The organism is Methylopila sp. 73B (assembly GCF_000526315.1).
Taxonomy (GTDB): domain Bacteria; phylum Pseudomonadota; class Alphaproteobacteria; order Rhizobiales; family Methylopilaceae; genus Methylopila.
This window is the reverse complement of sequence record NZ_JAFV01000001.1, coordinates 1-57,372: the sequence shown is the minus strand read 5'-3', so window position 1 is coordinate 57,372 and position 57,372 is coordinate 1. Positions and strand designations below refer to the sequence as shown.

Genomic DNA, 57,372 nt, shown 5'->3' with positions numbered 1-57,372 from the left:
GAGCGTGGCGAGGCTCCGGCGGGCCAGGGCGAGGTTGTCGGCGAGCCCCCGCCGCACCGAAGGCGCGGCGGGCTCCCCGGCCCACTCCTCGCAGGCGTTGGCGAGCGCGATGAGGTGCCCCGCCAGGTTTCCGCTGTCGACCGTCGAGACATAGGCCGGGATGAGAGGTTCGAGGTCTTCGGTCCCGTACCAGTTCAGGAAGTGCCCGCGATGGCGCTCGAGCTTTCGAAGCGACGCGAAGGTCGCCTCGAGCCGGTCGAGCGTCTCGGCCGTGCCGGCCCAGCCGAAGTCGCGCGCCGCCACCGCCGACAGCAGGTAGAGCCCGATGTTGGTCGGCGAGGTGCGCCGCGCGATGACCGGACGGGGGTCTTCCTGGAAGTTGTCCGGCGGCAGCATGTTGTCGGCCGGCGTCACGAAGGTCTCGAAAAACCGCCACGTCCTGCGGGCGATCAACCGAAGTTCGCGCGCGTCGTCGGGCGAGACCGCGAGATCCGACGGGACGCTCGGCGCGCAGCTCGACCAGCGCGCGATCGCGGGCGCCGCCGCCCACAGTGCGGCGAACGGCAGGATCAACGCCCAGGCCCCCGGCGCAAGCGCAAGGCAGAGGGCCGCGAGCCCAAGCCCGAGGCCGGTCCCGCCCGCCATCATCCGGTAGAAGCCGCCCACGCTCAGGCGCGGAGCGGCGGTCGACTGCGCGGCCGTCGTCCATTCGAGCAGCAGACGGCGGGTCCGGAACACGCGGTCGAGCGTGCGCGCGATCGCGTCGCCCGCGCGCCACGCCTGATCCGGCAGGAAGGCGAGCGACAGGCCGATCTGCGTCGCGGTGAGCCTGAGGTCGCCCAGCAGCACGCGGTTGTGGGCGCCGAGATGGATCCCCGCCCGACCCGGCACGACCGTGAAGACCACGTGAAGCGCCGTCGGGATGGCGAGCGCCAGGACGAGGAACAGCACGCCCCATGCGGCCGCGCTCGCCGGCGCGAGCCAGCACGCGCCGAGCGTCGCCAGCGCCGCGGGCGCGAGAAGCGAGCGGCGCAGATTGTCGAGCATCTTGCCGCGGCCGACGGCCGGCAGGCCGCCGACGCCCTGCCCGACGCCCAACACCCACGGGAGCAACTGCCAGTCGCCGCGCGTCCAGCGGTGCTGCCGCCGCGCCGCGACGTCGTAGCGGGCCGGGAAATCCTCGATCAACTCGACGTCGGATGCGAGCCCTGCGCGCGCGAAGACGCCCTCGAACAAATCGTGGCTCAGCATCGCGTTGTCGGGCGTGCGGCCCGCGAGCGCCGCCTCGAAGGCGTCGACGTCGTAGATGCCCTTGCCGGTGTAGGATCCCTCGCCGAACAGGTCCTGATAGACGTCCGAGACGGCGGCCGCGTAGGGATCGACGCCCCCGGGCGCCGAGAACGCCCGCTGGTAGGCCGAGCCTTCCTGTCCGATGGGCAGGGATGGCGTCACGCGCGGTTGAAGGATGCCGTAGCCGCCGACCACGCGTCTTCCGGCGGGATCGAAGCTCGGCCGGTTCAGCGGATGCGCCATCTTACCGATCAGGCGGCTGGCGGCGTCGCGCGGCAGGCGGGTGTCCGCGTCGAGGGTGATGACGTAGCGCACGTCCGGCGGGACCCGCGGCGGACGTCCGTCGACGGATATGAAGGTCGTATCGGTCGCGCCGCGCAGCAGCCGGTTCAGCTCGTGCAGCTTGCCGCGCTTGCGCTCCCAGCCCATCCACACGCCCTCGGCGGCGTTGAACACGCGACGGCGATGAAGCAGCAGGAAGCGGTCGCCGGCCGGCGCCGGGCCGTGCGTCGCGTTCAGCCGCGCGATCGCGACGGCGGCCGATGTGAGCGACGCCGCGTCACTGTCGAGGCTCTCGCGGTCCGCGTCGACGCCGTCGAGGACGATGGCGAACGACATGTCGCCACGGCCGCCCGCAAGAAAATGCACTTCGAGGCGCGCGATCTGCTCGGCGAGGTCGGCGTCGCCGGTGAGCAGGGTCGGCATCACGACCAGGGTCCGCAGCTCAGGCGGCACGCCGCCGGAGAGATCGAGCCCGGGCAGCGCGTTCGCCCCGAAGCTCCAGCCGATCAGGCGGTTGACGAGCGCTCTCGCGACCTCGGTCGCGGGAATGACGCCGAGCAGAGCCACAACCAGCGGCCAGATCACTCCGCCTCCCGCCGAGACCATCGCCCAGACGACGCCGCCGAGCAGCGCGGCCGAGACCAGGAGGATCGCGCCGACATAGCCGCCGATGCCGAGCCGGATGCTGAACCGGTTCAGCCACAGCCGCGGCGACGCGCGGAAGCCGATCGTCCGTTCAAGCTCCGGGCGACCTTCGGCGATCAGGTGGAAGCCAGGATCGCGGACGCGCTCCGCTTCAGCCGAAGGCTCCGCCCCGTCGGGCCGCGACGCCGCGAGAGCCGCATCGGCGACCTCGAGCTCGCTGGCGGACGAGCCGCGCGCGAGTTGCTCGATCGCGCTGCGGTAGAGATTGCGGGTCGCAAAATCCATCGCCGCGAAATCGCTTTCGCGCCGCAGCCGCTCGTCCACCAGGCTGACGCTTTCGAACAGCTCCGCCCAGTCGATGTCGGAAATCAGCCGCATGCTGGTGATCACGTTCCGGATCGTGACGTTCGACGCGCCCTGGCGCATCTGGGCGTGCCGGACGGACTCGTCGATCGACGACCCCTGCAGCGTCAACCGCTGGTCCAGCCATTCCAGCGCCGGATTGGTGCGTGGGTCCTGATCGCGCAATCGTTTTGCGAGCTGGGCGGCGAACAGCTCGGAGACCGGGCCGGACGCGCGCGTGACGATGTCGGCGTCGAGCGCGGACTGCGCGCCGCCGGACGCCAGAAGCCGGTTCGCGAGGCCTTCGGCGTCGGCGCGCGCCGTGCGGGCGACGCTGATCTGATCGGCGAGCCTCCGGAGATTTTCGATCAGGACGATGCGGATCGTGATCGCCACCGCCCACAGCTCGCCGATCGTGAGCGGCTGCACCCGCTGATAGGCGGCGACGAAACGCGTGAGGATCTCGGGATCGAAGTGACTGTCGGTGTGGGCGACGTAGGCCCAGGCGAGCCCAAATACGCGCGGATAGCCGACGAACGGCCCCCCTGAAAGCTTCGGCAGCTGGCGGTAATACCCCCCCGGCAGATCTTCGCGGATCTCGCGGATCTGGTCTTCCACGAGGTGGTAATTGTCGAGCAGCCACTCGGCCGCGGGTGTGACGCCACGCCCACCCTCAAGCTCCGCGGCGCTGGTCTTGTAGGCAGCGAGCAGCGTGGCGGCGTTCTCATCCAGCCGGTCACGCAGTGATCGCACGCGCAGCGGCTTGGCGGTGACGTGCTGGGCCGCAGCAAGCGTCGCGGCGTGCTGCTCGAGGCGCTCCGCCCCGAACAGCTCCTCGCGCACTGGCGAACGATCGGTCCACACCCCTTCGGACATGCGGCGCGCGAAGAGACCTCGCGAGAGATCCAGCATAGGCGCCCCTTTGGCGCCGACCTGAGCACGAGGCGAGCCGTCCCGTGTCCTGTCGGATCGAAAGCCCTGGCCGGCTCTGACAGGAGAAACGGACTGCTTTCGGTGTGGCCGCGCACAGACGCGTCACCCCCAAAATGGACGCAAGCATGCCGGATTGATACGGCGATTGCGGGATAAATCTCACTTGGACAGCAATTGGGTCGTTGACTCTGCTGAATTCCCGTCCAAACGCGAAACCAGAAGTCTGCGCCATATCTTCGCGTCAGGAACTTCCCGCCGACGTGCCGTCTTCAAGAAGCTCATTCTGAACGTTCACGAGCGCCCTGAGTGACTCGATCATCTGGGCCGCATCCTGAAACAACTGCGACGTCTCGGCGGGCGTCAGGTCTCCCGTCATCGCGGCCGCGGCCCTGAGGATATCGACGATGTCGTGCGAGGGCCTCACTCGTCGAACTCCGCCGGCGTCCGGCCGGCTCGGAACAGCACCACAGGGTTCTCGTCGGCCTGCTCGGTGTCGACGTCGTAGCCCTGGCTCAGCGCGACGACGCCCGCGAAGCGGCTTTCCGATCGTTCGGCCCGGCCCCTGGCTTCCGCTGCGGTCTTGAATTTCATGGGCGTTTCCGCCCGCAGCTTGCCGCGCTTGTCGGCGCTCCAGGTCAGTACGATGTGAATCATCTCGGTCGCCATGGGCCGGCATAGCAGTCATCCAACCCGCCTGTCCCCGACGATTTCGCGACAGACGCACCCTCTTGACCCGCTCTATGAAGGAGAGCGTGGCCATGCTGATGTGAGCAGGCTGGGGCGCCCCGCCAACCGCGATGCTTGGCTCTCAGCGACAGGCCAGAGGTCGCACGCGCCGGACCATCGCCGCTTCCTCGTCCGCGGCGATCACGAGGATTTTGGACAGGCTGTCAGAGGTCTGGATCCGCTCTGCGTTCAAGAGGTTCGCGGCCCGGTCGATCCGGACGCCGAGCCAACCCAGCCTGTCGCAGATCCTCAACCGCACTTCGGCCGAACGCTCGCCGATCCCGCCGGTGAACACGAGGCACTCAAGCCCCTCCAGCGAAGCGGCCATCGCGGCGATCTCTCGAACCGCCATGTGAACGAAGAGGTCGACGGCCTCCGCGGCATGGGGATCGCCGCTTTGGAGCAGCGTCTGCATGTCCGAGGAGACGCCGGAGACGCCGAGCAGGCCGGACTCGCGATAGAGCAGGCGCTCCACCTCCGCGACCGAAAGGCCGCCGGTCCGCTGGAGGTAGAGCAGCACGCCGGGATCGATCGCGCCACACCGGGTGCCCATCATCAGCCCGTCGAGCGCCGTGAAGCCCATCGAGGTGTCGACGCTCCTCCCGTGGCGCATGGCGCACAGGCTGGCGCCGTTCCCGAGATGAGCGACGACCGTGCGCTTCGCCGACAGGTCCGGCGACATCCGGTCGAGGCGATGCGCGACGTGCTCGTAGGACAGCCCGTGGAAGCCGTAGCGGCGGACGCCCCTTTCCTCCCAGGCGCGAGGGATCGCGTAGCGGCTGACGGGAGGCTCGAGGCGATGGTGGAACGCCGTGTCGAAGCAGCCGAACTGGGGCAAATCCGGCCGCAGGCGTTTCAGCGCGCGCACCGGCGCGAGGCTCTTTGGCTGGTGCAGCGGCGCGAGCGGCGTCAGCGCTTCGAGAGCCTCGATCGTCCGGTCATCCAACCGGCAGGGCGCGCTGAACTCCCGGCCGCCGTGGACGATGCGGTGGCCGGCCGCGACGAGCGTGTCGGTTCCGAGACCGCCTTCGATCCAGGCGATCAACTTCGACACTGAGGCGCCTGGTTGCGCCGCTCCGTCCGGCCATGGCTCATCGGCTACGGTGGCTCCGGCCGCGTCCTTCACGACGAGGCGCGGCGCCTCGTCGATGTCCTCGACCTGACCCTTGCTCCGCGCCTGCGGCTCATCGCCATCCCCGATCTCGTAAAGGCCGAACTTCAGGCTTGAGGAGCCGGCGTTCAGGACGAGGATGACGTCAGCCATTCGCGGGGATCGACTGGGGCCATGTCCAATCGAGGATCTCGGGCATGTCCTGCCCGTGCTCGCGGATGTAGGCGGCGTGGGCCATCAGGCGGTCGCGGAACCCTTGCGCGACGCCGGCCGCCGCCACGCCGAGGCCCGGCACCCGCTCGATGACGTCGATCGCCAGATGAAAACGGTCGAGGCCGTTCATCACCAGCATGTCGAACGGCGTCGTGGTCGTGCCTTCCTCCATGTAGCCGCGGACGTGCATGCGGCCGTGATTGGCGCGGTTGTAGGTCAGGCGGTGAATAAGATGGGGGTAGCCGTGATAGGCGAAGATCACGGGCTTCGTCGTCGTGAACATCCCGTCGAACGTGGGGTCGTCGAAGCCGTGCGGGTGCTGATCCTGACCCTGTAGCGTCATGAGATCGACGATGTTGATCACGCGGATCCGCAGTTCCGGCAGCGCGGCGCGGAGCAGCGCCGCGGCCGCGAGCGTCTCGATGGTCGGCACGTCGCCGCAGCAGGCCATCACGACGTCGGGCTCGAGCCCCTCCGCCTCGCTTCCCGCCCATCCCCAGATGCCGGCGCCGGCGGCGCAGTGCAGCGCGGCCTCGTCGGCGTCAAGCCACTGCGGCGCGGGGGCCTTGCCCGCGACGATGACGTTGATCCGATCATAGGTTCTGAGGCAGTGGCCCGTCACCCAGAGCAGGCAGTTGGCGTCCGGCGGGAAGTAGATCCGGGCGATGTCGGCCTTCTTGTTCGCGACCAGATCGACGAAGCCGGGATCCTGGTGGCTGAAGCCGTTGTGGTCCTGCTGCCAGACATGGGACGTCAGCAGATAGTTCAGCGAGGCCACCGGCCGTCGCCATGGCAGAGCGCGCGAGACCTTCAGCCACTTGGCGTGCTGGTTCACCATTGAATCCACGATGTGGATGAAGGCCTCGTAGCAGGAGAGCAGCCCGTGCCGGCCGGTGAGCAGGTAGCCCTCAAGCCAGCCCTGGCAGAGGTGCTCGCTCAGGACCTCCATCACGCGGCCGTCCTGCGCGAGATGGACGTCATACGGCTCGACCGCCTCCATCCAGACGCGCTCCGTCACGTCAAACACGGCGTCCAGCCGGTTGGAGGCCGTTTCGTCCGGGCCCATGATGCGGAAATTCCGGGCGTCGGCGTTCATCCAAACGACGTCCCGCAGGAAGCCGCCCATCACACGGGTCGCCTCGGCGTCGACCGCGCCGGGCGCGGGAACGTCGATGGCGTGCTGGCGATAGTCCGGCATCTTGAGCTCGCGCTTCAGCAGGCCGCCGTTGGCGTGAGGGTTGGCGCCCATGCGCCGGTCGCCGACGGGGGCCAGCGCATGGAGTTCCGGCCGCAGACGCCCGTCGCCGTCGAACAGGGTCTCAGGCTCGTAGCTCTTCATCCAGGTCTCGAGCAGCTTCAGATGGGCCGCGTCGCCGTGGGCGTTCGCGATCGGCACCTGATGCGAGCGCCAGAAGTCCTCGACCTTCTTGCCGTCGACCTCGTTCGGGCCAGTCCAGCCCTTTGGACTGCGCAGGATGATCATCGGCCAGCGCGGCCGGCTGATCGCGGCCCCGGCGGCCCGCGCCTCGGCCTGAATGGCGTGGATGCGATCGGCGACGCCGTCGAGCGCGCCGGCCATGAGTTGGTGCATCGCCACCGGCTCGTCGCCCTCGACGAACACCGGCTCATAGCCATAGCCGACGAACAGGCTCCGCAGTTCGTCCTCGTCCATGCGCGCGAGCAGCGTCGGGTTGGCGATCTTGTAGCCGTTCAGGTGCAGGATCGGCAGAACCGCGCCGTCGCGGACCGGGTCCAGGAACTTGTTCGAGTGCCACGAGGCCGCGAGCGGCCCGGTCTCGGCTTCGCCGTCTCCGACGACACAGGCGACGATCAGCTCGGGGTTGTCGAAAGCGGCGCCGAAGGCGTGGACCAGCGCGTAGCCGAGTTCGCCGCCCTCGTGAATCGATCCGGGCGTCTCGGGCGCCGCGTGGCTCGGGATCCCTCCCGGAAAGGAGAACTGCCGGAACAGCTTCCGAAGCCCTTCGGCGTCGCGCGAGATGTCCGGATAGGTCTCGCTGTACGAGCCTTCCAGATAGGTGTTCGCGACCATGCCCGGTCCGCCGTGGCCGGGGCCGCAGACATAGAGCACGCTGAGCTCGCGGGCTTGGATCAGCCGGTTGAGATGGACGTAGACGAAGTTCAGCCCCGGCGTCGTGCCCCAGTGGCCGAGCAGCCGCGACTTGACGTGATGCGCCTGAAGCGGCGCGCGCAACAGCGGGTTGTCGAGCAGGTAGATCTGCCCGACCGACAGGAAATTCGCGGCGCGCCAATAGCGGTCGATGAGATCGACTTCCGAGGCGTCGAGCGGGCAAGCCGAAGTGTTTTGGAAGATTGCGATGATGAATGATCCCTAGAGGCCATATTCAATGTACTGCCATCATAATATGCATCGTAAGCATGCAATCATGACAAATAAATCTCGCTATGAGCGGCGGATTGAAGGCGCTCAATGGCATGTGTTGTTACTCAAGTGATTTGAGGTAGGCGACCATGTCGTTGCTCTCATCCTGATCCAGGTGGAACTCAGGCATGGCGGAGTGCGGGCCGGCGACTCCTTCGATGAAGAGCTCGCCAAGCTGCTCAACCGGATAGCTGTTGTGGAGCGTACGGAACGGAGGCGCCCCGTCGAGCGGGCTGTTTCCCGAGGTTCCGATGGCGTGACACGTTGCGCAGTTGTCCTGCGCGATGTGTCCGCCGCGCTCCACGGACGCGGTCATCTCGTCGCCGGCGACAGGCGTCGCTGCAAGTAAAGCGCCGCCGACCACGAATAACGCGTACGCGAGCGTGCGATCGAAATGAAACTTGGTCATGTGCGCCTCCCAGGATGGGCGGGAGCGCTCAGGTCTCTCAGTCGCCGACAGCCAAAAGCGTCGCAAGCGATGTTCGAGCGTAGCACCTTTCTATCGGCGTCGCGAACCCGCCATCGATCGAAAGAGGCGCGTCGGCCGTCGGATCGCCGTCAGGCAGGGCGCAAACCGGTTCCGCCAACTCCGCGACAAGGTCCTTGCTTGAGCTTCGCGGCGAATGCACACGAGCTTAGCGCCCTAGCGTAAGCCGCCTTGTGGTCCATCTCTTCATGAGAATGTCCATTAATAGGCTGACAGACAAGGTCCGCTTTTGGCGGATTCCGTTGAAAAACTCCGTCGTTGAAGCGAGGCGCCGCCGCTGATTCACTCAGCTCGATGAGCGGAGGGCAACGGCGATGATGGGCGAGCGGCAGGTCGACCAGGCGGCGCTGTTCTATGAGTTCTCTATCGAGCGGCATGTGCCGCAAGACCACCTGCTGAGGGCGATCGACCGGTTCGTCGACCTGTCAGAGGTGCGGCGGGATCTGGCTCCCTTCTATAGCTCGACCGGTCGTCCTTCGATCGACCCGGAGTTGCTGATCCGGATGCTGCTGGTCGGCTACTGCTTCGGCGTCCGGTCTGAGCGGCGACTGTGCGAGGAGGTTCATCTGAACCTCGCCTATCGCTGGTTCTGCCGGCTCGGCCTCGACGGCGACGTGCCGGACCACTCGACCTTCTCGAAGAACCGCCATGGCCGCTTCCGCGACAGCGACCTGCTGCGCAAGCTGTTCGAGACGGTCGTCCGGCGCTGCATGGCTGAGGGGCTTGTGGGCGGCGACGGCTTCGCGGTCGACGCCAGCCTGATCCGGGCCGACGCCAACCGTCAGCGCTCGGCGGACGGCACGGACGAGGTCGACTGGGAAGAGTTGGCCGCGACGCGGCGCTCAGTCCGCGAGTACCTCGACACGCTTGACGATGCGGCCTGGGGCGCGGCGAGCGAGACCCGGCCGAAGTTCGTGTCGCGGTCGGATCCGGCCGCGCAGTGGACCGGCGCACACAAGGGCCACGCCTTCTTCGCCTACGCGACCAACTACCTGATCGACCTCGACCACGCGGTGATCGTCGACGTCGAGCCCAGCCGCGCGATCCGGCAGGCCGAGGTCGGCGCCGCGCGAACGATGGTTGAGCGGGCCCAGGACCGCTTCGGGCTCTGGCCCGAGCGGCTCGCCGCCGACAGCGCCTATGGCTCGGCCGAGATGCTCGCCTGGCTGGTCCATGATCGCGGGATCGAGCCGCACATTCCCGTGTTCGACAAGAGCGCCCGGACCGATGGCACGTTCAGTCGCTCCGACTTCCCTTATGATCATGACCGCGATCTTTACACCTGCCCGGCCGGGAACGAACTGAGACCTCGCCAGAGGGTCTACCGAACCTCGGCTCCGCTCGTCGACGACGACGGCATGATGCGCTACCGCGCGAGCAAGTTCGACTGCGACGCCTGCTCCCTGAAACCGCAGTGCTGCCCAAACGCGCCGGCCCGGAAGATCCCTCGCTCGATCCACGAGGGCGCTCGCGACATGGCGAGGGACATTGCGAAGACCGACGCCTACACGGCCTCCCGGCGTGAGCGGAAGAAGGTCGAGATGCTGTTCGCGCACCTGAAGCGCATCCTGCGGCTCGATAGGCTACGCCTTCGAGGGCCATGCGGCGCCCGCGACGAGTTCCTGCTCGCCGCCACTGCCCAAAACCTCAGGAAGCTCGCAAAGATGGTCCCAGCGCCGAGCCCGATCCCGGCCTGAAAAGAGGAAAGGCCGCTCGTCTTCCGGCCGTCAGCTCGGATGCCCCGCCAAGCAACCGACTTCTTCAACGCAATCGGCGCTTCTCGAACGGTTACGGGTATAGGATTGCCTTTGAGGGGCCGCCTCTAGGAGGAGGCTATGCGCCAGCCCGACTTGTTCCGCTTACCTCAGAAGCCATGGAACGCTGGTCGGCTCATCGGCCCGAAAGCGCCGTTGAAGCCGAAGCACATCTGGGCGATCCGCCAGCAGTTGAAGACGAACGCTCAAGTCCGCGATCTCGCCATGTTCAACTGCGCCCTCGACGCGAAACTGCGCGGGTGCGACTTGGTCAAGCTCCGGATCAGTGACGTCGCCATGGGCGCATCGATCCGCGTAAGGTCCACGATCATACAGCAGAAGACCGGCCGACCGGTCCCGTTCGAAATTACTGAGCCTGCGAGAGACGCGCTTGCGGCATGGCTTCGCGTGAGAGGCGAGCGTCCTGACGACTGGCTCTTCCCGAGCCGAACCGCTCCGGGCCAGCGCATAGGTACGCGCCAATATGCTCGGCTGGTAGACAAATGGGTGCGGATGATCGACCTCGAGCCGTCCGCTTACGGCAAACACAGCCTGAGGCGCACAAAGGTGGCGCTGATTTACAAGAAGACCGGCAACCTAAGAGCGTGCCAGTTGCTTTTGGGTCATGGGAAGCTTGAAAGCACGGTCCGCTACCTTGGCATTGAGGTGGACGACGCCCTCGCGCTGTCCGAGGAGCTCGAGCTTCGAGGCTTGGCGAAGGCTCGACAACGGCGCTAGCGATAGAGGGCATCGCCGGAGGCAAATCGCAGCCATGGTCCGCTTCCAGCCGCTACGCCGCGGTGAAGCGCGCTCGTCTCAGCGGCGGCGCGAGCTGCCGCTGACCCGGAGCTGACCTCAGGTCTGCTGCCAGGCAGCGAATGCTCGGATTGGCTTTTGACTCTGTGCGCCCCTCGGCAAAGTCCGCTCTTAGGCATTCATCTCGGGATGCCTTTTACCGTTTGGCGAATTGGAGCATGCGCGTCTGATTCAGACAGGATGTGATGCTTCATCTTTCGAAACTATAGATCATCATCGGCCGTCTTCCGCCTCGTCATCCATCGCCTTGCCAATCCGATCGAATTCCAAGGAATAGCAGAACAAGGAGAACAGCATGGCGAGCAGCAGCGCTCCGCGCGCCGCCATGGCGAACACCTCCGGCGAGCTCGTGAGCGCTGGAAGGTGCCTGAACGAGACAAGTGAAAAAAACGCCGCGGCGAAGACAAAACTCAGACGATTGAGAAATAGGAACGCGTGGGTCAGGAGAATATTTTTCGGCATGATCGGCATCGGCGCCCAACGCAGGCGAGACCAGTAGGCCGCGTGAAAAACCGTCAACGCCGCCGCCATCCCGATTAAGCGGTGCGGCGGCAACTCGACGGCGTGTCCGAGACTGTCGGCGATCGCGACGAAAGCGGGCAACGCCAGATACACCAGCGCGCACACGGCGGCGGTCTGAATGGCGAACAGCGACCAGAACCGTCGCGCGGTCCGCTCCGCGGGCGCTGCATAGCCTTGGATCGGTCCTGTCATTCCGCCTCCCGGCTTGAGCGAGCCAGAAGCGACCGTCTCATCTTGCGGCGAGTTCGGCGACGGAGAATGCGGCGATTTCCGCGCCGTCGGGGCGATGGATGTGGACGGTGACCTGGGGCTGCGCCCCATAGGCGTCCATCTGAGATTTCACGATCACGGTCGCCTGATCAATCGCATCCCGATCGTCGACGGCTAGAATGTCCTTCATACCGTCGACGCGGCCGAACCCGCGGCTGAGGCTGAGGCGGTAGGTCTGCGCGCCGTTCATCACGGCCGCCTGACGGTCAGTCGGCGGACGCAGCCCTTCGCCGCGACGTTCATGAACCGCCGCCCTTCCGCTTACGAAGGCTCGGTCGCGCCGACATCGACCACCTTAGCGGTGCGGACGAAGAGAGCGCGGACCTTGTTCCAGAAGTCGCCGCCGAGCACGAAGAAGCTCGCGATCAGCATCAGGTCGCCAAGCGCCTGGAGCTGCCAGAGATTCGGGCGCAGCCCCGGCGCGATGTGGTCGACATAAGGTTCGAGCATCGCAGAGATGAGCGGCAGGCAGAACATCACGAGCCCGACGATATGCCGGGTCGGACCTACAGGACCGCTGGGCGCCAAGCCCTTGGCGTAGCCGAAGACGAGCGACTTCAAATGCTGGAAGCCGGTCTTGCCCATAACGGCGATGCAGGTCAGCAGCAGAACCTTGTTGGCGACGAAGATTGCGCCGGTGATCGCAGCGACGCGCGCAGACGACGCGCCAGTCGTGGCGGCCACCGGAACCAGCAGCCACAGCGCGAAGGCGAAAATAAAGATGAAGATCCCGAACTTGAACCGCCATCCGGTCGCTGCGGGCTCCGCAGTTCCGACGACTGAATGCGCCATGGCTCATCACCTTGTCTGACGCCCGGCGTTGATCCCGGGGTTGAGCAGCGCCAGAAATCGCAACTAGCGCAGCGTGCTTCCACGTTGGATGATGACTCTCTTTCTGTTGCGAATCCAATTCAATCGTATGCTATCATGACCAAAGTGAAGTAATCGGACGATGTATTGCTTCTAAGCAAGGTCTCGAAATGGCGATAAGTAGCGGGAAAGCCGCCGATAACGATCGTAACCCCCTAGCGGCGAGGGCCGTTGAGACGAGCGAGATCGCGGGCCGGTCAGTGGACGCTAAAGAACCGTCACAGGCGTCCGCTGCCGTCCCGCCGGCGCCAATTCCGACCGGGAACCCGCTGCGCCGCACCGCACTCATCGTCGTCGTACTTGCCGCAGGACTGTTCGCTCTTTCGGTTGTGATGGAGCGGCTGACGCCTTCGTCGTCGCAGGCCATCGTTCAGGCCTACGTGGTGCGCATGGCGTCCGAGGTCTCGGGCCGCGTCATCGAGGTGGGGGTCACAGACAACGCGCTGGTGCTCGCCAAGACCGTGCTGTTCCGCATCGACCCAAGGCCCTACGAGATCGCCGTCGCGGAAGCCGAGGCGAGACTCGAACGTATCGGCCAGACCATCGGAGCCTCGACCCAGGCGGTGGAGTCGGCGCAAGCCCGGGTGGTGCAGCTTCAGGCCGAGCGGGTGAACGTGCGCGCGCAGGCCGAACGCGCCAGGACGTTGTTCGACCGCGGCGTATACGCCCGCGCCAAGCTCGACGACACCAGGGCGGCGCTCGGATCGTCGGACGCAGCCGTTATCGGCGCGGAGGCTGATCTCGCCAAGGCGCGAGAGGAGCTCGGGCCGCAAGGGAAAGATAATCCGCAGCTGAAGGAGGCGCTCGCCGCGCTCGAGAGCGCGCGCCTCAATCTCCTGCACACGACCGTGCTCTCGCCCTCCGACGGCGTCGTATCCAATCTCCAGCTCGGGGTTGGGCAGGTGGTCGGGGCTGGGCAGGCGGCGCTGACGTTCATCGACGCGGGCACTATCTGGGTCGCGGCCGCCTACAAGGAGAACAGCCTCGAGCATGTGGCCGCCGGGGACGAAGCGGAGGTCGTTCTGGACTCGCTTCCGGGTTCGGTGTTCCCGATGCAGGTTGAGAGCGTCGGCTGGGGCGTCTCCACCAACAGCGTCGACCCAGCCACGGGGCTTCCCACCATCCGCAACCAGAGCGGCTGGGTGCGCGAGCCGCAGCGGTTTCCGGTGCGGTTGGTGTTCAAGGACCGGTTCCCACGCGGGGTCCGCTACGGATCTCAAGCCAATGTCGTGATCTACACCGGCGATAACCCAGCGATGAACGCGCTGGGACGGTTCTGGATCCAGCTCGTCGCGACGCTGACCTATGTCAGCTGAGGCCGTCCGGACCGAACCGAACGCGCTGCTGCGCTCCAAGCGCCAAGGCCTGCGGATCGCGTCGGCGGTCGCGGTCGGCTTTACGGTCGCGGTCGCGAACGGCGAGGCGCTGCCGTTCCTGGCGCCGATGTTCGCGATCCAGTTCCTAGCCGCAACCGTGCGCCCTCTAACAGTTCGGCAGGCGTTCGGCATGGTCATGCTGATCGTGGTCGCCGGATGGTTCGCGGCGGCGCTCACGCAGCTCTGCGGAGACCGGCCGGCGGCGCTGCTGCCGCTGCTCGGGCTGGTCTATCTCGCGTGCTTCCTGCTTCAGGCGCGGGGCAAGGGCGGCGGCGCGCCGTTCCTGATCATCGTCGTCGCCGTCATGGTCCCGATGCTCGGCGTCCTGCAGACAGACCTTGGCGAAGGCGTCGTCCCCATGCTCGCCAAGGCGGTTCTCGGCGGCGTCGCGCTGGCGTGGCTCGCCCATGCGGCGTTTCCAGATCCGGGAGGAGACGTCCCCGCGCCAGCGCCGCCGGCGCCGCCGCTCGACCGATCGGCCCGCCTCGCGCTGGCGAACACCGCCATCCTCCTGATCGTGCTGACCGTCTGCCTAGTCGACGACCGCTTCTCGAACGCCGTCGTGGTCCCGATCACCGCAGCCTCGCTGCTGAACCAGTTCGACCACACAGCCGGCAGCCGCGCTGCGCTCGGGTTGGTGGGCGCCAACCTGCTCGGGGGCGTGGTCGCGTCCGTCGCCTTCGCGTTCATAGACCTGCGTCCCACGCTACCCTTCGTGTTCTTCACCCTGCTGTTCGTCGCCCTAATGTTCGGCGGGCAGGCGGCCGCGAACCCCGCGACCGCGAAAGTCTACGCCGGCGCCCTCACGACCTTCGTGATCCTGCTCGGCCTCGGCGTGTCGCCCCTGCCAGGCTCCGCCGTGGAGAGCTTCTCGACCCGCATCGGCATGGTGACGTTCGCGATCGCCGCCACGCTCCTGTTGACGGGGCTGCTCCGGCCGACGTCAACGCCACGACAGCCGCAGGCCTCATGAGACGTTTCTGTTCAAGGCATCGTCAGCTGAGCGGTCGTGATCGACTGACCAACGTTTCGACAACGGACTCAACCAAGCGCGGCAAGTTCGCTCAGCTTGCCGAATTGGCGCCGCAGTTAAGGGCGTGCTCGCCAAGGGTATCGAGTCGCAGGATCACGAATCGTCAAAGGCAAAAGCGCCCTAGCGCGCTCGTAACACTGCCCTTTCGGTCCTCGGATCTCCCACAAGGATCATCTCGGCGCGTTGAAAATCGCTGTCATCGATACAAGCCGATGTCCGCTTCTCATCGATGAGACAACTTCCGCTCCCGGCGCCAATCGCCGGAAGGGCATAGTCTTGAGCTGACCCTCAGTGACCTGCATCAGGTGCGCTGAGGGAAGCGCATGTGAGTTAAGCCTGATCTCTGCTCGTAAGCCGAGACCGTTGCAGACAACGCACCTTATCGCCAAGGGCGGTGATCCTGTCCTGCCGCTTTCACACGACACGTGCGTCGTCCTGCCGTGCGACGAGAGCGAAGTCCCACTCGCTCAATCGCGGGGGCGGTGGCTTTCCGCCAATTGTCATCAAAGACCTCGGCAACAGAGAGTCCGGAGCAACCGGCTTCGCGATCGGGAAATGCTCGTCTGAGCGACGAAGTCCAAGGGCGAGTTAACGGCCGCCGCGGGCGGCGAACCCTGGTTCTACCCAAAAGGGGAGGATGCGAGGGGACCGGATTCGGATGCTTAAATTTCCCCCGGAAGCCCGAGACCGCGCATCGGCGCGCGGTGGGCCGATGGAGTTGCGCCATGAAGAAAACTCTCCTGGGCGTCGCCGTCGCTTTGGCCCCGACCGCGGCGCTCGCGCATCCGGCCGCGTTCGACCACGTGCACGGCTTCAGCGAGGGTTTGGCGCATCCGCTCGGCGGCGCGGACCACGTGTTGGCGATGGTCGCCGTCGGCTTGCTGGCGGCGCGCTTCGACGGCCGCGCGGCCTGGGCGATCCCCCTGTCCTTCATGGGCGCGATGCTGGTCGGCGGCGTGGTCGGCGCCACGGGCGTCGCCATGCCGGCGACCGAGATCGGGATCGCCGTCTCGGTCCTCACGCTCGGACTTGGCGTCGCCTTCGCGGACCGGCTTTCCGCGCCCGCGGCGATCGCTCTCGCCGGTCTCTTCGCCCTGTTCCATGGCGTCGCGCACGGCGCCGAAGCGCCTGAGACCGCCTCGGGCCTGCTCTACGGCCTCGGCTTCGTCGCCGCCACTGGCGCTCTTCACCTCGCGGGCTTCGGCCTCGGCCGGGCGATCGCCCACGTCGGTGCGACGCGTGGCGGAGCGGTCTTCCGCATCGCGGGCGCCGGCTTCGCCGCGGCCGGCGCGGCGCTGCTCGCCGGCGTGGTCTGACGACGACCACCCCGGACAGCGCGCTGTCCGGCGCGACTCCTCCGCGGCTCAATCTTCCGCGTTGGCCATGACCGCGGTCACGGCCGTCCGCACAGCCCCTGGCGCAGGACTTGACCCATGCATCTCACCGTTCGCGAAGAAGAACGCATCCAGCTCTGGGCCGCCGCCGAAATGGCGCGTCGCCGGCTCGAGAAAGGCGTGAAGCTCAACTACCCCGAGGCGATCGCCGTCATTAGCGACGAAATCCTCGAGCGGGCGCGCGAGGGCGTGATCCCGATGCTGACCGACATGATGGAGTACGGCGCGACGATCCTGAAGCGGGAGCACGTCATGGTCGGCGTGCCGGACATGCTCACCATTCTGCAGGTCGAGGCTCTGTTTCCCGACGGCACCAAGCTAGTGACGGTGATGAACCCGATCCGGGATTAACGCCGCGTCGGAGCTGAGGCCGCCGATCGACGCCGCGCGCAAGCGCGGCGTTTCCTTTTGCCTCCACCTCCAGCGCAATCTCTAGACTTTGGCACGGAAAGTGCTTGCGATTCGTCTAGAGACGCACTTTGGCAAAACCGAAGGCGGGCTTCTTCAGGACGGACCGCCATGAGCGCCCCCTCTCCCGACAGCGTTCGAGATCATTTCGCGGAGCGCGCACCGCTCATCCAGAATTTCGGCTCGGCGCTCGACGTGCTGTCGGAGATCACCAGTGAGCTCGGCTTCACCCAGGTTCTGTACGGCTACCTCCCGACCTCGGCCCGCCTGCCGAACGGCGAGTGGCTGCCGCTGAAGCTCAACGTCCGCAATTTCCCCCACGACTGGGAAGACGAGTGGACGCAGTTCATGTCCGTCGACCCGTACTACCGGGCTTGTTTCGACGGCATCATGCCGCTGGAATGGGCGGAGGTTCAGGCGCGGCCGGACCTGACGGCGAAGCAGCGCGCCGCGTGCGACTATCTCGGCGATTTCGGGCTGTCGCACGGCATCACCGTGCCGGTGCACCTGCCGTTCGGACGCTTCGCCGTGGTGAGCGCGATCGCGGACCGCTCCTGCGCCAACTGGACCGGCGTGCGCGAGCGCGCCCGCGAACCGCTGCACTGGCTAACCCACGATTTCACCCAGTTCGTGCTCGATCGCGGCTACGAGGACCAGATCGAGACCATCGGGCCCGTGCGGCTGACGCCGCGCGAAATCGAGTGCCTGAAATGGGCCTCGGCCGGCAAGACGTCGTCGGAGACGGCGATCATCATCGGCCGCTCGGTCGAGACGGTGCGGCTCCACCTGAAGAACGCGATCCGAAAGCTCGACGCCTGCAACCGCGCCCAGGCTGTAGCAGGCGCCGTGCAGATGGGGCTGATCTGAATGTCAGGCTCGGCGCCGCCGAGCGCCGCGGCCATCGGAGCTTAGATCGACAGATACCGCGCGGCGGTTTCGGGATCGTCGAGGGCCTCCGGCGCGATCTCGCCGACGACGGCGCCCTTGTCTATGATCACGCAGCGATCGGCGACGGCGCGGATCAGCGACAGGTTCTGCTCCACGATCAGCACGGTCAGCCGCTCCTCGTCGCGCAGGCGGCGGATGATGCGGCCGATCTCCTGCACGATGTTCGGCTGCACGCCCTCGGACGGCTCGTCGAGCAGGATGATGTCGGGCCGGCCGGCGAGGATGCGGCCGATGGCGAGTTGCTGCTGCTCGCCGCCGCTCATGGAGCCGGCCGGTTGCGCCAGCCGCTTCTCCAGGATGGGGAAGAAGCCGAACACCCGTTCGAGGTTTGCCGCCGGCGCGCCGCCCACGCGCCGGCCAAGCGCGAGGTTCTCGCCAACAGTCATGCGCGCGAAGACATCGCGGCCCTGCGGCACGTAGCCGACGCCGAGCCGGGCGCGGCGGGCGGCGTCCAATCGCGTGACGTCCAGCCCACGAAAGCTCACGGCGCCAGACATGGGCGCGATCTCCCCGATGATTGTCTTCATCAGCGTCGACTTGCCCACGCCGTTGCGGCCGATCACGGCGACGATCTCGCCGGTCGCGACCTCGAGCGACACGTTCTGCACCACCTTCACCCGGCCGTAGCCGGACTGGACGGCGGCGAGCGACAACTGGGAAGAGGACGAGGCCATTACGCGGCTCCCAGATAGATGCGGCGCACGTCCTCGTTGGCGGCGATGTCGTCGAACGCGCCTTGCGCGAACAGCGCGCCGTAATGCAGCACGCTGGTGCGCGCCCTAAGGCTGCGGATGAAGCCCATGTCGTGCTCGATCACCACCACGGTCATGCCCGAGCGGTTCAGTTCGCGGATCAGCTCGGCGGTGCGCGCCGTCTCCTCCGACGACAGGCCCGCGGCGGGCTCGTCGAGCAGGAGCAGGTCGGGTTCGGCCGCAATCGAGAGGCCGATCGAGAGCCACTGCTGCTGGCCGTGCGAGAGCTGGCGAACGGGCGTGTCCTCAACGCCGGCGAGGCCGACCCGGGCGAGCACGGCGGAGGCGCGCGCGGGGATGTCCGCCTTCGAATGGTTGCGGCGGAGCGGCACGAACAGGTTCTGCAGCGCCGTCAGCTCGCCGAAGGCGCTGATGTTCTGGAACTTCACCGAAAGGCCGAGCCGAGCCCGGCGAAACGCGGGCAGCTTCGTGACGTCCTGACCCTTGTAGAACACCTGGCCCGAGGTCGGCCGCTCGACGCCGATCAGCGTCTTGAAGAAGGTGCTCTTGCCGGCGCCGTTCGGGCCGACCACGCAGTGGATCTCGCCCGGTGCGACCGAGAGCGAGAGGCCGTTCAGGGCGCGCACGCCGCCGTAGACCTTGTGGACGTCCCGAACCTCGAGGATGGGCGCGCTCATCGCGCGGCTCCGAGTTCCGCCGCCGCCGTCGGGGGCCGCGCGGGACGTCTTCGGTTCCGGGTCATGAGCCGCCCGAACCAGGCTCCGGCGGTCGCGAACACGCCCTCTGGCGCGACCAGCATCGCGGCCACCAGGATGACGCCCAGCGCCAGCAGCGAGATCTCGCCCCAGGTGGCGAGTTCGATCGAGATCCAGCTCAGGCCGAGCGTCGCGACCACCACCGAGGTCAGGTCCTTCCGGCCGCCCACCGCGACCCAGATGACGACGAGGATGTTCGGCCCGACGCTGAAGCCGTCAGGATGAATGTAAGTCCCCCACGCGGTGTAGAGCGCGCCGGCGAGCCCCGCAAGCGCGGCGGAAATGCAGAAGGCGCCGAGCTGGATGAGCCGCACGTCGTAGCCGAAGGTCTCGGTGCGGCGCTCGTCCTCGCGCACCGCGACCAGCAGGTAGCCGAAGCTCGAATTCACGAGCCACCGCAGCCCGAGGTAGACGGCCACCAGCGCGCCGAGCGCGAGCCAGTAGAACGACCGGCCCCGTCCGTCGAATTCAGCGACGAGATCGCCGAAGCCGAGCGCCAGATTTGGAATTGACGGATCGCTCGCGGTCGCCGGGCCGAGGCCGTTCATGCCGCCGAGGTAGGCGCCGCCGATGGCATAGGCGGGATCGGCCGTCTGGCGCATGAAGAGACCAAGCAGCAGCGACACCACCAGCATAAGGATCGCGACGTAGACGCCCTTGAGGCGGCTGTAGAACATGAGCGCGCCGACGCCGGCCGCGAGCAGCGCGGGCGCCAGCGCGCCGGCGACGAGCGCCGTCCCGCTCTCGCCGGTGGCCTCGATCAGGTTGATGCCGACGATCCCGTAAGCGTAACCGCCGACGCCGAAGAAGGCGGCCTGGCCGAGGCTGAGGATCCCGGCGAAGCCCCAGATCAGGCACAGGCTGAGCGCGAGGATCGCCGATATGAAGAAGTTGCTGGCGGTCAGCACCTGGTAGCGGGAGGCGACGCAGGGCAGCAGCGCGAAGGCCGCGACGCCCGCGAGCCACAGAAGCCAGAACAGCCGCGAGTTGCCGAGCGTCTGCGGCCCGTTCAGACCGGCGAGCAGGGCGCGGATCCGGGAACGCGTCACGCCGGTCATCGCGCCATCCGGCGGGCGCGCCGCTTCTGCACGAAGTCCGAGATGCCGGACGGCATGACGAGCAAGCCGATGAACGCCGCCGCCATGATCGAGACATAGCCCACGTACTGATTGAACACGTTGGACGCGACGGTCTGCACGCCGGCGAGGTAGAGCGCGGCGTAGACCAGCCCAAGGATCGCGCTGGCGCCGCCGCCCATGACGACGGTGATGAAGGCCATCGGGGTGTAGTTCTGGCCGAAGAACGGCGAGATCGCCGCGGTCTGGGCGAAGAGAGCGCCGGCGATCCCGCCAAGCGCCGAGCCGATGGCGAAGGTCGCGGTGTAGACGCGCTTGGTGTCGACGCCGAGCGCCGACGCCATCCGCGGATTCTCCATCGCGGCGCGCGCCGCGACGCCGAAGGACGAGAACCGGAACAGCGCCCAGACGCTCGCGATCAGGCCGATCGCCGTCGCGAACAGCGCCATGCGATAGACGCCGAAGGAAAAGCCGCCGACGCTGAAGCTGCCGAACGGCGTCGGCATGTTCATGGTCGAAGGCCCGAGCGCCAGAAGGACCCCCTGGCTCAGGATCAGGCTGAGGCCCCAGGTGACGACGAGCGACGACAGCAACTGGTTGTAGAAGTGGCGGATGACGAGCCGCTCCATCACGATCCCGACGAGGCCCGCGACGAGGCCCGCGACGGCGATCGCGACCGGCGCAGGCGCGCCCGCGTAGAACGCAGCCGAGGCGACGTAGGCGCCGATCATCATCAGCTCGCCATGCGCCATGTTGATCACGCCCATCATCCCGTAGATCAGGATGAGGCCGGAGGCGGCGAGCAGCAGGAAGGCCATGTTGTCGAAGTATTGGTAGATCCAGCTGAAGACCTGGCCTGACCATTCCATGATCGTCTCTCCGCGTTGCGCCGCCGGGTCCGAGGGGCCGTCGGCGGCCGCGCCGTATCGCGCGGGAGCCGGGACCGCGTGACGCCGAAGCGCGCGGCGACCTGCGGCGAAGACCTACGTCCTGCGCCGAGGGGGGACCCAGCGCAGGACGCCGTCGTGGATATCCCGCGGCTTACGGCGCGAGATACTTCTTCCACTCCGGGTTGTCCGGCGGGAGGAACTGCCGGTTCGGGGCTTTCTTGGTCATGTCGACGCCGATGCTCGTGAGGAACTGCGGCTCGGTCATGCCGAGATCGGAGACCAACTCGAGCGTGTGGTCCTCCTTCACCTTGAACAGGTAGGTGTGCATGGCGGCGTGATGCTGCTTGCCGCGCATGATCCAGGGGCCGCCCGGCGCGTCGGGCAGCGAGATGTCGCTCTCGAGAGCGGCGATCGTCTTCTCGGTGTCGGTGCTTCCGGCCTTTTTCCAGGCCTCGCCCATCGCCTTGACGGCTACGTAGCCGAAGGCGGCGTGCTCGTTCACGTAGGGCGTGCTCGGGAACATCGCCCGGATCTTGGCGACGAACGCCTTGCTCGCCTCACCCGGGACGTCCTCGATGTACCCCGGCGGGACGTAGAGGTTCGCGAGCGACGGCGGCGCGAAGCGCTTGTGCTCGTAGCCGTCCGAGATCGTGACGTTCGACCACACCGGCGTCTTCAGACCCGCGGCCTGGGCCTGCGGGTAAAACTGCACCTGGTCGGCGCCGACAAGGCAGTGCACCTGGAAGTCCGGCTTCACGCCCTTGATCTTGTCGATCGTGGCCTGCCACTGCGAGACGCCGAAGGGGAAGTACTCCTCCATCTCGATCTTGCCGCCGGCGAGACCGGCCGCGACGCGCACCCATTGGCCGATGGCGCGGCAGAAATTGTAATCGGCGCCGATGAAGGTCATGCGCGGGCCGATTTTCTCAACCATGTACTCGATCGCCGGCAACACCTGCTGCTCCGGCGTCGGTCCGGCGAAGAACGAATAGTGGTCGGCGATGCCACCTTCGCCTTGGTTGTTGTGCCAGTAGATCGTCTTGTTGCGGACGACCTCCTTGCGCGCGGCCTCGCGCTCGGCGCCGGTGTAGCCGGCCATGATGACGTCGGCCTCGTTCTCGAACACGCAGCGCTGCGCCATCTCCTGGTAGCGCTTCACGTCCGACTGGCCGTCGTAGGAGATCAGGTCGATCAGCTTCTTCTTGCCGTCGACCTCGATGCCGCCGGCGTCGTTGATCTCCTTGACCGCGAGCTTGTAGCCGTAGGTCTTCGGCGTCGACATGATGGAGAAGTCGCCGGACAGGTCGTCGATCGTGCAGACCGTGATCTTGTCCTTCGCGGAGGCGGGCGTCGCCACAGCAGCCCCGCCCACGATCGATAGCACAAACAATGATGAAGCAAGACTGCTTCTGATGGCGGCTCTCACCTGTGGGGCTCCTTCTGCTCCGAAAGGCGCGATGACTTTCGGCGAGAGCCTAGGCGCGGGCCCCGGCCGCCGGCAGCTACCCGAAAAGGGAAGATGCGCGGCTGCTCGGGGCGACGCTTAATCGACCGAGACGCGGGGCGGCGGCGGTTGGACCGCCCACCCCGTACCGACCCCTCGCTCCCGGAGATGACCCATGTCAGCCAAGTGGGCGCCGCCGCCGCTTCCGAAGTCCGTCGTCCCGTCGGAGGCCTTCGACGTGGGCGAGCCGGAGAAGGTTGGCGCGATCGATTTTGCGGACGACGAGATCGAGATCAACGTCGGGCGACCGACGATCGAGCTGGTGCTGGTCAACACCGGGGACCGGCCGATCCAGATCGGCGCGCACTATCACATCGCCGAATGCAACAAGGCGATGGCCTTCGACCGCGAGGCCGCCTTCGGCATGCGGCTCGATATTCCGAGCGGAACGGCGGTGCGCTTCGAGCCGGGCCAGAGCCGCAAGGTGCAGCTCACTGGCTACGCCGGGCGGCACGTCGCCTTCGGCATGAACAACATGACCAACGGCACGGTGCGGTCCGAGATCATCAAGGACCTCACCATGCAGAAGCTCAAAGCCCACGGCTACTGCTTCGAGGGCGAGCGCTACAAGGTGCGCGACCGGCCCGACGCGCGGTTTACGCCCAAGGGCGGCGGCAAGGCCGCCGGCAAGACCTCGAAGACGTCCTGACCCATCTGCGGCCCCGCGAGCTGGATAGAGCCCCATGAGCATGAAGATCTCGCGCCCGGACTACGCGGCGCAGTACGGACCGACGACGGGCGACAAGATTCACCTGGCCGACACCGGCCTCGTCGCCGAGATCGAGCACGACTACACGACCTACGGCGACGAGCTCGTCTTCGGCGGCGGCAAGACCATCCGCGACGGCATGGGACAGGCGTCGAAGTGGAAGGCGAGCGACGGCGCGCTCGATCTCGTCGTCACCAACGCGGTGATCATCGATCCGATCCTCGGCGTGGTGAAGGGCGACATCGGCGTCAAGGACGGCCTGATCGTCGGCGTCGGCAAGTCCGGCAACCCCGACACCATGAACGTGACGCCCGGCCTGATCGTCTCGCCCAACACCGACATCCTGTCGGTCGAGGGCATGATCGTGACGCCGGGCTTCGTCGACATTCACCCGCACTTCGACAGCGTGCAGCAGCTCTACGAATACCAGAACTCGGGCTTCACCACGGTGATCGGCGGCGGCTCGGGGCCGAAGACGGTCGGCATCGAGTGCCCGGGCGTGTTCAACCTGCACCGCATGCTGGAGGCGATGGCGGACATCCCGCTCAACTTCGGCAACTTCGGCAAGGGCAACGCGGCGACTAAGGGCGCGCTCGCGGAGCAGATCGTCATCGGCGGCGCCACCGGACTCAAGATCCACGAGGACTGGTCGTCGTCGCCGGCGTCGATCGAGACCTGCATGGATCTCGCGGACGAGCTCGACTTCCAGGTGCAGGTGCACGCCGACACGCTGAACGAGACCGGCTACTACGAAGACACGCTCGCCGCCATCAACGGCCGTGTCATGCACATCTACCACGCCGAGGGCGCCGGCGGCGGCAACGCGCCGGACATCATGCGCTGCGTGATGGAGCCGAACTGTCTGCCGAGCTCGACGAACCCGACCAACCCGTTCTCGATCAACACCTACGACGAAGAAATCGACATGCTGATCACATGTCACAACCTCAACAAGAGTGTGCCGACCGACATGGCCTTCATCCAGGGCCGGGCGCGCGCCGAGACCATGCGCGCGGAGGACGTGCTGCACGACCTCGGCGCCATCAGCATGATCGGCTCTGACAGCCAGGGCGTCGGCCGCGCCGCGGAAAGCGCCCAGCGCGCGTTCCAGCTCGCGGCGGTCAACAAGGTGCGGTTCGGCCGCCTGCCAGAGGACGGCGCGGGCAACGACAACTTCCGCATCCGGCGCTACCTCTCCAAGGTCACGATCAACCCGGCGATCACCTTCGGCGTGGATTCCTACGTCGGTTCGATCACGCCCGGAAAGCTCGCCGACCTCGTGTTCTGGCGGCCGAAGATGTTCATCGCGAAGCCCGAGACGACGGTGAAGGGCGGCTTCATCACCCATGCGGTGATGGGCGACCCCGCGGGCTCGTTAATGACCTGCCAGCCGCTGAAGTACCGGCCGCAGTACGGTTCGCTCGGCGCCAATCCGGCCCGCCTGAGCTACTCGTTCGTGACCAGGGCGGCGCTCGACGCGGGCCTCGACAAGCGGCTGCGCACGCACCAGACGCTGATGCCGGTGAAGCGCACCCGCACGATCTCCAAGCGCGACATGCATCTCAACAACCTGATGCCGAACATCGAGATCGACCCTGAAACCTACAACGTCTATGTCGACGGCCAGCGGATCACGGTGAAGCCGGCCAAAACCCTGCCGCTCACTCAGCTGTATTACTTCCGATGAGCACGACCGCCGGGATCGTCACCACCATCCTCGGCCGCCTGGGCGAACTGCCGCGAGCTATCGTGGTGGACCCGCTCGACCTTACCTCCGAGGAGCGGGCGAGCGCGCATTTCAGCGCGGTCACCGAGGGCGGCCGCAAGCTGCGTGTGTCGCTGCGGCGCGGGACCGAACTGCAGGACGGCGACGTGCTGCTGCGCGAGGGCGACCTCGCCGTCGCGGTGCGCGCCGCGCCCGAAGATCTGCTTTGGCTTCGACCGGCCGGGAACGTGCTGGAGTGGTGGGCCGCCTGCTACCAGCTCGGCAACCTGCACCGCCCCGCCCGCTTCCTGCGCGACGGCGTGCTGACCCCGCGCGACCCGATGGTCCGCCAGATCCTCGCCGGCATGGACGTCCAGATCGAGGAGGTGACGCAGCCCTTCGTCGGCCGCCGCTTCGGGGCCGCCGGCGCGCATCACCATCACCCCCACGACGACCATCGCCACCACCACGATCACGGCCACAGCCATGCGAACGGCCACGATCATTCCCATGGCTGAGCGCCGAGGCGCCGACTTCCGCCCGCAGGGCAACGGCGGCGACCGGCTGCTCGCGCTGCTGCAGCTCGCCAACGCCTCGTTTCCGACCGGAGCCTTCACCCACTCCTACGGCTTCGAGACCTGGATCTCGGACGACGCGGTGGCGAACGCCCCCGAGGCCGAGCGCCGCTGCCGGGATTGGCTGCGTTTCGGCGTCGCGACCGGCGACGCCGTCGCCGTGGCTCAGGCTTACCGGGCGGCGCTCGACGGCGACGCCGCGCGGCTGGCGGAACTCGACGGGCTGTGCGGCGCGCTGAAGCTCGGCCGCGAGACCAAGGCCGCGTCCACCATGACCGGCCGCGCGCTGCTCGCCGCCTGCCGCGACGTGTTCGAGCTCGAGGGCATGCTCCGCTACGGCGCGATGATGGCGCAGGGCGGCTGCGCGGGCCACCACGCGGTCGTCTATGGGATCGCGGGCGCGGGTCTCGCGCTGGGCGAAGCCGAGACCGTCACAAGCTATCTCTGGAGCGCGCTGTCGAACCTCGTCGCGGTCAACCAGCGGCTCGTGCCGCTCGGCCAGGTCGACGCCCAGCGGATCGTCGCGGGCGCAGCGCCGCTGATCGACGCCTGCGCGGAGATCGCCCGTTCCCGCCGGCTCGAGGCCATGTGCTCGACCTACGCTGCGCTCGACGTCGCCGCGATGCGCCACGAACGGCTGCCGTCGCGGCTCTGCATCTCCTGATTCCCCCTATCTCTTGATCCCAAGCCGAAGGAGCGTCTTGATGAGAAAGCCCGTCCGGATCGGCATCGGAGGCCCTGTGGGGTCCGGCAAGACCGCGCTGCTGGTGCAGCTCTGCCGCGCCATGGGGCCGACGCGCTCGATCGCTGTCATCACCAACGACATCTTCACCCGCGAGGACGCGGAGTTCGTCGTCCGCTCGGGCGCGATCGACCCTGCGCGCGTGGTCGGCGTCGAGACCGGCGGCTGCCCGCACACCGCGATCCGCGAGGACGTCTCGATGAACATGGTGGCGGTCGAAGACCTGACCCGGCGCTTCCGCGACCTTGAGATCATCTTCATCGAGAGCGGCGGCGACAATCTGGCCGCGACCTTCAGCCCGGAGCTCGCCGACAGCCATATCTATGTGATCGACGTCGGCGAGGGCGAGAAGATCCCGCGGAAAGGCGGCCCTGGCGTCACCCGTTCGCCGCTGCTGATCATCAACAAGATCGACATCGCGCAGTACGTCGGGTCCGATCTGGGCGTCATGGAGCGAGACGCGAAGAAGCAGCGCGGGGCGAAGCCGTTCCTGTTCACCGACATGAAGAGCGGCAAGGGCCTCGACGAGGTCGTCGCCTGGATCGAGAACGACGTGCTGTTCGAAGAGGAAGCCGCCTGATGGCCGCCGTCGTCCTCCCGCACGAAGACTGGATCGTCGGCAAGCATGCGCTGATGAACCTGCGCGCCGTGCGCCGCCGCGGCCGCACCGAGATCGACCCGCGCTCCTGGCGCATCCCCTACCAATGGCAGGGCTGCCACTATCAGGATCACGACGACCAGCCGTTCCTGCTGCTCATCAACGCCGGCGGGGGCTTCGTCGAAGGCGACGTGGCGGAGCTGCACGGCACGCTCGAACCCGAGACGCGGGCGCTGATCACGACGACGGCGGCGAGCAAGTTCTACAAATGCCCAGACGGCGCGACTTCGCGCGAGCTGGTCGCGATCGAGGTCGGCGACGGCGCGACGCTGGAATACTGCCCCGACGAGTCGATCCCTTTCGCGCGGTCGCGCGTCCAGCGCCGGACGCACATAGCGCTCGCCCCGGACGCGCGGCTGTTCGCGACCGACATGATCGCGGCGGGCCGCATCCATCACGGCGCCGGTGAGGCCTTCGCCTTCGAGGCGCTCGACTCCGAGTTCAAGGTCACGGTGGACGACCGTACGCTGCTGCTCGACCGCCTGATCGCCGATGGGCCGGACGAGGTGGGAGCTCTTCGCCGACTATGGGGGGGGGCGAGCCACGCCGCAACCGTCGTCGCCTATGCGCAGGACCTGCCGGCCGGGCTGGAGGAGGACATCGAGGCTCGCCTCGCAACGACCGCTGCGACCGCAGCGGGGGCGAGCCGGGCTGGAAACTTCATCGTATGCCGCATTCTGGCGGACGAGGCCTGGGCGTGCCACGAGGCCGTGTTCGCGTGCTGGACGGCGCTCCGTCCGGCCATCGCCGGCAAGCCCGCCCGTCCGATCCGGAAGTGCTGATCTCCGGCTTTGCTGTTCCTCCGACGGCGCTCCCCCGCCGAAGGAACAGCATGATGTCCGGCGTCTCAGCCCAAACGCAGGCTGCGAGGCTACGAAGCAGATGATACGGGCTAGACTAGCCGGGCGGTCACTTCGCCCCCCATTCGACCCGGGCGCGAAGGCCGCCGGCCGAAGCTTGCTTCCCGAGGCCGCGGCGAGGTCGCGCGTGATCGCGATGCCGAGGCCTGTGCCATGCGCGGCCTCGTCCCAACGTCTCCCCTGAATGACCGCGAGCATCTCGGACGGCCCATGTCCGCCACGCGATACTGTTGCGCTGAGGAACATCGGCGGCGTCGAGGTCTTGGAGGGCATTCGACCCCAGAAGCCGTGATCCACGCGCCATCCGGCATCCGAATTCGGGCGGCCGAATGAAGACTGCTTCTGTCGCGTCGCCGAATGGCTGCGGGTTTATGATCCCGGCGAGGGGCCGCCTCTAGGAGGAGGCCATGCACCAGCCCGACTTGTTCCGCTTACCCGAGAAGCCATGGAACGCCGGTCGTCTCATCGGACCCAAAGCGCCGCTGAAGCCGAAGCACATCTGGGCGATCCGCCAGCAGTTGAAGACCAACGCTCAGGTCCGCGACCTTGCGATGTTCAACTGCGCCCTCAACGCGAAGCTTCGCGGATGTGACCTCGTCAAACTCCGGATCAGCGACGTGGCCATGGGCGGATCGATCCGCCTGAGGTCGACGGTCATGCAGCAGAAGACCTGGTCTTGCCCCGGACTCTGGTCCGGGCAGGATGCGACCTTTCGGGCGTATTGAGCTTGGTGAGCGAAGGCGTTGGGCGTCAAGTGCCCAAGGCCGAGTGGGGTCGTTCGGTGTTGTAGTCGATCCTCCAGGCTTCGATCCGGTCACGGGCGTCGGGTAGCGACAGGAACCAGCTTGCGTTGAGGCATTCGGCCCGGATGCGGGCGTTAAACGCTTCGATGAAGGCGTTGTCGGTCGGCGTTCCAGGCCTTGAGAAGTCGAGCTCGACGCCGTTGAGGTAGGCCCACTGGTCGAGCAACCGGCCAGCGAACTCCGGTCCGTTGTCGACCCTGATCGTCTTCGGCTCGGCCCGCGTTCGACTGCGAGCCGGTCGAGAACCTCCACGACGTGGAAGGCTCTGAAGTTCGCTCTTGGAACCGTTGCGAGCCCCTCGCGCGAACAGCAGTCCAAGATGGTCAGCAGCCGGAACGGCCGGCCGTCGAAGAGCGCGTCGGACATGAAGTCCATCGCCCAGACGTCGTTCGGCTCCGTGATATCCGGGCGTCCGATCCGGTAGCGCCAGCCCGCTTGCGTCGGGGCAGCTTTGTGCGGATCGACAGCCCTTCTTCGCTGTAGAGCCTGTAGACACGCTTGTGGTTCACCGCCCAGCCCTCCCGGCGTAGCAGGACGTGAAGGCGGCGATAGCCGTAGCGGACTCGAACCGCGGCCAGGTCCTTCAACCGGATCCGCAGGGCTGTCTGAGGATCACGCTTCGACCGGTCGCGTTGCGACGACCGTTCGAAGCCGGTGGCGACGCAGGCCCGCCGCTCGCTGATGTCGTAGGCCGCTCGAAGATGAGCAACGAGATCGCGACGCATGACGGGCCTCAGAACTTTTTTCTCAGCACGTCTTGAAGCATCGACTTGTCGAGCGAGAGATCGGCGACCAGGCGCTTCAGCTTGGCGTTCTCCTCCTCGAGCTGCTTCAGCCTCCGGATCTCGACGACGCCCATGCCGGCGAACTGCTTCTTCCACCGGTAGAACGTCGCCTCCGAGACGCCGAGCTTGCGGCAGATCTCTTCGACCAACGTGCCGTTCTCAGCCTGCCTCAGGGCGAAGGCGATCTGCTCGTCCGAATACCGTTTGCGTTTCATGGCATCCCCCTCCTGCAGGGATCAGGATGCCCGAAAAAATCGCGCTCAAACCGGACCAGTTCTGAGGGTCAGGACCAGAGAGGATAGACTTTTCGGCGGCGCGGGAAACGACACATACGTCATCGACACGGCATCAGACTTTGTTTTTGAAGAGGTCGGCGATGGCGTGGACACGGTGCGCACATCTGTCAGCTATGACCTCGCGGCCTGGGTCGAGAACCTCGTTCTCATCGGGGAGCAGTCCATCGACGCACGCGGAAACGAACTATCGAACCGGCTAACGGGCAACGCAGCGGCGAACGTCCTTGATGGCGCGGCTGGCGCCGACACGCTGATCGGCGGCTCGGGCGACGACGTCTACATCATTGACGATCGAGGCGACCTATCCAAAGAAGTCGCCGGCGGAGGCGTCGATACCGTCGAGGCCTCGCTTTCGTGGTCACTCGGCGCTCATCTCGAAAACCTCATCCTGACTGGCAACGCTGCGCTCAACGGCTACGGCAACGCGCTCTCGAACCAGATCGTTGGAAATGCAGGCTCCAATGTTCTCGATGGCAAGCCGGCGCCGACACTCTGATTGGCGGCGCAGGCGACGACATTTACGTCCTCGACAACGCGGGCGACCTGGTGACTGAGTTCGCAGGCGAAGGCGTCGACACCGTTCGGGCTTTAGTGAGCTACACTCTCACGGCGAACGTTGAGAACCTCGTGCTTAGTGGCGGCGAGGCTCTCAAGGGTTACGGCAACGCTCTCGCAAACCGCCTCGCGGGCAACGCCGCGGACAACGTGCTGGACGGCCGCGAGGGCGCGGACATCATGCGCGGCGGGGCTGGCGACGACACCTATCGCGTCGACGACACGGGCGACGTCGTCGCCGAGAGCGCGAACGGCGGGTTCGACACGGTCCGGTCGGGCGTCACCTACACGCTATCCGGGAACGTCGAGAAACTCGTGCTGACGGGCGACGGCGACCTGTCAGGTACGGGCAACGCGCTCGCGAACGAGCTTTTCGGAAACGCCGGCGCCAACCGGCTCGCCGGCAAGCTCGGCGCCGATAGGCTTACGGGCGGGGGCGGCGAAGACGTGTTCGTGTTCGACACTGCGCTCGGCGCGAGCAATGTCGACGCCGTCACCGACTTCGCGTCCGGCGTCGACGGGATCGAGCTGTCGGCCTTGGTCTTCCGCGGGCTTGCGTCCGGTTCGCTTACGGCGGACGCGTTTGCGCTTGGCCGCGTTGCGACAGATCTCGACGACCGCATTCTCTACGACCGGACGACGGGTGGCCTGTTCTTTGATCGCGATGGGTCGGCCGACGTCTACAGCGCCGTCCAGTTCGCCACTCTGACGCACCGGCCGGCGATCGAAGCTGCGGACTTCGAGGTGGCCTGACGGTCCATTAGAGCGGCGACCTCCGCGTTGGAGCTCTCCGCTCTCCGGCCGGTTAGGCCGCCTTCGCGGCGGTCTTGCGGCCCCGATTGGCGGGAGCCCGCGCCGCGGCGGCGACCGCGCTCCGCTCCCCCCAGCTCGAGCACGCTGATCAATCCGTCAGGGCCATATCGTGGGGCAACTTGGCCGTGCGAACTTCATGCTCCTAGACACGCTCGGTCACCTGCTCTCGCGGGTGCGGTGGGCGGCTTTTGTCAACGTCAAACATGCTGGCAGAGCGAAGGTCTGCTCTGGGAAGAGATTGCATGTCCGCTGTTGGCGCCTAGCGGCGGTAGGGACTTATTTTCGCGTGGTAGGCCTTCGCAAAGTTCGCTTTGTCTTGCCCGCGTTCAGCGGCTTGTCAGACGCGCGCGTTGCTCCCCGCACCAAACGACGATGCGCAGCTCGATGATTATTTTATCGGGTGGGTTGCGATCAGCCATGGATCACGATGAGCGGCCCAAGGCGCGTCACGCCGAGACCAAGAGATTGTTTCAGAAATTCAAGCGAGGCGTCCGTGTCGGCGATGGCGATCGTGCCGCTTACTCGCCGCTGCGCCAAGACGCCGCCGGCAATGAGGATCCGGCCGGAGAAGTGGCGGTCCATCTCCTCGATCACATAAGCCAGTGGCGCGTCGTCCACGACAAGCCGTCCTCGCCGCCACGCCAGTGCGAGATCGCCGTCCGTGGCCCGTCTGTGGACTTTTGGCGTCTCGTGGTCGATCACGGCCTGCTCGTTCTGCCCGATGCGGATCGGACCGGCCGCGCCGTCTTCGATCTCGACCCGGACGGCGTTATGCGTCACCGTAACATCTGTCTCGGTCTCGCCTCGGCGCACGTCGAAGGCCGTGCCGAGGGCTGTCACGCGGACCTGTCCAGCCTCCACGGTGAAGGGACGGGCGGCGTCCGGCGCGACGTCGAAGAACGCCTGCCCTCGCAGAAGCCGTACGGTACGACGGCTGTCGTTGTAGTCTTCAGCGATGGCGGACGAGGCGTTGAGCTGCACGGTCGTGCCGTCGGCGAGCGTCAGCGTCGGCGAGATTTCGGTCCCGGCGATCGCATCCGCGCGAAGCCGCATCGGCCCGTCCAGACCCACAAAAAGAGAGCCGGAGAGGAACAGGGCGAGAGCGACGGCCACGATTGGCTTGATCCGCGGACGGGAATCGGTCCTGAACTCCCGCAGCGCCTGATCCGACCCGATGGCCATGGGCGCTTCAACCATGAGACGCTCCGCGATCTCATAGACGCGCCGCCCATCGGGGTTCGCCTCGAGCCAACGCATGAAGTCGGCGTCGTCCGTTCCGGCCCGCCCGCCTTCGCGATGTTTCAGAGCCCAGCCGGAGGCCTCATCGTACAGTTTTCGCTGCGAGCGCGTCGCGCGACTGTCCCCCATCGGGTCCGCCTCTCGTCTTTCGCTCTCATTCTTAAACACGAGCGAACGGCCGCTCCTGGGACGTTCGAAGGAGCGCTGGCGCCGAACGCCGGACGGCTGAAATCAGCGGCTCCATGACCAGACGGCCAACTCGATCTCTACCGCCACCAGCCGCTCCAGACAATGCGACAGCGCCTGCCGCAGATGACGGTCGACCATGTTGCGGGTGATATTCAGTCGAGCGGCGATGTCGTCTGCCGTCAGTCCGTGGAAACGGTGAAGGATGAACACCGCGCGCCGGCGCGCCGGCAGTTCGGTGATGGCGTCGCGCAGGATCGCGATGCGCGCCTCGACCTCCAGCATGCGTTCCGGCGAGGCGTCTTCGGCGACAGACGAGGCCTCGTGTTCGCCGCCCGAAAACAGCGCCGCCTCGAAACGTTCGCGGCGAAAGCGGTCGATGCCCAGATTGGCCGCCGCACGGCAGAGGTAGACTTTGAGGGACCGCTTGTCGCGAAGCACGTCCGGCTGCGCCGCGAGCTTGAGATACAGGTCGTGCACGACGTCGAAGGCGTTGGCGCCGCTTCGGCGCGCCGCCGCGGCGACAAGCTCGTTGTAATAATCCTCGATCGCCCGATTCAGCAGGTCGGCGCCGTCGAGGTCGCTCAGGCGGGGCGCTGAGCCCGTCAGGATTGGCATGGCTTCGTCATCGTGCGCGGGCTGTCGCAGCTACAGGCCGCCGCCCGTCTGCGCCATGCATACTGACGTTCAAGCAAAAATCTTGCAAGAACAATGACTTAGAACAAGTCTAGATCAGTGAGCCAGAGCGGGCGGTGCAAAACTGCGGCGCGGTGGCGGCCGTTGATTTCGCTCAATTTTCGGCGGCAGGCCGGCCGCGCGAGCGGAAGCAGCCCAAAGCGCCAAACCCGCGACGCGTGGCCACGCTGCAACAGGCGGTCAAAGCGACCCGGCCGCGGACGAAGCTCATCCCGCGCCGCGCGCTCCAAGCCTTTGGCTCTAGTCTTCAACGCAGATACCGTTCTACGTCGTCGAGCACACGGTGCGCCGAAGCGACGCCGTGGAAGCCCATCCAGGTTGCGCGGTCGACACGATAAACCCGGCCGGCCCGCACGGCTGGAAGCATCTTCCACAACGGGTTGGAGAACGTTGCCGCCGCAAGCCTGTCGTCCTGCGACGGATCATATCCGCTCACCACCACCACAAGCAGCACGTCTCCTTGGAGGCCTGCGAGTTGCTCCCATCCCGGGCGCTTTACGACCGTCTGGTCCGTCGTGGTCTCGTAGGGCGTCCGTTTCACCCCCGCGTCCCGCAGGACGGCATAGGGCGCATAGGCTGCGGGGCCGTCGAGATAGACCTGAAAGCCAGAAGGCGCGACCCGGACCACCGAGACCGCGCCGTCGCGCGCGCTGGCTTTTATCGCAGCGGCCCGCGCCTCGTACGCGCCGAGAGCGGCTTCGGCCTGCTCCGTTCGGCCCACGAGGCTGGCCAAGATGCGAAAATGCTGCTTCCAGTCGATCGGATCAATCAGGATCGTCGGAGCGATGCGCGCCGCCGCGCCCTCGATCTTCGCGTGCAGGTAGGAACTCCCGACGATCAGATCCGGCGACAGCGCCGCAATCCGTTCGAGGCTGGGCTCAAGCGGGAGGCCTACGTCAGCCACGCCGACGCGCTCCGCCTCTTTCCGGACACCGTCGTCCTGAATGCCGATCAGCGGCGCAGCGACCGGCGGCATGCCGAGTTCAAACAGCATCCCAAGAGTGAGCCACGGATCTAGCGCGACGATCCGCACCGGCGTGGCGGGGACACAGACCGGCGCGCCGAGCACATCGCGCGCCACTAGCCTCCCGTTGCAGGCGGCGAAGGCCGGCGACGCCCAAAGGAGGCAGAACGTCAGTACCGCTGTGATCTTCAGAGGTCGTCCTTCCGCGCGCATTGGACAGTCGAGGCGGAGCTATGCGGCTCCGCCTCCTTCGACGTCAGAACTTCATCTTGACGTTCATGCCGACCGACCGGCGCTGCCCGAGTTGCGCGTAGCGCGGAGACGCGTCACGCTCGACGAAGGTGAGGTAGCGTTTGTCGAGCAGGTTCTCCGCGAAGACGTTGATTTCCCAGTTGTCTTTCCGGTAGCCGGCCTGGGTGTTGACGATGATGCGGGAATCGACCCGGTCGGGCGGGCCGACGTCGAGGCGGCCGAGGTAGCTCGACGTGTACTTTGCGTCGCCGCCCACGTAGACGCCGTTCTCGAACTGGTAGCGGCCGCCGAAGCCGAGGGACCATTCCGGCGCCTCCGGGAACGGCTTTCCGGATAGGTCGCCGTAGCTCGCGTGCGTGAAGTCCTCGAACTTGGTGTTCAGGTACCCAAGCGACGCGTAGACGCTGAGCTGTTCGCTGACCTTGAAGGTTGGCTCGATCTCGAACCCCCAGGACCGCGACGAGGCGGCGTTCACCGTCTGGCGGCGCCACGGCTCGCTCGCCTTGGGCATGACCTCGATCTGTTGATCCTTGTACTGCGTGAAGAACAGATTCATGTTGAGCGTCAGCCGATCGTCGAGAAAACGGCCTTTGTAGAACAGCTCATAGTTCCTCGCTCTTTCCGGGTCGTAATATCTGGATTCCTGTGTCTCGGAATCGAGATAATAACCGCCGGTGCGGAAGCCTTCCGCATAGACCACACCGACCTTGTGGCCTTCGGCGACGTCCTTCGACAGGCCGATCTTCGGCACGAAGTTGACTTCGTCAAATGCGGCGCGATCGTCGTAGGGGACGGGCGTTCCACCGTAGGGATAGGTGTTGGCGCCTGTCTGGACCGTCTTCTCGCGCAGGTAGTCCACGCGGCCGCCCAGCGTGACGTGCCAGGTGGGAAGAAACTCGTAGGTCGCCTCGCCGAAGGCCGCGAGGTTGGTCGTCTTGCGATCGAAGTCCTCGGCGAGCTCGAGATACGGCACGATGGCGGCGCCGAACACGGAATCGTAGTGCTGGTAGCTGCCGAACACGCCGGCGACCCATTTCAGGCGATCATGCTCGTAGTTGAGGCGGAGCTCCTGGGAAAACAGGGTGTCCTTGACCATGCCGTCGATGCCGTCGGCGAGGCCCTCGGTCCCCGTGTCGATGGAAAGCCGGCGCGTCCGTCCGTAGTTCAGGCCAGACTGCGACGTCAGCTTGAGGGCGTCCGTGATCTCGTGGGACGCCTCGAGGCCGAGATTGTGCACCTTGATCTGCCGGAACTCGGCGTAGGTGGGGAAGGCCTGCCAGTCGCCGCGCTCGTCATCGAGATCGAAGCCGGCCCCGGCGCCGATCAACCGCTCGTTCGGGCGGTCGTTCGAGAAGGAGTAGCTGAGGATCGCCCGGGTTCCCGGCAGCTCCTTCGGCTCGAAAAGAACCTTGGCCCTGATGCTCTGGCTGATCTCCGTCCGGAAATCGTCGTAATTCTTGAAGTGTCGGTAGCTCGGATAGTCGACCGTGGTCTTGCCGCGCTCGAAGGCGCCGGCGATGCGGACCGCGATCTGGTCCTGGACGACCGGCGTGTTGAGCACGAAGGCCGACCCGATCGTCGCGTTGTTGCCGACGGTCGCGGAGACCTCGCCGCCGGGCTGGAACGTCGGGTCCTTCGTGCGCACGTAGATCGCGCCGGCGGTGGCGGCCCGGCCGCTCAGCGTCGTCTGCGGGCCACGATAGACCTCGACCTGCTCCGCGTCCCAAAGGTTGCGCGCTCCGAAACGCGCGCTGTAGCGGGTCTGGAGGATGCCGTCCACGTAGAGCGAACCCAACGGCGCGCCGGCCGGTGTGAAGCCTTCCGAGCTCATGCCGCGGATGACGAAGCCGGAACTCGCGAAGGCCGCGTCCATGACGTTGCCGAGGCGTCGGTACGACTCCTGGAGGTTGCGGATCTGGCCGTCCGCGATGTCATCCGCCGTCACCACGCCGACGCTCGCGCTGGTGTCCTGAAGGTTGGTCGTGGTCTTGGCGCCGTAGACCGTGATCGGCTCGAGGACGATGGCGTCCTCGCCCGTCTCCCCGCTCGCGGCCACCGGGGCCGGCGTGCCCTCGGTGGTGAGCACGACCCTGTCCACGGCGGCGAAACTCGCGCGCAGCCCGGTCCCCGCGAGCAGGGCGGACAGCGCCTGCTCGGCCGTCAGCTGGCCGCTCACGCCGGGGGTCGTCCTGCCTTGCGTCAACTGGGCGTCGAAAAGGATCAGCAGTTTCGCCTGCGCGGCGAGCCGGTTGAGGGCCTGCGTCAACGGGCCTGCGGGGATGGCGACGGTCTCCGCTCCGGCGCGCGTCGGCGCTTCCGCGCGAGCGGCGGACGGAGGACCCATCGTGGTCGCGAGGAGCGCGCCAGCCAGGGCGACGAGCCGCCGCCCTCCCGCTCTCTTCGACATCGATCGCGTCGGCGTCTTCGCAGACATGAAACCCCCCGGTTCGTGCGGCCCCCGCGGCGCCGCCGTCTGATCCTGCGAGCGGCGTTTGTTCGATCCGCTCATCAGGTTCACGATCGGAAGGCCGCCTTTGGGATATCGGACCAAATTTTATTGCGTCCGAGGCGCGCCCGCCGCCAATTCGCTGCCGTTTGGCTAAGCGGACCGCAAGGAACGGGGCGGCTCTTCGAGGAACGCCCCAACGTCTCGCGGCTCCTTGCGCGCCTGGTTGTGCAGCGGCTGCTACCGTCGAACCCGCGTAAAAGGGCATGGCGTTTGTTCAAGTAACGGCGTATGCGACGATCGTTTCCGTTTCCGTTGTGAACGATGACATCGATACCGATGAGTGCTGAAAGCGCGCAGGCGTCTCGTTGTCCGCTTGACGCCTTGATACAAGAGCTGTCGTGGCGGGACGTTCCCGCCCCGGTCAGTATTGGCCCGTTGGAGGGCGAATGGACGCCCGCGTCTGCTCTTTGGGGAGACGACCGTGAAGGCCGGCCGAGCCTACCGGGTCTCCTCACGCGATTGGGCGCGGTTTGGGGAAATCGCGTCCGCCAATCGCGTGCTCGACGATATCGAGACGCATCTTCTGCCGCCCCGCTGAAGTGACCTCCGCGACGAGTCCCGCTCAGGTCGCCGGCCGTGGGCGCGTTCCGCCCGCCCTGAACCTGCTTGCGCTGGCGGGCCTCACGGCCGCGGCGGCGCTCGCCGGTCTGTGCTTCGGGGACGCCATCACCTCGCCCGCCGAGGCGCTGCGGCTCCTCTTCCAACCTGACGGCTCCTACGCGCAGGTCGTGGTCTCGACCGTGCGGCTGCCGCGGGTCGTGGCCGCGGCGCTCGCAGGCTCGGCGCTCGCGGTCGCCGGCGCGATCATGCAGGGCGTCACCCAGAACCCGCTCGCGTCGCCCGGCCTGCTCGGGATCAATTCCGGCGCGGCGCTGGGGGTGACGGTCGCGGCGGCGCTCTACGGCGCCGGGACCAACACCGCCTTCGCGGGCGCCGCCGCGCTCGGAGCGGGCCTGGCGGCGGTCGCGGTCTACGCCCTCGCCTCCGCCGGCCGCGGCGGCGCATCGCCTCTGAAACTCACCCTGGCCGGCGCCATCTTCGGCGCGTTCCTGACATCGCTCACCACCGCGATCCTGATCATTGACGCCCAGACCCTTGACCAGATCAGGCTTTGGACGGCGGGCAGCGTGGCTAACCGTCCGCTCTCGCTTTCCTTCGCCGTGGCGCCTTGGATCCTCGGCGGGCTCGCCGCCTCGATCGCGCTCGCCCGGCCGATCAACGCGCTTGGATTGGGGAAGGACGTCGCGGCGGGCCTCGGGCAGAACGCCGCGCTCAGCCGCGCGGCCGCCGCGGTCACGGTTGCGGCGCTTGCAGGCGGCGCGGTGGCGCTCGCGGGGCCGATCGGCTTCGTGGGCCTCGTGACCCCGCATGTGGCGCGAACGCTCGTGGGAGCGGACAACCGCTGGATCATGCCCTATTGCGCGGTCGGCGGCGCCCTGCTGCTGCTGCTCGCGGACCTCGTGTCAAGACTCGTCGCGCCGTCCAGCGAGCTCCCTGTCGGCGTCACCATGGCGCTGATCGGCTGCCCATTCTTCATCCATCTCGCCCGCGCGCGGATCCGCCGGTGAGCCGCGCGCCGACGCTCCGCACGCCGCGCGCCCTAGGTCTCGGCTCGGCGCTCGTCGCGGTGCTGCTGGGGCTTGCGTTTCTGGCCGTCCTGCTCGGCGATGAGCATGTCGGGGCGCTGAACGCGCTGAGGGCGCTCGCGGGACTTCCGGGCGACCCCGTCGCGGAGATCATCGTCCTGGAGCTTCGCCTGCCGCGAACGCTCGCCGCGGCGCTGGTGGGAGCCGCGCTCGGGCTGTCCGGCGCGCTGATGCAGACGGTGGCGCGAAACCCGTTGGCGGACCCCGGCGTCCTGGGCGTCAACGCAGGAGCGGCGCTCGGCGCCACGCTGGTGATCGTGGCGTTCCGGGAGGCGCCGGCCTGGGCGCTGCCCTTCGCGGGCTTCGCCGGCGCAGGCAGCGCCGCCGCGATCGTCTACGCCGCCGCCTGGAAGGACGGGCTAGCGCCGCTGCGGATGGTGCTGGTCGGCGTCGGCGTCGCGGCGCTCGCCAGCGCGGGCGTCACGCTGCTGTCGGCCTTCGCGCGGATCGAAGACGCGCAGCGCGCGCTGCTGTGGCTCACGGGAAGCCTCTACGCCGCCGACTGGCGCACCGTTTCGGCGCTCGGCGCCTCGATCGTCGGCCCCGTCGCGGTCGCCGCAGCTCTGGCGCGCCGCTTCGATGTCCTGACCCTGGGCGACGACCACGCGACGGCGGTCGGGCTCGGCGTAAACGCCACGCGCGGCCTGGCGATCTTCGTCAGCGTAGCGCTCGCGGGCGGCTCGGTCGCGGCGGCGGGCACGATCGGCTTCGTCGGGCTGATGGCGCCCCACGCCGCGCGACGGCTCGTCGGGCCGCTTCACGGGGCGGCGCTCCCCGTCACCGCGCTGTGCGGGGCGATCCTCCTGCTGGCCGCGGACCTCGTCGGCCGGATGGCGCTGGCGCCGGTCCAGTTGCCGGCCGGCCTCGTCACCGCCCTGATCGGGGGGCCGTTCTTCCTTTACCTGATGTGGAGGCGCCGCAATGGTTGAAGCCGCTGCCCCCCTGCTGCAGTCCCTCGACCTGACGCTCGGCTACGGTGACAGACCGGTGGTGAACGGCGTCGATCTGACCGTGCCGCGAGGGGCGTTCACAGCCCTGATCGGGCCGAACGGCAGCGGGAAGTCCACTCTGCTCCGCGGACTGTGCCGCCTGCTCCGTCCGACCTCCGGCCAGGTGCTGCTCGACGGCGCCGACATTCACCGGCTGCCCACCCGCGACGTCGCGCGCCGCATCGGCGTACTGCCCCAGGGCCCGACCGCGCCCGAGGGCCTCACCGTCCGAGAGCTCGTTGCGATGGGGCGCTATCCGCACCAGAGCCCGCTCGGGCGCTGGAGCGACGCCGACGAAGCGGCGTGCCGCCATGCGATGGAGCTGACCGGGCTGGAGCCGCTCGGCGAACGCCTTCTCGACACTCTGTCCGGCGGGCAGCGGCAGCGCGCTTGGATCGCCATGGCGCTCGCCCAGCAGACCGAGGCCCTGCTCCTCGACGAGCCGACGACGTTCCTCGACCTCGCGCATCAGATCGAGGTTCTGGACCTCCTGACGGATCTGGTGATCGACCGAGCTGCGACCGTGGTCGCGGTGCTTCACGAGATCAACCAGGCCGCCCGCTACGCCGACCATATCGTGATGCTGAAAGACGGCGCGATCCATGCCGAAGGCGCGCCGGAAGACGTGCTGACGTCCGACAATGTGAACGCCGTTTTCGGTCTCCAGAACCGGATCTTCCTTGATCCCGACACCGGGTCGATCTTCGTAGCGCCCCTCGGCGCACGTCGTCGGCGACTGGTCTGCCCCTGAGAAGCGGTCCTCCCTGAGGTATGGCTTTTGGCCATGTGGCGGACTGAACGATGCCGAGGAAGAGGCATACGGCTGAAGAGATCGTCGCGAAGCTGCGGCAGATGGAAGTTCTGACGGCGCAGGGCGTCCGGTCGCGGAAGCGATCAGGTCGATCGGGCGTGACGGAGGTCACGTTCTATCGCTGGCGGGCTGAGTATGGCGGCCTGAAGGGCGACCAGAGCCTGCCCCGGACTTGATCCGGGGTGAAGCGCCTGCAGGAGCTCGAGGCTGAGAACGCCCGGCTGCGGCGAGCGGTGTCGGACCTTACGCTCGATAAGATGATCCTGGCGGAGGCGGCGCGGGGAAACTGATCAGCCCCGCCCGCTGCCGCGACTGCGTGGATCGCGTAGTGAGCGAGCTCGGCGTCACGGAGCGCCGAGCCTGTCTGATTCTGGGACAGCAGCGCTCGACGCAACGCAAGGTCCCGACGAGGCCCGACGATGAGGCGGCGTGGACCGCTGACATCGTCGCGCTCGCGACCCGATACGCCGCTACGGCTACCGGCGGATTGCGACCTTGCTGCGCTCCGCTGGCTGGGTCGTGAACCTGAAGCGGGTCGAGCGGATCTGGCGACGGGAGGGGCTGAAGGTCCCCGCGAAGCAGCCCAAGCGCGGCCGGCTGTGGTTCAATGACGGCTCGTGCGTGCGGCTGCGGCCGGAACGTCCCGACCACGTCTGGTCTTACGACTCCGTCGAGGACCGGACCCACGACGGCCGCAAGTTCAGGATGCCTGGCGACAAACGCTGCGCGTTTGCGCCGACGTGATCGATGAGTTCACGCGAGAATGCCTGGCGATCCAGATCGGTCGGAGGCTCAGCTCCACCGACGTCATTGACGTGCTGGACGCTAGCCTACGCTTTTGAATGCTCAGACGCGCGCTCGTAAGCCGTCACAGTGTCCTCTGCATTGGACCGCATCGCAGAGAGGATGGCGCCATCTCCGCTGCCGGGAACATCGCGCCATGATCCCCCCGCCGGCCGTCTCGCGGGTCGTGATCGCCGACGTCACCGAGACCGTGATCGAGGGCGGCGCGCCGACCGCGGCGACGATCGCAGCGGAGGCGGCGACGCGCTGTTCGTCGCGACCGACGTCGCCTCGCCGGAGGCCGTCGAGGCGCTCATCGCGGAGACCGTCGCTCGGTTCGGCCGCATCGACGTGCTGGTCAACAACGCCTGCGTCCGCCACCAACAGCCCTTGCTCGAGCTGGACCTCGCTGCGTGGAACCGGCTGCTCGCGGTGAACCTCACCGGCGGATTCCTCTGCTGCCGGTCGGCGGTCCGGCGGATGGTGAAGCAGGAGCCCTACGGCGAGGCGCGAGGCCGGATCGTCAACCTGTCGTCGCAGCACGGCATGATCGCCGCCCGGGCGACCTCGGCTACGGCGTCACCAAAGCGGCTGTCGACTACATGACCAAACAGATCGCGGCCGACTATGCGGCGCAAGGAATCGTCTGCAACGCGGTGGCGCCGGGCAAGTGGAGTGGCGCCCTTGGCGCGGACGGATTGAGCTTCGGGAATTGACCGGGAGCCGGGCTTTCAGAGGGTGAGACCCCATGACCCGCCACCGGTCCTACAGCATCGCGTTCAAACGCCAGGTCGCGCAGGAGTTTATCTCCGGCGAGGCGCTTCATGGGCTTGCGAAGCGATATGATCTGTCGCGCAACCTGATCCGTGTTTGGGTCCAGAAGTACGAGGCTGGCGCCTTCGACGAGGACGCGGAGGCCGCGGACCGGATGGAGGAATACGAGGCGCGGATCGCCGCTCTCGAGCGGCTCGTCGGCCGGCAGGCTCTCGAGCTCGATTTCCTAAAGGGGCTCTTCGAGCGGGCCGCGGCCGAGAAGCGCGCCTATGTCCGTGATCACCGGCCTACGGTCTCTCCGTCGCCGAAGGATGCCGGCTGATGGGGATAGCGCGCTCGACCTATTACGATGCTCCCCGCCGAAGCCTGGACGACACGGCGCTCGTGGAGGCGATGTCTCATCGTGAACCATAAGAAGGTCCGGCGTCTCATCTCCAGCGGCTTGAGCTTCAAGCGCGCGCGTGATGGGGGGTCATCGGTCGTCCGGCGCGCCATGGACGTGCCCGCACAGCGAATGATCGCCTAAAACCTCGATGACTCGGCATTCAGCGATCGAGCCGTGACGGCAGCCCGCGATCATGCGCTCCAACTCTGTCTCCAAAGCCTGGAGCCGTCCAATCCGTCGACGGACCGCGATTAACTGCTCACTAGCGATGCGGTCCGCCTCAGCGCAGGAGCGGGCAGGGTCATCGGATAGCGCCAACAGTTCGCGGACCGCATCGAGCGAGAAGCCCAGCTCACGGGCATGCCGGACGAACGCCAATCGTGTCGCGTGGCTATCGTCGTAGGCGCGCTGATTGCCGGTGGAGCGCGCCGGCTCGGGCATCAAACCAATGGATTCGTAGTAGCGAATTGTCGGGATCTTGGTGCCCGTCATCCGGGAGAGATCGCCGATAGACCGCCGCAGTGGGTCCGCTCGCTTCTTCGCCATGATTTACCTCTTGCAACTCTAGCCGCTAGAGGTTGTATCCATCTGCCTCTAAGTCAATCGTCGAGGACGCGCAAATGATCGGAGCTGCAGCGGGCGATACCGGACGGCAAGTCCGGTTCCAGGTCGATGGCATGGACTGCGCGAGCTGCGCTGCGAAGATCGAGATCGTGGTGAGGCGACGTCCGGGCGTGCGCGACGTCACAGTAAACATCACCTCAGGACTGGTCGACGTCACGACCACCGATGACGGTCCCGACGATGGCATCGCGAGCTCGATCCGTAGCCTCGGCTTCGCCGTCCGACCGATCTCGCCTAAGACCGCAGTCGTTGCCGAGCCCAAAACCAGCGGATGCTGTGGCCCTTACCATGGTCATGCGGCGGCAAAAGCCGCCGATGGACATTCCCGTCACGACCGCGACCATGATCACGGGCATGAGGGGCATGATCCTGACCGATCGCGCACCGGGCCGGTCGACCTTCACTCCGGGCACAACCATGCCCACGATCCCGACGAGGGCGATGACACCAAACGCTGGTGGCAGAAGGCGAAGGGCCGCCTGGTGCTGGTCTTGGCCGGAGTGCTCGGCGCCGCAAGTTTGATGAGCCTGACCGAGCCGGCCTATTCGCGCTGGATCTTCACTGCCGCTGCAGTCGCGGGACTCATCCCGTTCTCCAAGCGCGCCTGGACCATGGCGCGCGCGGGGATTCCGTTCTCGATCGAGACCTTGATGACGGTCGCCGCTATCGGCGCGCTGTTCATCGACGCGGCGGAAGAAGCTGCAGTCGTGGTGTTCCTATTTGCGGTTGGCGAACTGATCGAGGGGATCGCCGCCGGCAGCGCCCGCTCTGGCATTCGCTCACTTGCGAAGCTGATGCCGAGCTCCGCTGTGATCGAGGAGGACGGTGCGCTAAGGACTGTCGAGGCCGCAAGCTTGAGGCCGGGACAGATCCTCGTGGTTCGACCCGGCGACCGCGTCGCAACTGACGGCGAAATAGTGGATGGCACGTCTGACATCGATCAGTCGGCGGTAACCGGCGAATCCGCCCCCGTCGTGCGTGGGCCCGGCGATGCCGTGTTCGCCGGTAGCGTCAATGCCAACGCGACTTTGAAAGTCTCGGTCACCCGCACGGTGGCGAACAACACCATCGCCCGCATCATCGATGAGGTTCAGAACGCGCAGTCCAAGAAGGCCCCGACGGCGCGCTTCATCGATGACTTCAGCCGCTGGTACACGCCTGCCGCAATGGGTGCCGCGGCCCTCGTTGCGATTGTTCCCCCGCTTCTGCTCAGCGGCGACTGGACGACTTGGGTCTACCGGTCGCTCTCGCTGCTTCTGATAGCGTGCCCGTGCGCGCTGGTGCTTTCGACGCCGGCCGCGATCGCCTCCGGCATCGCCGCCGCGGCCCGCCGTGGCTTGCTCATTAAGAGCGGCGCCGCGCTCGAGGCGCTTGCACGCGTCAAGACCGTCGCTTTCGATAAGACCGGCACGCTTACAGCCGGTGAACCGCGTGTCACCGACGTGATCGCCCTCGGTGCCTCAGAACTGGAAGTCACCGGTCTCGCGGCGGCGGTAGAGAGCGCATCTAGCCATCCGATTGGCCGCGCGATCTTGGAGCGGGCTCAAGCTGTCGGCGTCGTTGTGGCGGAAGTCGCCGAGGCGGCGGCCGAGCCTGGCCGCGGCGTCTCCGGCCTCGTTGCAGGGCGCCGCATTCGCGTACTTGCGCCGCGCGCCGCCGGCGATCGCCTTGGTGCGGCGGCTTCCGCGCAGATCGCCGATCTTGAGCACCAGGGCAAGACCGTCGTCGTAGTCGCGGACGACGCCACAGCTCTTGGATTGATCGCCGTCCGTGACGAGCCGCGCTCCGACGCCGTGAAAGGACTCGCGGCCCTGAAGGCGATGACCGTGCGGACCCTTATGCTAACGGGCGACAACGCGCGCACCGCGAACGCCATCGCCGATGGCTTAGGGCTTGAGGCGCGCGCTGACCTGATGCCGGCGGACAAGCTGGCGGCGATCGAAGCGCTCAAGAAGGATGGTCCGATCGCGATGGTCGGAGATGGGATCAATGACGCGCCCGCGCTGGCCGCAGCTGACGTCGGCGTGGCCATGGGCGGTGGCACGGAGGTCGCGCTGTCCACAGCGGACGTCGCATTGCTCGGCGGGCGCGTCGGGGGAGTCGCGGACCTCATTCACATCTCGCGGGCCACACTTGGCAACATCCACCAGAACGTCGCTATCGCACTTGGCCTGAAGGGCGTGTTCCTGGTCACGAGCGTCCTTGGGGTCACTACGCTATGGATGGCGATTCTCGCTGACACCGGAGCAACCGTGCTGGTCACCGCAAATGCGCTTCGTCTGCTGACCCTTACGAAGGCTCCGAAAGACTGAATCGAGTGGTGCGCCGCCAGATGCGCCCCTGCGTTCGGACCCGCGGCTACGCGCCTCGTCGCTTCTGCAAGACTGGCGCGCGATTAGTGACTTTAGCGACTTTAGGCTTTAAATCGGCTGCCAAACTGGTCACCCCCGGGGGCTGCGACCCCGCGGACGTTCGGATCGCCGTACGGCCCCTAACATGTCCGACGCCGGACCAATGCCTCCCCCCACCAGGTCCGCCCGCCCGCCTCTCACCCGCGCTCGCGGTAGATGACGGCGACCTCTTTGCCGTCGTGGTCCCACGTCGGCTGTCGTTCTTCTCCGAGCGCATCGGCCGCGTGGGCTCCCCGATCCGCCCGTGCTCGCCGAGCCCCGCCAGTGCGCGCTTGAGGCACGTGAGCTGCTCGTCGAACGCCGCCCCATGCGGAAGCTCGCGCCCGCCGCAGCAGACCGAGAGCACGAGGGCGAACGCAGGGCGCTTATGGTCGACCGCCCGCCACAGCGCTTGCTCGGCCGACGACCACTGCCGCAACACGCGCTCGCGCCGCTCCTCGCTGGTCTCCGGCACGTCGGTCGAGGGCGAGGACGCGGCGTGACGGTCCATAACCGAGCTCATGCCGCGTAGCTCATAATTTCAGACATGCGCACGGCCTGCGTCGCAGCATAAGTAGCAAGCGAGATTATCTAACAACTATGTGACATAAAATGTATAAATAATCACTGCTTCATTCTAGCGCTGGGGATACGGATATTCATCCTGATAACGACTTACGCGAACATAGGAATCGATCATGAAGCTAATTTTAGCTGCTGTTATCGCCCAATTGGCGATTGCGCCCTCAGCTGTTGCTAATAACCTTCCCTATAATTCTACCAATCAACATGAGCGCGACCGGGCCGCTTTCTTTGAAAGCGTCCCTAAGTCAGGATCAAATAGAAATTTGCGTGAAGCTTGGGTGGACCCGCCATTCATTAATTCGACCAATCAGCATGCACGGGATCGCGCTCAATTTTATGGATCCTTGCCTAAGCAATTTCGTTAGGCCTTGATCAATGCCGAGGTTAAATTAGCGATGCTTTAGTAGCTAATGCCAGAGGGCCAGCCTGTTCGGCTGGCCCTTTTTTTTGAAGACGTGTCAATTTCGCCAAGTCGAGCCGATCAGCTGAAGGGTTGCGCCCTGGCGTCGAATGACGCCGGCTCGTCTCATGCGACCAAGCTCTTTGGTTACGGCTTCACGTTGCGTGCCGATCCGTAGAGCGAGGTTTTGATGTGTGGGAAGGCGAGTGATTGTGAGCTCTTGGCCTTCCATTTCGGCGAGGCGTAGGAGCTCTGCAGCAAGTCTTTGGGGCATCCGAAGCATTGCGGCTTCGATGATTCTTTGCGAGGTCGTGCACAAGCGTCGTGACATTGCGCGCGCCACCGCCCTTGCGAATTCAGGAGAGACGTCGAACGCCTTAGCGAAATGCCCGCGCGCAAAACGCCAAGCCTCTACGTCCGCGTTCTCGGCGACGGCGAAGAGGGGCGCATCGCAGTTGTCGAACGCAAAGGCTTCGCCTACAAGGTCGCCCGTTTCAGCTTCCCCGATGAATGCCTCATCTCCATTTGGCAGCAAAGTGCGGATCGACAGACTTCCCGAAATCACAACTAATGTAGCGGAAACTTGGCTGGGAAGTTCTAATCGATGTCCCTTCGGGAGGTTGAACCGCTGAGCGAAGATCGATACCGCCTCATTCGAAATCGCTAGAAGAAGCGCGAGACGGTCAGATGGCTGAGCGGAATGCTCGCAAAACTTAGGAAATGTCATAGCTATGCTCATGCGTATCGGCGAGCGCAAACGCGTTGCCGGTCGAGGGGATCGAATGAAGGAGTTGAGCGCGCAGGTGTCAGCCGCGAGGCGGACGCGTAGGGCGCAACCAGTCGATCCCGCACGGGGCGCTGGGGCGGACGTGAAACGCAGTAGATCGGCGTTCCGTCACTTCGCGGAGTCCGACATTGTCGATCATGACGGCGGAACAGCCGGCTGCGCAATCAATCAAAGGGTTGCGTAGCGCCCCTCCCTCACGTGCGTTGATGTCATCCTGGCAAGCGGCCGTTTCGTTGAACTGCGTGTTATCTGAATTATAATGCTCTTGTTGCGCGTGGCTGAAAACTGCGCCTGCGACTGTCAGTGTTATTAGAGCGGAAGTAATATATTTGGACTTTATCACCAGGTATCCGCATCCGAAGATATGCGAAATGAAACTCGATATTCGCTTCATGTTGAGCGACCAGCCTTGGTATGCTGTCATTTCGGTATATTTATGTTGGAAGATTCGATTAATTGGACGGTCATGTCGAAGATGCATGGGATCCCACAATGGAGCCGTTTACGATTAGCTGCTGCGGGCCTTGCGATGCATTTGCTTGAAGTCCTGGTGTCGAACTTCGTGCGGCACGACGATGCCCCTCACCAGCGGCCGCGCCGTCTCCCAACACCAGTCCGCAAGGCGCTCGCTTTGCTCGTCCGCGTCTCGTCCGCTCGGCATCCGGACGAAGCCGAGCGCCATCGCCCGAGCGGAGGCCGCAGCGCTCAGAGCGATGGGTGCGGCCTGGTCGCGCGTCATCCCCGAAATGCTCTCGTCCCTGATGTGGTCGAGCGCGCGCCGCACGTCCTGTCACGCCCAACGCAGACCGCCGTCAGGCTCTGCGCGAAATAGACCGGCGTCAGCACGTTGCGGATAACGTCCTCATCGAGCGCCTGCGCCGGGGCCGAAGCCCCGGCGGCGAGGACGAAGGCCGCGCTGGCGATCGCATGGCGGCGAGGCTTCAGCTGTCGGGTCATCCGACGCCTCCCGCAGGTGCGGGCCGAAGCGCCAGCGGTTCGAGGTCCCCAGCTTCGGGCTTCCGCCGGCGGCTGAACAGGACATAGAGCGCCGGCAGCACCAGCAGGGTCAGGATCGTCGAGGAGACGATGCCGCCAATCACCACGGTCGCGAGGGGGCGCTGCACTTCGGCGCCGGGCCCGGTAGCGATGGCCATGGGCACAAAGCCGAGCGACGCCACCATCGCGGTCATGAGCACCGGCCGCAGCCGGGTCATGGCGCCCTCGAGCACCGCGTCCATCAGTTCCTTCCCTTCCGCGCGCAGCTTCTGGATGAAGGCGATGATGACGAGGCCGTTCAGCACCGCGACGCCGGACAGGGCGATGAAGCCGATGCCGGCGCTGATCGACAGCGGAATGCCCCGCAGCAGGAGCGCCGCGACGCCGCCGGTGAGCGCGAGCGGCACGCCCGAGAACACCAGCATCGCGTCCTTGAAAGAGCGCAGGCTCATGAACAGCAGCGCGAAGATCAGCAGCAGCGCGATCGGAACCACGATCATCAGCCGCTGCGTGGCGGAGACCATCTGTTCGAACTGGCCGCCCCAGCCGATCCAATAGCCCGTCGGCAGCTTCACGCCGTCGGCGATCTGTCGCTGCGCGTCGCCGACGAAGGAGCCGAGGTCGCGGTCGCGCACGTTGGCGCTCACCACAATGCGGCGCTTGCCGTTCTCGCGGCTGATCTGGTTGGGGCCCGGCGCGACCTCGAGCGAGGCGAGCGAAGACAGCGGCACGTAGCGCGTCTGCGCGGCGGGAGCGCCGAACGCCGCGGGCGTGGGCCGGGCCCCGCCGTCGGCGTCCGCCGGGGGCAGCGGCACTGGGAGCGTTTTCAGCGCCTCAGTGTCAGTCCGCAGCTTCTCGGGCAGCCGCATCACGATGTCGAAGCGGCGGTCGCCTTCGAACAGCTGGCCCGCCTCCTTGCCGCCGACTGCGATCTCGACGATCTCCTGCACGTCCGCGACGGTGACGCCGTAGCGGGCCAGGGCGTTGCGGTCGAGTCTGACGGTCAGGATCGGCAGGCCGGACACCTGCTCGGTCTTCACGTCGGCCGCGCCGGGCACCTTCTGGAGCTCCGTCTGCACCTCGCCGGCGACCTTGAGCAGCGTGTCGAGGTCGTCGCCGAAGATCTTGACGCCCACGTCCGAACGGACGCCGGAGATCAGCTCGTTGAAGCGCAGCTGGATGGGCTGCGACAGCTCGTAGTTGCTGCCGGGAATCTCCTCGGCGGCTTTCTCGACGTCCTCCATCAGCGCGGCCTTGGACTTCCTGGGGTCCGGCCACTGGTCGCGGGGCTTCAGCATGATGTAGCCGTCCGAGATCGATGGCGGCATGGCATCGGTTGCGACTTCGGCGACGCCGGTGCGGGCGAAGACCTCCTTCACCTCGGGCAGTTGGACGATCCGCTTCTCGAGCGCGGTCTGCATCTCGAGCGACTGGGTGAGACTCGTCCCTGGAACGCGCAGCGCCTGGATGGCCGCGTCGCCTTCGTCGAGGTTCGGAATGAACTCGCCGCCCATCCGCGACGCGGCGAGACCGGTGACCACCACCAGCGCCGCGGCCGCCGCGGCCACCGGCCACCGCAGCCTGATCGACGTCCCGAGCAGGGGCCGGTAGACGGCGCCGGCGCCCCGCATGAACCAGTTCGGCTTCTCCGACACCTTGCCAGTGACGAAGATCGCGATTGCCGCCGGCACGAAGGTCATCGAGAACAGCGACGCCCCGAGCAGCGCGATCAGCACCGTCACGGCCATGGGCGTGAACATCTTACCCTCGACCCCGGTCAGGGTGAGCACGGGCAGATAGACCACCGCAATGATCATGGTGCCGAACAGGCTTGGCCGGATGACCTCGCTGGCGCCGGCGAGGATCGTGTCGAACCGCTCGGACATGGTCAGCAGGCGGCCGCGACGCTCCTGCTCGTGGGCGAGCAGCCGGAGGCAGTTCTCCACGATGATCACGGCGCCGTCGATGATGATGCCGAAGTCGATCGCGCCCAGGCTCATCAGGTTGGCGCTGACCTTGTTCTCGACCATCCCGGTGATGGTGAAGAGCATGGCGAGCGGAATCACGAAGGCGGTGACGATGGCCGCCCGGATGTTGCCGAGCAGCAGGAACAGCACGGCGATGACGAACAGAGCGCCTTCGACGAGGTTCTTCTCAACCGTGGCGATCGTCGCCTCGACCAGCGTCGAGCGGTCGTAGACGGCGCGCGCCTCGACGCCTTCGGGAAGCGTCTTGCGGATCTCGTCGAGCTTGGTCGAGACCCGGTCGGAGACCGTGCGGCTGTTCTCGCCGATCAGCAGCATGGTGGTGCCGAGCACCACCTCGTGTCCGTCGAGGGTCGCGGCCCCGTTGCGCAGTTCGCGGCCGTCCTTCACCTCGGCCACGTCGCTGACCCGGATCGGGGTCCCCGAATGGGAGCCGATGACGATCCGCGCCACATCGTCCCCGGTGAGGGCCTGGCCGGGCGTGCGGACGAGATACTGCTCGCCGTTCCGCTCGATGTAGCCGGCGCCCACGTTGCTGTTGTTGGAGCTCAGGGCCGTCATCACGTCGCGGAAGGTCAGCCCGAAGGCCATCAGCCGCGCCGGGTTCGGCAGCACGTGGAGCTGGCGCTCGTAGCCGCCGATGGTGTTGACCTCGACCACGCCCGGCACCGTGCGGAGCTGGGGCTTGATGATCCAGTCCTGGATCGTGCGGAGGTCAGAGGGGCTGTAGTCCGTGCCGTCCGGCTTCTTCGCGCCGGGCTTGGCGTCCACCACGTAGTTGTAGATCTCGCCAAGGCCGGTCGAGATCGGCCCCATCGCCGTCTCGGTCCCCGGCGGAAGCTGGTCCTTCGCCTGCTGCAGCCGCTCGTTGACGAGTTGGCGCGCGAAGTAGATGTCGACGCCGTCCTTGAAGACGACGGTGACCTGACTGAGGCCGTAGCGGGACAGGGAGCGGGTGTAGTCGAGGTTGGGCAGGCCGCCCATCTCGGTTTCGAGCGGATAGGTGATGCGCTGCTCCACCTCGAGCGGCGAGAAGCCGGCCGCGGTGGTGTTGATCTGGACCTGGACGTTGGTGATGTCCGGCACCGCATCGATCGGCAGGCGCAGGAAATTGAAGACGCCGAGCGCCGCGACGGCGAGGCAGCCGACGACCACCAGCCAGCGCTGGCGGATGGAGAAGGCGAGAATGCGTTCGATCACCGGACAGTCCTCAGGTCGGCGCGCCGCTTAGTGCTCATGGCTCGCGCTCCCCTTGGCGAGCTCGGCCTTGACCACGAAGCTATTCTTCTCGGCGTAAGCGTCGCCGGCCGTCAGGCCCGACGTGACCTCGACCATGGCGCCGTCGCGGCGGCCGAGAACCACGTCCCTGGCCTCGAACCGGTCGCCCTCGCGCACGAACACGACGTCGCGTCCCTCGATCGACTGCACGGCCGCGATCGAGACCGCGAGGTCCACCGGACGCTCCGCCGTGCGCAGCGCGCCGGTGGCGAACAGGCCCGGCCGGAGCCGGCCGTCGTTGGAGATTACGGCTCGGGCGAGAGCGCTCTGGGTGTCCGCCGCGCCGATCGGGGCGACGTAGGCGATGGTCGCCGGGATCGGCGCGCCGCCGTCCTCGGGATCGATGCGTACCGCCTCGCCGACGGTGACCTTGGAGAGGTCGCGCCGGTAGACGGAGAAATCGACCCACAGGGTGGACAGGTCCGTCACCACGAACGCTGGCTTCTGCTCCGACACATACTCGCCAAGCGACGCCTGCCGCCCGGTGACCACGCCCGTGATGGGCGCCTTGAGGTCGTAGCTCGTCAGGCTCTGATTGCTCTCGATGACCGCGAGCAGATCGCCCTTCTTCACCTGGTCGCCCAGGCGCTTGGTCAGCGTGCGCACCACGCCCGGGAAACGTGGGGTCACCTGGACGGTGGCCTCCTGGTTCGCCTGCACCACGCCATGGAGCTGCAACTCCTCCCGCAGCGTCGCGGGCCCGGCGGTGGCGAGCGCGACGCCCGCGGCGCGGACCTTGGCGTCGTCCAGCTTCACGACGCCTTCGGGAAGCTCGCCTTCGCCCTCAGCGCCATGGCCGTGGCCGTCGTCCTTCGCGGCCCCCTCGGCGTCGATCGCGGCGACCGCCAGCGGCTTGCCGCCCGCGTCGGCCTTCGGCTTGTCGTTGCCGTGACCATCGTCCGTGCCGGGCTTTTCGTCGCCATGGCCGTGGCCGTCGTCCTTGTGAGGCTTCTCGCCCGCGGCGTGGCCGTGGCCGTCATCCTTGCCCGATGTCTCCTCGGGCCCGTGGCCGTCGTCCTTCTTGGCGCCGGCTGCTGCCACCGTTTCGGGACGGGGCTCGCCCCGCGTGCTCTCGGCGTGCGCTTCGCCGTCGCCGCCGAGCAGCCCGACATAAAGCGACATGGCCTTGCCCGGCAGATCGGCGGGGTCGTTCTGGGTGACGTAGAGGGCGCCTGCGCCCACGATCGCGCCGACCAGCAGAGTAGCGGCGTCGCGCTTGATGGAACGGCTCACGAGCGGTCTCCTCGACCCTGGACATTGGAACGATCGGCGGGGCGAGCGGACGCGGCGGCGGCGGCGCGGCTCGTATCGGGGCAGCGCGGCTTCAGCGCGTAGCCCTTGTAATCGTGGGATTTTTCGCCGTGGCCGTAGCCCCGGCGCTCCGGACCCATGGCGTGGACATGGCCGTCGCCGTCGGTGTGCCGGAACGCGGCGTCCCGAGCGTCGCAGTTCGGCCCGACAGGGCCTGCGGCGACGACGGTCTCCGCGCCGATGGCGAGGCCGGCGCCCGGCGTCGTGCCGAGAACGACAAGCGCGAGAGCCGCCGCCATGCGTGATGCTGAACGAGTCATGGCTTGTCTTTCGTCGACAGAACGAGGGCGGTTCCCGTCAGGCCTTCGAGGCTCGCGAGGGTGGAGTGGAAGGCGATCAGCGCGTCGATCTCTCGGAGCGACGCCTCGGAAAGCGCGGCCTGCGCGTCGAGCAGCTCCAGCAGCGTGTAGCGGCCTTCGCCGTAGCCGGTGCGGATGCTCTCGTAGGCTTCGCGCGCCACCGGGAGGACGTTGGCGCGGATCAGCCGGGCCTCGTCGTAGGACGCGCGCAGGGACTCGTAGGCGCGGCCCATTAGGATGATCAGGCCATTGCGTGCGACGTTCCGCTCGGCGTCGGTCTTGGCGACGGTCTGCTGCGCCTCGTAGATTCCGCCCTGGTTCCGGTCGAACAGCGGCAGCGGCACGCTGAGGGAGACAACCGCGGCGTTCGACTTGTCCTCCCGGTAGTGCCGCCAGCCGACGCCCGCCGTGATGTCCGGCACGGCCTTGGCCTGGGCCGCGGCGAGCAGTGCGCGGCGTTGCGCCTTCACGGCGGTGAAGCGGGTGAGCTGGGGGTTCTCCAGCGCGCGCCCCAGCAGGCGGTCGAAGGCCGGCGGCGCGCCGATGCGCCTGATGTCGCCGCCGACGCGCGCGAAGGAGGGCGTGGACTCGCCGATCAGCACCGAAAGTTCCCGCCGTGCGGAGAGGAAGTCGGCCTTGGCCTTGCCGAGCTCGACCCGGGCGATTTCGGTGGCGAGCCGTCCGCGGGAGATCTCGGCCCCCGACGACGCGCCGGCGTCGACGCGCTTCTGCAGCAGGGGCGTCAGGCGATCGAGGTCCGCGACCTGGTCCTCGAGCTCCGCGACGCGGCGCTGCGCGCCGGCCGTGCGGGCGAAGACTTCCGCGGTCTCCGCCAGAACCTGAAGCCGGGTCGCGGCCCGGTCCCAGCGCGCCGCGTCGATCTCGGCGGAGGCCGCCGCAATCCGCGCCTCGCGCTTGCCGCCGAGCTCGAACAGCTGGCTGATCTGGAGCGTGGTTTCAGCCGCGTCGAGGTCGCGCTTCGACTTGGAGCCGAACGCGTTGTCGAGCTCGAACCCCAACTCGGGGTTCGGCCGCGTGGCGGACTGGATCCCGCGACCCGTTGCGGCGCCGATCTCACGGTCGGCGGCGGTGAGTCCGGGGCTTGCGGCGACGGCGCGGTTGAGCGCCTGGGACAGCGTGAGGGTTCGCGCCGGCGGCGCGGCATGGGGCGCGGACACCGGAAGCAGCGCGAGCGCCGCCCCCAGCGCGAGCGCACGGGATCTGACAAACATAATGGAGACCTAAACGGGAGCGAGCGAAGGCTAGCGCGCAGTCACACAGCCAACATGGGGCGCGTTTGGTCAGTCCCGCGGAGGAGGGAGGTCGATCAGTGGAGCGCGGCCGGGTATAGCCGGCTGGCTCGTCCAGACCGAAGGAGATCCGACAACGGCTGGCGCTATTTCACCTTTTTGGGGTAGACCCGTCAGAGCGAAACAGCCATGACAACCGTGATCTGCAAAACTTAAAGTAGCCCCGGAACGTCCAGTTGATTGATTTTGATTGTCCGAATGGTGGATGCTAACCGCGGGGATGCTGTCGAGGGGCGCATAGCTTGCGGTTGCCCTATCTCCGGCGAAAGCGAACAGACAAAGTGCGACCACCAGGCAGGCACATAGATGCCCCCACGTGGATGCCAACGCCTTCGTCACACGCTTCATGCCGACGCTTTCGATTTTCCTGCCCCCAAAGTCAAGCACCGACCGGTCACATGGTTGCGATGAGCAGCGCTTATCGTAAGATTTGCGTTCTGAATGAGCGGGGCGTTATATTTTTTACCTACCGAGTTTTTTGAGAAGCCGCAGTTCCATTGTATTTCACTGCCGGCGTTGACGAGTAATCGCTCGATTTACGAGGCGGCACAGTCCAAATCTTGGTTGGCCACTTATTGGGGGGGACGATCCGCACGTCCCAGTAGCCCTCAGTGCTAAGGGGTTTCGCGCTCTGAAACCAAGTGGATTCGGCGTTTGCAGACGATATGGAAGCGCCCGCGATAAGTATCGCACCGAAAATAACCTTAGGCATGGCAAATCCTTTCGAGCGGCGAGCTTGCCGCAGCTCGAAAGAATAGTGGTTATCACTCGACCTCCATGTGGTGATCTCCACATGTGCGAAAAACCCAATTTCGGTCGTTCATGACAGCAGCCCGAATGGGCCTCCGCCGGCGTCTACGTGAGCGGCCGACCGCGCGACTCTGTCGAGCACGACGGGGGGCGATGGGATGTCGGATCAGCGCGGTTGCCTAAGCACGTAATGCTACGGCAATTGAAGCCCCGCATTTTCCAGACGTCCCGTCGAGGAGCGGCAACGCGCCTGCAGATCGGCCAGATGCCACTTCTTCTCTATCGCCGGACGGCTGATATGGTACGGATGACACTTGCCTGCATCGCGACGCTCGTCGCTCTGACTGTGTCCGGCTGCAGTTCGGTGCCGCTGAAGCAGGGCGGCACACTCCAGTCTTATGATCGACTTGGCCCCGCGAAGGGCAACCTCAGCACGTCTCAGGCCTTTGTCGACGCCAACGGCTTGTTGGGCGTGAGGTCGGTAAGCATCGTCCCCACGAGCTTTTCTGCAAGCGCCGCCGCACGCATCAAGCGGGCGGAGGACCGGGCGCTCGTTTCCAACGCCCTCAACCGGGCGATCTGCATCGCGCTGAGCGACAAGTACCAGATGGTCTCTGCGGGACAGCCCGCGGACCTCATGGTCCGAACGGTGATCACTGACGTCGTGCCGACGAACCAGGGCATGGCAGGCGTGTCGACCGTCGTCTCGCTCGGCAGCAGCGTCGTGCTGCCCGTGGGCATCCCCCGCCTGCCGGTCGGCCTCGGCGGCCTCGCCGTCGAGGCCGAAGCCCTGGACCGAAACGGAACACAGCGCGCGGCGATCGTCTGGTCCCGGGGCGCGAACTCCATCACCAACAGCCCGCGTGTGTCGGAAGTGGGGGACGCCTATGACTTGGCGTCGTCGTTCGGGAGCCACTTCGCCCAGATGATCGCAGCCGGAAAGGAGCCGCCGGCGCTGTCGGTGTCGATGCCGTCGGGGCAGCGGATCCAGTCGTTCTTGGGCGGCAAGCCGAAATACGCGGCATGCGACGCCTACGGGCGAGAGCCGGGCGTCGCCGGGATCGTCGCCGGCAAGATCGGCGCCCCGCCGTCCTGGACTGACAAGTCCGTTCAGCAGGCGCCCGCCGCCCCGCCTCTGTCCCGGTCGGCGCCGACGCCTCCGCGATGAGGCGCTTGGTCGTGGAACGTCGACCCGGAGGCGTCTCGTCGATCCAAAATCCAGGCGCCGGGCGTCCGGCCAATCGCGTCCGCCGATCTCGCTAGCGGACGCCTTCAACTCCATCGTCGTCGGCCCCCAACGACGATGGGGAACTCGAGCTGCGGGCGACGGCCCGTGTCCCCAACGTCGCTCGCAGCTCACCCCTGAGCGTGTTCAGTTGCAGCGCGACGATCAAGTGGTCGGCGTCGTGCCCGATGTGCCGAACAGCTTGCCGCCTCCGGCCCAGTCGCTCGGCGCTACTGAGGGTCCCCCGGATTTGTATCCGGTCTGAATGTGAGACTCCGGGCCTCATTGGCCGGGGTTAACCCGGCCAATGAGGCAAATTCGTTGGGCGTCAGCCAGCCCAGGGACCTGTGAGGCCGGCTCTCGTTGTAGTCCCGCCGCCACGCCTCAATCTTGGCCCGGGCGTCGTCCAGCGACAAGAACCAATGGGCGTCGAGGCGCTCCGCGCGGAACTTGCCGTTGAAGCTCTCGACGAAGGCGTTGTCGGTCGGCTTGCCGGGCCGCGAGACGTCGAGCGTGACGCCGTTTTCGTAGGCCCAGCGGTCGAGCGCCTTAGAGACGAACTCCGGACCGTTGTCGACCCGGATGGTCTTTGGGGCGCCGCGGGTCGCCGTGATCTGAGCCATCGCGAAGACAACCTGCTCGCCTTTGATCCCCTGGTCGACGGCGATCTTCAGCGCCTCGCGGGTGTAGGCGTCGACAACCGTCAGCGCCCGCAAACGCCGGCCGTCGAACAAGGCGTTGGACACGAAGTCCATCGACCAGAGATCGTTCGGCGCGCCGGCTGGCGTCCTGGCCTCCCGCGTAGCCGCCGTGACGTGGCGGCGAGGCCGCTTGAGCCGCAGGCTCAGGCCATCCTCGCGATAGAACCGATGCGCCCTCTTGTGGTTCACGACCCAGCCCTCCCGTCGCAGCAGGATGTAGATCCGGAAATAGCCGTA

General features: G+C 66.7%; 48 protein-coding genes and 3 pseudogenes (1 of these 51 only partly in view). 24 read left to right on the top strand and 27 right to left on the bottom strand.

What is annotated here, in order from left to right:
• The 6 genes from K244_RS0100265 to K244_RS0100240 form a co-directional block, all read right to left on the bottom strand.
• Positions 1–3,435, bottom strand: the 5' end (the start) of a protein-coding gene (locus K244_RS0100265) for a glucoamylase family protein (protein WP_245259717.1). 5,046 nt of this gene lie to the left of the window's left edge; 3,435 of the gene's 8,481 nt are visible here — the first part of the coding sequence; it begins with the start codon at positions 3,433–3,435; its stop codon lies off the left edge, out of view.
• Between the two features lie 298 nt (positions 3,436–3,733).
• Entirely contained in the window at positions 3,734–3,916 is a 183-nt protein-coding gene (locus tag K244_RS0100260; RefSeq protein WP_020184229.1) for a hypothetical protein, read from the bottom strand.
• The gene (locus tag K244_RS0100255; protein WP_245259716.1) at positions 3,913–4,146 is read right to left on the bottom strand and encodes a hypothetical protein; all 234 of its coding nucleotides are present in this window, start codon (positions 4,144–4,146) and stop codon (positions 3,913–3,915) included. The genes K244_RS0100260 and K244_RS0100255 overlap by 4 nt, the downstream gene beginning before the upstream one ends.
• 154 nt (positions 4,147–4,300) lie before the next feature.
• Positions 4,301–5,482, bottom strand: coding sequence for an acetate/propionate family kinase (locus tag K244_RS0100250; RefSeq protein WP_020184227.1), 1,182 nt, complete (start codon positions 5,480–5,482; stop codon positions 4,301–4,303).
• Positions 5,475–7,874, bottom strand: coding sequence for a phosphoketolase family protein (locus K244_RS0100245; RefSeq protein WP_036305313.1), 2,400 nt, complete (start codon positions 7,872–7,874; stop codon positions 5,475–5,477). The genes K244_RS0100250 and K244_RS0100245 overlap by 8 nt, the downstream gene beginning before the upstream one ends.
• A 130-nt stretch (positions 7,875–8,004) precedes the next feature.
• Positions 8,005–8,352 carry a c-type cytochrome gene (locus tag K244_RS0100240; RefSeq protein ID WP_020184225.1) on the bottom strand — a complete coding sequence of 116 codons (348 nt, stop codon included), beginning with the start codon at positions 8,350–8,352 and terminating at the stop codon, positions 8,005–8,007.
• Positions 8,353–8,744: 392 nt separating this feature from the next.
• Here K244_RS0100240 and K244_RS0100235 point away from each other — a divergent pair, with 392 nt between their 5' ends.
• Positions 8,745–10,127 carry an IS1182 family transposase gene (locus K244_RS0100235; RefSeq protein WP_020187840.1) on the top strand — a complete coding sequence of 461 codons (1,383 nt, stop codon included), beginning with the start codon at positions 8,745–8,747 and terminating at the stop codon, positions 10,125–10,127.
• Positions 10,128–10,265: 138 nt separating this feature from the next.
• Positions 10,266–10,922 (top strand): tyrosine-type recombinase/integrase, encoded by a 657-nt coding sequence (locus tag K244_RS0100230; RefSeq protein WP_020188334.1) that lies wholly within the window; start codon positions 10,266–10,268, stop codon positions 10,920–10,922.
• A gap of 291 nt (positions 10,923–11,213) precedes the next feature.
• Here the strand turns inward: K244_RS0100230 and K244_RS21165 are convergent, their stop codons facing one another.
• The 3 genes from K244_RS21165 to K244_RS0100215 all read right to left on the bottom strand — a co-directional run bounded on the left by K244_RS21165 (position 11,214) and on the right by K244_RS0100215 (position 12,584).
• A complete protein-coding gene (locus tag K244_RS21165; protein WP_020188333.1) occupies positions 11,214–11,714 on the bottom strand; it encodes a hypothetical protein in 501 nt (166 codons plus the stop codon).
• A gap of 37 nt (positions 11,715–11,751) precedes the next feature.
• Positions 11,752–11,982 (bottom strand): hypothetical protein, encoded by a 231-nt coding sequence (locus K244_RS0100220; protein ID WP_020188332.1) that lies wholly within the window; start codon positions 11,980–11,982, stop codon positions 11,752–11,754.
• Between the two features lie 71 nt (positions 11,983–12,053).
• Positions 12,054–12,584 carry a transporter suffix domain-containing protein gene (locus tag K244_RS0100215; protein WP_020188331.1) on the bottom strand — a complete coding sequence of 177 codons (531 nt, stop codon included), beginning with the start codon at positions 12,582–12,584 and terminating at the stop codon, positions 12,054–12,056.
• Between the two features lie 188 nt (positions 12,585–12,772).
• Between K244_RS0100215 and K244_RS0100210 the strand changes: the two genes are divergently transcribed.
• The 5 genes from K244_RS0100210 to K244_RS22450 all read left to right on the top strand — a co-directional run bounded on the left by K244_RS0100210 (position 12,773) and on the right by K244_RS22450 (position 17,740).
• Positions 12,773–13,978, top strand: a complete 1,206-nt coding sequence (locus K244_RS0100210; RefSeq protein ID WP_155931470.1) for an HlyD family secretion protein — start codon at positions 12,773–12,775, stop codon at positions 13,976–13,978.
• Positions 13,968–15,011: a DUF2955 domain-containing protein gene (locus K244_RS0100205; RefSeq protein ID WP_020188329.1), complete on the top strand. Its 1,044-nt coding sequence runs from the start codon at positions 13,968–13,970 to the stop codon at positions 15,009–15,011. The genes K244_RS0100210 and K244_RS0100205 overlap by 11 nt, the downstream gene beginning before the upstream one ends.
• A 785-nt stretch (positions 15,012–15,796) precedes the next feature.
• Positions 15,797–16,387, top strand: a complete 591-nt coding sequence (locus K244_RS0100200; RefSeq protein WP_020188328.1) for a HupE/UreJ family protein — start codon at positions 15,797–15,799, stop codon at positions 16,385–16,387.
• A gap of 117 nt (positions 16,388–16,504) precedes the next feature.
• Positions 16,505–16,816, top strand: coding sequence for an urease subunit gamma (locus tag K244_RS0100195; protein ID WP_020188327.1), 312 nt, complete (start codon positions 16,505–16,507; stop codon positions 16,814–16,816).
• Between the two features lie 168 nt (positions 16,817–16,984).
• Positions 16,985–17,740: an autoinducer binding domain-containing protein gene (locus K244_RS22450; protein WP_020188326.1), complete on the top strand. Its 756-nt coding sequence runs from the start codon at positions 16,985–16,987 to the stop codon at positions 17,738–17,740.
• A gap of 41 nt (positions 17,741–17,781) precedes the next feature.
• On the opposite strand, the gene K244_RS0100185 is transcribed toward K244_RS22450, so the two are convergent.
• The 5 genes from K244_RS0100185 to K244_RS0100165 form a co-directional block, all read right to left on the bottom strand.
• Positions 17,782–18,495 (bottom strand): ABC transporter ATP-binding protein, encoded by a 714-nt coding sequence (locus K244_RS0100185; RefSeq protein ID WP_020188325.1) that lies wholly within the window; start codon positions 18,493–18,495, stop codon positions 17,782–17,784.
• Positions 18,495–19,211, bottom strand: coding sequence for an ABC transporter ATP-binding protein (locus K244_RS0100180; RefSeq protein WP_020188324.1), 717 nt, complete (start codon positions 19,209–19,211; stop codon positions 18,495–18,497). The genes K244_RS0100185 and K244_RS0100180 overlap by 1 nt, the downstream gene beginning before the upstream one ends.
• Complete coding sequence (locus K244_RS0100175) at positions 19,208–20,347, bottom strand: branched-chain amino acid ABC transporter permease (RefSeq protein WP_020188323.1); 1,140 nt, start codon at positions 20,345–20,347, stop codon at positions 19,208–19,210. Before K244_RS0100175 ends, K244_RS0100180 begins: the two co-directional genes overlap by 4 nt.
• A complete protein-coding gene (locus K244_RS0100170; protein WP_020188322.1) occupies positions 20,344–21,234 on the bottom strand; it encodes a branched-chain amino acid ABC transporter permease in 891 nt (296 codons plus the stop codon). Before K244_RS0100170 ends, K244_RS0100175 begins: the two co-directional genes overlap by 4 nt.
• A 172-nt stretch (positions 21,235–21,406) precedes the next feature.
• A complete protein-coding gene (locus K244_RS0100165) occupies positions 21,407–22,612 on the bottom strand; it encodes an ABC transporter substrate-binding protein (RefSeq protein ID WP_020188321.1) in 1,206 nt (401 codons plus the stop codon).
• A gap of 262 nt (positions 22,613–22,874) precedes the next feature.
• Between K244_RS0100165 and K244_RS22920 the strand changes: the two genes are divergently transcribed.
• The 7 genes from K244_RS22920 to K244_RS0100130 all read left to right on the top strand — a co-directional run bounded on the left by K244_RS22920 (position 22,875) and on the right by K244_RS0100130 (position 28,733).
• A complete protein-coding gene (locus tag K244_RS22920; protein ID WP_020188320.1) occupies positions 22,875–23,408 on the top strand; it encodes an urease subunit beta in 534 nt (177 codons plus the stop codon).
• Positions 23,409–23,442: 34 nt separating this feature from the next.
• Positions 23,443–25,155, top strand: a complete 1,713-nt coding sequence (ureC, locus tag K244_RS0100155) for an urease subunit alpha (RefSeq protein WP_020188319.1) — start codon at positions 23,443–23,445, stop codon at positions 25,153–25,155.
• Positions 25,152–25,691: an urease accessory protein UreE gene (locus tag K244_RS22445; RefSeq protein ID WP_020188318.1), complete on the top strand. Its 540-nt coding sequence runs from the start codon at positions 25,152–25,154 to the stop codon at positions 25,689–25,691. Before ureC ends, K244_RS22445 begins: the two co-directional genes overlap by 4 nt.
• Positions 25,684–26,412, top strand: a complete 729-nt coding sequence (locus K244_RS0100145) for an urease accessory UreF family protein (protein ID WP_020188317.1) — start codon at positions 25,684–25,686, stop codon at positions 26,410–26,412. Before K244_RS22445 ends, K244_RS0100145 begins: the two co-directional genes overlap by 8 nt.
• A 40-nt stretch (positions 26,413–26,452) precedes the next feature.
• A complete protein-coding gene (ureG, locus tag K244_RS0100140) occupies positions 26,453–27,070 on the top strand; it encodes an urease accessory protein UreG (RefSeq protein WP_020188316.1) in 618 nt (205 codons plus the stop codon).
• A complete protein-coding gene (locus K244_RS0100135) occupies positions 27,070–27,930 on the top strand; it encodes an urease accessory protein UreD (RefSeq protein WP_020188315.1) in 861 nt (286 codons plus the stop codon). The genes ureG and K244_RS0100135 overlap by 1 nt, the downstream gene beginning before the upstream one ends.
• A gap of 485 nt (positions 27,931–28,415) precedes the next feature.
• Positions 28,416–28,733 carry a hypothetical protein gene (locus K244_RS0100130; protein WP_020188314.1) on the top strand — a complete coding sequence of 106 codons (318 nt, stop codon included), beginning with the start codon at positions 28,416–28,418 and terminating at the stop codon, positions 28,731–28,733.
• Here the strand turns inward: K244_RS0100130 and K244_RS22915 are convergent.
• Positions 28,730–29,811: pseudogene (locus K244_RS22915) on the bottom strand (IS3 family transposase); the annotation flags it as partial. The gene K244_RS0100130 and the pseudogene K244_RS22915 sit on opposite strands and share 4 nt — an antisense overlap.
• 166 nt (positions 29,812–29,977) lie before the next feature.
• On the opposite strand from K244_RS22915, the gene K244_RS23810 reads away from it, so the two are divergent.
• Entirely contained in the window at positions 29,978–30,388 is a 411-nt protein-coding gene (locus K244_RS23810; protein WP_051459984.1) for a hypothetical protein, read from the top strand.
• A gap of 50 nt (positions 30,389–30,438) precedes the next feature.
• The gene (locus tag K244_RS21140; RefSeq protein ID WP_197027130.1) at positions 30,439–31,200 is read left to right on the top strand and encodes a calcium-binding protein; all 762 of its coding nucleotides are present in this window, start codon (positions 30,439–30,441) and stop codon (positions 31,198–31,200) included.
• 471 nt (positions 31,201–31,671) lie between these two features.
• Here the strand turns inward: K244_RS21140 and K244_RS0100110 are convergent, their stop codons facing one another.
• The 4 genes from K244_RS0100110 to K244_RS0100095 form a co-directional block, all read right to left on the bottom strand.
• Positions 31,672–32,628: a FecR family protein gene (locus tag K244_RS0100110; protein WP_020188310.1), complete on the bottom strand. Its 957-nt coding sequence runs from the start codon at positions 32,626–32,628 to the stop codon at positions 31,672–31,674.
• Positions 32,629–32,730: 102 nt separating this feature from the next.
• Entirely contained in the window at positions 32,731–33,303 is a 573-nt protein-coding gene (locus K244_RS0100105; RefSeq protein WP_020188309.1) for a sigma-70 family RNA polymerase sigma factor, read from the bottom strand.
• A 325-nt stretch (positions 33,304–33,628) separates the two neighbouring features.
• Positions 33,629–34,462, bottom strand: coding sequence for an iron-siderophore ABC transporter substrate-binding protein (locus K244_RS0100100; RefSeq protein ID WP_020188308.1), 834 nt, complete (start codon positions 34,460–34,462; stop codon positions 33,629–33,631).
• A gap of 139 nt (positions 34,463–34,601) precedes the next feature.
• The gene (locus K244_RS0100095) at positions 34,602–37,004 is read right to left on the bottom strand and encodes a TonB-dependent receptor (protein ID WP_036305861.1); all 2,403 of its coding nucleotides are present in this window, start codon (positions 37,002–37,004) and stop codon (positions 34,602–34,604) included.
• A gap of 641 nt (positions 37,005–37,645) precedes the next feature.
• Between K244_RS0100095 and K244_RS0100090 the strand changes: the two genes are divergently transcribed.
• The 6 genes and pseudogenes from K244_RS0100090 to K244_RS0100055 all read left to right on the top strand — a co-directional run bounded on the left by K244_RS0100090 (position 37,646) and on the right by K244_RS0100055 (position 42,431).
• Positions 37,646–38,674: an iron ABC transporter permease gene (locus K244_RS0100090; protein ID WP_020188306.1), complete on the top strand. Its 1,029-nt coding sequence runs from the start codon at positions 37,646–37,648 to the stop codon at positions 38,672–38,674.
• Complete coding sequence (locus K244_RS0100085) at positions 38,671–39,681, top strand: iron ABC transporter permease (RefSeq protein ID WP_020188305.1); 1,011 nt, start codon at positions 38,671–38,673, stop codon at positions 39,679–39,681. Before K244_RS0100090 ends, K244_RS0100085 begins: the two co-directional genes overlap by 4 nt.
• Positions 39,674–40,492 (top strand): ABC transporter ATP-binding protein, encoded by an 819-nt coding sequence (locus tag K244_RS0100080; protein ID WP_020188304.1) that lies wholly within the window; start codon positions 39,674–39,676, stop codon positions 40,490–40,492. The genes K244_RS0100085 and K244_RS0100080 overlap by 8 nt, the downstream gene beginning before the upstream one ends.
• A 50-nt stretch (positions 40,493–40,542) precedes the next feature.
• Positions 40,543–41,373 (top strand): annotated as a pseudogene (locus K244_RS22910) (IS3 family transposase); the annotation flags it as partial.
• Between the two features lie 85 nt (positions 41,374–41,458).
• Positions 41,459–42,003 (top strand): annotated as a pseudogene (locus K244_RS21125) (SDR family oxidoreductase); the annotation flags it as partial.
• Between the two features lie 80 nt (positions 42,004–42,083).
• The gene (locus K244_RS0100055; protein ID WP_020188301.1) at positions 42,084–42,431 is read left to right on the top strand and encodes a transposase; all 348 of its coding nucleotides are present in this window, start codon (positions 42,084–42,086) and stop codon (positions 42,429–42,431) included.
• A 150-nt stretch (positions 42,432–42,581) separates the two neighbouring features.
• On the opposite strand, the gene K244_RS0100050 is transcribed toward K244_RS0100055, so the two are convergent.
• Positions 42,582–43,040: a helix-turn-helix domain-containing protein gene (locus tag K244_RS0100050; protein WP_020188300.1), complete on the bottom strand. Its 459-nt coding sequence runs from the start codon at positions 43,038–43,040 to the stop codon at positions 42,582–42,584.
• 74 nt (positions 43,041–43,114) lie between these two features.
• Between K244_RS0100050 and K244_RS0100045 the strand changes: the two genes are divergently transcribed.
• The gene (locus tag K244_RS0100045) at positions 43,115–45,430 is read left to right on the top strand and encodes a heavy metal translocating P-type ATPase (RefSeq protein ID WP_024816219.1); all 2,316 of its coding nucleotides are present in this window, start codon (positions 43,115–43,117) and stop codon (positions 45,428–45,430) included.
• A 1,121-nt stretch (positions 45,431–46,551) separates the two neighbouring features.
• Here K244_RS0100045 and K244_RS22905 read toward each other — a convergent pair.
• The 6 genes from K244_RS22905 to K244_RS0100015 form a co-directional block, all read right to left on the bottom strand.
• Positions 46,552–47,220: a Crp/Fnr family transcriptional regulator gene (locus K244_RS22905; protein ID WP_197027129.1), complete on the bottom strand. Its 669-nt coding sequence runs from the start codon at positions 47,218–47,220 to the stop codon at positions 46,552–46,554.
• Between the two features lie 568 nt (positions 47,221–47,788).
• Positions 47,789–48,064: a hypothetical protein gene (locus K244_RS0100035; protein WP_020188297.1), complete on the bottom strand. Its 276-nt coding sequence runs from the start codon at positions 48,062–48,064 to the stop codon at positions 47,789–47,791.
• Positions 48,065–48,233: 169 nt separating this feature from the next.
• A complete protein-coding gene (locus K244_RS0100030) occupies positions 48,234–51,461 on the bottom strand; it encodes a CusA/CzcA family heavy metal efflux RND transporter (protein ID WP_020188296.1) in 3,228 nt (1,075 codons plus the stop codon).
• Positions 51,462–51,488: 27 nt separating this feature from the next.
• Complete coding sequence (gene ihpB, locus K244_RS24365; RefSeq protein WP_020188295.1) at positions 51,489–52,772, bottom strand: divalent metal ion exporter adaptor subunit IhpB; 1,284 nt, start codon at positions 52,770–52,772, stop codon at positions 51,489–51,491.
• A complete protein-coding gene (locus K244_RS0100020) occupies positions 52,769–53,110 on the bottom strand; it encodes a hypothetical protein (RefSeq protein WP_155931467.1) in 342 nt (113 codons plus the stop codon). Before K244_RS0100020 ends, ihpB begins: the two co-directional genes overlap by 4 nt.
• Positions 53,107–54,381 carry a TolC family protein gene (locus K244_RS0100015; protein WP_020188293.1) on the bottom strand — a complete coding sequence of 425 codons (1,275 nt, stop codon included), beginning with the start codon at positions 54,379–54,381 and terminating at the stop codon, positions 53,107–53,109. Before K244_RS0100015 ends, K244_RS0100020 begins: the two co-directional genes overlap by 4 nt.
• A 1,135-nt stretch (positions 54,382–55,516) precedes the next feature.
• On the opposite strand from K244_RS0100015, the gene K244_RS0100010 reads away from it, so the two are divergent.
• Positions 55,517–56,377, top strand: a complete 861-nt coding sequence (locus tag K244_RS0100010) for a DUF3313 domain-containing protein (RefSeq protein WP_024816217.1) — start codon at positions 55,517–55,519, stop codon at positions 56,375–56,377.
• A gap of 287 nt (positions 56,378–56,664) precedes the next feature.
• On the opposite strand, the gene K244_RS0100005 is transcribed toward K244_RS0100010, so the two are convergent.
• A partial coding sequence (locus K244_RS0100005; protein ID WP_024816216.1) for an IS3 family transposase occupies positions 56,665–57,372 on the bottom strand: 708 nt, incomplete at its 5' end.

Excerpts from the sequence above, each read along its gene's own strand:
- K244_RS0100255 (WP_245259716.1), bottom strand. The coding sequence starts at position 4,146 with ATGATTCACATCGTACTGACCTGGAGCGCCGACAAGCGCGGCAAGCTG.
- K244_RS0100250 (WP_020184227.1), bottom strand. The coding sequence starts at position 5,482 with ATGGCTGACGTCATCCTCGTCCTGAACGCCGGCTCCTCAAGCCTGAAG.
- K244_RS0100240 (WP_020184225.1), bottom strand. The coding sequence starts at position 8,352 with ATGACCAAGTTTCATTTCGATCGCACGCTCGCGTACGCGTTATTCGTG.
- K244_RS0100235 (WP_020187840.1), top strand. The coding sequence starts at position 8,745 with ATGATGGGCGAGCGGCAGGTCGACCAGGCGGCGCTGTTCTATGAGTTC.
- K244_RS0100230 (WP_020188334.1), top strand. The coding sequence starts at position 10,266 with ATGCGCCAGCCCGACTTGTTCCGCTTACCTCAGAAGCCATGGAACGCT.
- K244_RS21165 (WP_020188333.1), bottom strand. The coding sequence starts at position 11,714 with ATGACAGGACCGATCCAAGGCTATGCAGCGCCCGCGGAGCGGACCGCG.
- K244_RS0100220 (WP_020188332.1), bottom strand. The coding sequence starts at position 11,982 with ATGAACGGCGCGCAGACCTACCGCCTCAGCCTCAGCCGCGGGTTCGGC.
- K244_RS0100215 (WP_020188331.1), bottom strand. The coding sequence starts at position 12,584 with ATGGCGCATTCAGTCGTCGGAACTGCGGAGCCCGCAGCGACCGGATGG.
- K244_RS0100210 (WP_155931470.1), top strand. The coding sequence starts at position 12,773 with ATGGCGATAAGTAGCGGGAAAGCCGCCGATAACGATCGTAACCCCCTA.
- K244_RS0100205 (WP_020188329.1), top strand. The coding sequence starts at position 13,968 with ATGTCAGCTGAGGCCGTCCGGACCGAACCGAACGCGCTGCTGCGCTCC.
- K244_RS0100200 (WP_020188328.1), top strand. The coding sequence starts at position 15,797 with ATGAAGAAAACTCTCCTGGGCGTCGCCGTCGCTTTGGCCCCGACCGCG.
- K244_RS0100195 (WP_020188327.1), top strand. The coding sequence starts at position 16,505 with ATGCATCTCACCGTTCGCGAAGAAGAACGCATCCAGCTCTGGGCCGCC.
- K244_RS22450 (WP_020188326.1), top strand. The coding sequence starts at position 16,985 with ATGAGCGCCCCCTCTCCCGACAGCGTTCGAGATCATTTCGCGGAGCGC.
- K244_RS0100185 (WP_020188325.1), bottom strand. The coding sequence starts at position 18,495 with ATGGCCTCGTCCTCTTCCCAGTTGTCGCTCGCCGCCGTCCAGTCCGGC.
- K244_RS0100180 (WP_020188324.1), bottom strand. The coding sequence starts at position 19,211 with ATGAGCGCGCCCATCCTCGAGGTTCGGGACGTCCACAAGGTCTACGGC.
- K244_RS0100175 (WP_020188323.1), bottom strand. The coding sequence starts at position 20,347 with ATGACCGGCGTGACGCGTTCCCGGATCCGCGCCCTGCTCGCCGGTCTG.
- K244_RS0100170 (WP_020188322.1), bottom strand. The coding sequence starts at position 21,234 with ATGGAATGGTCAGGCCAGGTCTTCAGCTGGATCTACCAATACTTCGAC.
- K244_RS22920 (WP_020188320.1), top strand. The coding sequence starts at position 22,875 with ATGTCAGCCAAGTGGGCGCCGCCGCCGCTTCCGAAGTCCGTCGTCCCG.
- ureC (WP_020188319.1), top strand. The coding sequence starts at position 23,443 with ATGAGCATGAAGATCTCGCGCCCGGACTACGCGGCGCAGTACGGACCG.
- K244_RS22445 (WP_020188318.1), top strand. The coding sequence starts at position 25,152 with ATGAGCACGACCGCCGGGATCGTCACCACCATCCTCGGCCGCCTGGGC.
- K244_RS0100145 (WP_020188317.1), top strand. The coding sequence starts at position 25,684 with ATGGCTGAGCGCCGAGGCGCCGACTTCCGCCCGCAGGGCAACGGCGGC.
- ureG (WP_020188316.1), top strand. The coding sequence starts at position 26,453 with ATGAGAAAGCCCGTCCGGATCGGCATCGGAGGCCCTGTGGGGTCCGGC.
- K244_RS0100135 (WP_020188315.1), top strand. The coding sequence starts at position 27,070 with ATGGCCGCCGTCGTCCTCCCGCACGAAGACTGGATCGTCGGCAAGCAT.
- K244_RS0100130 (WP_020188314.1), top strand. The coding sequence starts at position 28,416 with ATGCACCAGCCCGACTTGTTCCGCTTACCCGAGAAGCCATGGAACGCC.
- K244_RS0100110 (WP_020188310.1), bottom strand. The coding sequence starts at position 32,628 with ATGGGGGACAGTCGCGCGACGCGCTCGCAGCGAAAACTGTACGATGAG.
- K244_RS0100105 (WP_020188309.1), bottom strand. The coding sequence starts at position 33,303 with ATGCCAATCCTGACGGGCTCAGCGCCCCGCCTGAGCGACCTCGACGGC.
- K244_RS0100095 (WP_036305861.1), bottom strand. The coding sequence starts at position 37,004 with ATGTCGAAGAGAGCGGGAGGGCGGCGGCTCGTCGCCCTGGCTGGCGCG.
- K244_RS0100080 (WP_020188304.1), top strand. The coding sequence starts at position 39,674 with ATGGTTGAAGCCGCTGCCCCCCTGCTGCAGTCCCTCGACCTGACGCTC.
- K244_RS0100055 (WP_020188301.1), top strand. The coding sequence starts at position 42,084 with ATGACCCGCCACCGGTCCTACAGCATCGCGTTCAAACGCCAGGTCGCG.
- K244_RS0100050 (WP_020188300.1), bottom strand. The coding sequence starts at position 43,040 with ATGGCGAAGAAGCGAGCGGACCCACTGCGGCGGTCTATCGGCGATCTC.
- K244_RS0100045 (WP_024816219.1), top strand. The coding sequence starts at position 43,115 with ATGATCGGAGCTGCAGCGGGCGATACCGGACGGCAAGTCCGGTTCCAG.
- K244_RS22905 (WP_197027129.1), bottom strand. The coding sequence starts at position 47,220 with ATGACATTTCCTAAGTTTTGCGAGCATTCCGCTCAGCCATCTGACCGT.
- K244_RS0100020 (WP_155931467.1), bottom strand. The coding sequence starts at position 53,110 with ATGACTCGTTCAGCATCACGCATGGCGGCGGCTCTCGCGCTTGTCGTT.
- K244_RS0100015 (WP_020188293.1), bottom strand. The coding sequence starts at position 54,381 with ATGTTTGTCAGATCCCGTGCGCTCGCGCTGGGGGCGGCGCTCGCGCTG.
- K244_RS0100010 (WP_024816217.1), top strand. The coding sequence starts at position 55,517 with ATGACACTTGCCTGCATCGCGACGCTCGTCGCTCTGACTGTGTCCGGC.